Origin of the sequence: Streptomyces sp. ISL-98, assembly GCF_018614055.1 — a bacterium.
Taxonomy (GTDB): Bacteria; Actinomycetota; Actinomycetes; order Streptomycetales; family Streptomycetaceae; genus Streptomyces; species Streptomyces spiramyceticus.
The window spans coordinates 111594-166908 of sequence record NZ_JAGGPB010000014.1; the positions used below are offsets into that span (position 1 = coordinate 111594).

The window sequence follows — 55315 nt, forward strand, 5'->3', positions numbered from 1 at the left end:
TCTTCATGGTTTTCACAAGCTCGCGCAGCTGGTCCATCGCCCCTGGTGGCAGGTCCTGGGCGAGGCCGCCGGGGCGGATGAACGCGTGGTTCATGCGCAGGCCGGTGATCAGCTCGAAGGCATCGAGAATGAGTTCACGATCACGGAAGCCGTAAATCATGATCGTGGTGGCGCCGAGCTCCATGCCGCCGGTGGCGATGGCCACCAGGTGGGAAGCGAGCCGGTTGAGCTCCATCAGCATGACGCGGGTGGTCGTCGCCCGGTCCGGGATCTGCTCCTCGATGCCGAGCAGCTTCTCGACGCCCAGGCAGTACGCCGTCTCGTTGAAGAACGGCGTCAGGTAATCCATGCGCGTGACGAAGGTCGTGCCCTGCACCCAGTTCCGGTACTCGAGGTTCTTCTCGATGCCGGTGTGCAGGTAGCCGATGCCGCAGCGGGCCTCGGTGACCGTCTCGCCGTCGATTTCGAGGATGAGCCGGAGCACGCCGTGCGTGGACGGGTGCTGGGGACCCATGTTCACGACGATGCGCTCGTCGTCTGCCTTGGCCGCGGACTGGACGACCTCGTCCCAGTCGCCGCCGGTGACTGTATATACGGGACCTTCGGTGGTCTCGCGTGCAGATGCAGATGGGGTAGTCACGAGTACGACCTCCGCTGGTCCGGAGCCGGGATCCGGGCGCCCTTGTACTCGACGGGAATGCCGCCGAGGGGGTAGTCCTTGCGCTGCGGGAAGCCCTGCCAGTCGTCCGGCATCATGATCCGGGTAAGGGCGGGGTGCCCGTCGAAGATGAGGCCGAAGAAGTCGTACGTCTCGCGCTCGTGCCAGTCGTTGGTCGGGTAGACCGCGACCAGCGAGGGGACGTGCGGATCGCTGTCCGGGGCGCTCACTTCGAGGCGGATCAGCCGGTTGTGGGTGATCGAGCGCAGGTGGTAGACGGCGTGCAGCTCCCGGCCCTTGTCCTCCAGGTAGTGGACGCCGCTGACGCCCGTGCAGAGCTCGAAGCGCAGGGCCGGGTCGTCGCGCAGCGTCTTCGCCACCTGCACCAGGTGTTCGCGCGCGATGTGGAAGGTGAGCTCGCCGCGGTCGACGACGGTCTTCTCGACGGCGTTCGCCGGGAGGAGGTCCTGCTCTTCCAGGGCGCCTTCGAGCTCGTCGGCGACCTCGTCGAACCAGCCCCCGTACGGGCGCGGGGTGGCACCCGGCAGCGTCACGGTGCGTACGAGGCCGCCGTATCCGCTGGTGTCGCCGCCGTTGTTGGCGCCGAACATGCCCTTGCGTACGCCGATGACCTCGCCGGTCTCGTCGCGCGGGGCGGGGACGCCGTTGTTCTGCTCGCTCACCGCAGCAGCCCCTTCATCTCAATGGTGGGGAGCGCCTTGAGGGCCGCTTCCTCCGCCTCGCGGGCCGCTTCTTCCTGGTTCACCCCGAGCTTGGAGTTCTGGATCTTGTGATGGAGCTTGAGAATCGCGTCCATCAGCATCTCGGGGCGGGGTGGGCAACCAGGCAAATAGATGTCAACGGGAACAATGTGATCAACACCCTGCACAATTGCGTAATTGTTGAACATTCCGCCTGAAGAGGCGCAAACACCCATGGAGATAACCCACTTGGGGTTCGGCATCTGGTCGTAGACCTGCCGCAGCACCGGCGCCATCTTCTGGCTGACCCGGCCGGCCACGATCATCAGGTCGGCCTGGCGCGGTGAGCCGCGGAAGACCTCCATGCCGAACCGGGCCAGGTCGTAGCGGCCGGCCCCGGTCGTCATCATCTCGATGGCGCAGCAGGCGAGGCCGAAGGTCGCGGGGAAGACGGAGGACTTCCGCACCCAGCCCGCGGCCTGTTCGACGGTGGTCAGCAGAAAGCCGCTGGGCAGCTTCTCTTCGAGTCCCATTGGTGACCCCTCAGCCCCTCAGTCCCATTCCAGGCCGCCGCGCCGCCATACGTACGCGTAGGCAACGAAGACGGTGAGCACGAAGAGCAGCATCTCGACGAGCCCGAAAAGCCCCAGGGCGTCGAACGAGACGGCCCAGGGATAGAGGAAGACGATCTCGATGTCGAAGACGATGAAGAGCATCGCCGTCAGGTAGTACTTGATGGGGAAGCGGCCGCCTCCGGCGGGTGTGGGTGTCGGCTCGATGCCGCACTCGTACGCTTCAAGCTTTGCCCGGTTGTAGCGCTTTGGGCCGATAAGCGTGGCCATGACCACGGAAAAGATCGCAAACCCTGCCCCGAGGGCGCCGAGCACGAGGATGGGCGCGTAGGCATTCACGCTCCTCGCTCCTTCCAGTCGTCCTTGACCGTTGGACCACACCCCGGGCCTGCACCTCACTCCGCCTCCACGATCTTCGCCACGCGAAGATCATGTATATGTGAGGCAGTTCACAAGCCCGGCTGCCTCGCATCCTATGCCTGTCGGTCTGTGATCTGCGACACGGGGTACGACAACGCCTTTGTGATCTCCACCACCCGACGAACGATCATTAAGTCGGGTGAGCGGTGATCTTCATACGCGAAGTGCACGAGTGGCTACGAGACGTGACAAGCGAAGGTGTTACCGCTGGTCGCAGGGGGTGCCGCGCTATCAAGCCATGGCGCGTACAGGCAAATTGGCAATGGGCGGCCGTGAGGTGATAAAGGCACCCGCATTCACCTGCCCCTCACCTGCCCGAGGGAGCTCCGCGGACGAATGTGGACGCGTGCATGCCTTCACGAGTCCTCGTGATCGAGAAGGGTTGCCGATCTGTGACCTGCGCCACTCGATTCCGGCTCCGGTAAAAGCGGGCTTGGCCATCGGTGTGAACGGATGGTAGGCGTCGGGCAATTGGGGCGTATTGCGGAAAGCCCATGATCACAGGCTTGATCACCGATGCCCGTATTGCCCGTTACGGCGTCAATAAAGCCCGGCAGAAGCCCGATTCGGGCCGACGCGGCGCAACTGTGGCGCAGCACACCTTTCTTGAAGGGAACCGCAAACGCCTGATAGCGGTTAGTCCCATGTCCCTCACCGCTCACATACCCAGCCACCGGAAGCCCCGCCCTCGCAGCGCATCGAAGGTCGCGCTCCGAGCCGGAGTTGCCGGTGGCGTCCTCAGCACGATCGCGGTGGCCGGTGCTGCCGGGCCGGCGAATGCCGAGCCGGTGACCGCCACGATCGAAATGCCCACGCTCACCGCAGACCTGGCGAACACCGTCGCCGTCTCCGCCGAGGCCACCCAGCAGGTCGCGCACGAGTACGACCTCCAGGCCCAGCAGGACGAGGCCGCCGCCCAGGCCGCGAAGATCGCCAAGAAGGAAAAGGCGGAGGCCGAGCGCAAGGCCGAGGCCAAGAGGAAGGCCGAAGAGGCCGCCAAGAAGAGGGCCGCTGAAGAAGCGGCCGAGAAGGAGGAGCGCGCCTCGCGTGCCGCGGAGCGTACGACGCTCAGCGCCTCCTCCAACGACTCCGGCGCCTCCGTCGGCTCCTCGACGGGCACCGGCAGCGCCGCGACCGTCGTCGCCTTCCTCAAGGCGCAGCTCGGCGACGCGTACGTCATGGGCGCCTCCGGCCCCAACGCCTGGGACTGCTCCAGCCTCGTCCAGGCCGCGTACCGGACGGTCGGCGTCGACCTCCCGCGCGTCTCGCAGGACCAGTCGGTGGCCGGTACCCAGGTGGGTACGTCCAACCTCCAGGTCGGCGACATCCTCTACTGGGGCGGCGCCGGTTCCGCGTACCACGTCGGTGTCTACATCGGTGACGGCCAGTACCTCGATGCCGCCAACCCCAGCAAGGGCGTCGTCATCCAGGACCTGTCGGGCTACCCGGCGAGCGGCGCGGTCCGCGTGCTCTGAATCTGTCTCTTTGAAACTGACTGAGGGCCGTCCTTCCCGAATGCGGGAACGACGGCCCTTAGTCGTGCGTTGATCCGGTACGGCTCACGGGCGGGCAGGCGCAGTTCATCGACCAGCCCGTCCCCGACACGGACGACGACAACCTCGGCCCGGCGCTCCAGTGGGCCACGGCCCACCTCCACGAGCCGCTCACCGTCGACGACATGGCCCGCCGCGCCCGCCTGAGCCCGCGCACCTTCTACCGCCGCCTCCAGGAGTCCACCGGCACCACACCACTCCAGTGACTGCTCGGCCGCCGCCTGGCGCACGCGCAGTCACTCCTGGAATCGACCGACCTCCCGATCGACCGCGTCAGCGAGAAAAGCGGCCTCGGCACGGCAGCCAACCTGCGCCGCCACTTCACGCTCCAGGTCGGTGTCTCCCCCAGCGACTACCGGCGCAACTTCCAGGTAACGCGGGTACCGGTGCGCGAAGCCTGACATTTGTCATGTGTTCCCGTGCGGAAGATCGTTCCGCGGGTGGAGGAGGGCCCGCGGCGGCGCGCCGAGGATGGACGAATCGACCATGCGCCGTGCACGAGTGACCACACAGGAGTGACCATGCGACGCCTCGCCCATCCGGACCGCCGCCGCCCGGAGCATCGGAGAGTTCGTCTGGCGGCGGCCTCGGTCGCCGTTCTGTCGCTCGCGGCCGGTGTCGTGCCGGCGCAAGCGGCGGCACACGCACCGGCCGCCCCCGCCGCCGCGACCGCCGCGATCACCTCCGGGCTCGACCGGGAAGCTCTCCGCGACTCCCTCGCGGCGTTCCACAAGGCCGGTATGTACGGGGCCTATTCATCGGTTCGGGACGGCTCCGAGCAGTGGCGGGGAGCGGCCGGGCTCGCCGATATGGACACCAAGCGGCGGATGCGGCCCGACTTCGAGCACCGGATCGGCAGCATCACCAAGACCTTCACCTCCGTGGCCGTCCTTCAGCAGGTCCACAAGGGCCGCATAGAACTGGACGCACCGATCGGCCGGTATCTCCCCGAGCTGATACCGGGCGAGCGAGGCCGGAAGGTCACGGTGCGGATGCTGCTCAACCACACCAGCGGCATTCCCGATTACATACTTCCCGCTTTCCCCGGCCTGACCGAAGACCCCGGCAAGTCTCTTGAGGAGAACCGCTTCCGCCGGCTGGACCACAAGCAGCTCGTCCGCCTCGGTCTTGCGGCGCAGCCTGTCGCCGAGCGCGGAAAGCATGCGTATTCAAACACCAACTACATTATTGCCGGGCTGCTGTTGCAGAAGGTCACGGGCCAGAACCCGGAAACGTACATCACCCGCAATGTCATCCGTAAAGCCGGACTGCGGCACACCTATTTCCCACGCTCGCCCTACATATCCGGGCCGCACGCCAAGATGTACGAGTCGATGTACGGCTACATCGACCCGGCCCGCGACTTCAGTGTCTACGACATGTCCTGGGCAGGTACGGCCGGAGCGATGGTGTCGACCACGCGCGACCTCAACGACTTCTACCGCCAACTGCTCGGCGGCAAGCTGCTCGGTCCCGCCGAACTGCGCGCCATGAAGACCACCGTCCCGGCCTACGAGCCCGAGCCGGGCCAGGACGTGAAGATGCGGTACGGCCTGGGCCTCTACACCCTGCGCATGCCCAGCGGAGGCTGGTACTGGGGCCACGACGGCGGTGTCTTCGGGGCCGGGACCTGGGCGCTGTCCACCGAGAACGGCCGCCGGCAGGTCGCGATCGGCTACAACCTGATGAAGTACGAGCGGTTCGACGAACAGAACCGGCCGAAGCCGGACCCGATAGGGGCGGCACTGATGCAGTACGTCGACGGAGCCCTCAGCGGCTCGGGCAAGTCCTCGACGTCCCTCCGGCATTCACCGCCCAACTCCCTGCCCACGCTCCCGCCCTTGGTTACTCCGGAGCAACTGCGCAGGTAGTCAGAGCGCCGGGCGGAATTTGTAGGCACGGAGCGTGTCCCGCAGCCGCGCCGCCCTCCCCCGTACGACATCCGCCGGAAGGCCGTCAGCCGGTACGCACGGCTCGCCCCGGCAGATCCGGCACACACCGCCCGGCAGCGATTCCGGCGTACCGGGGGCGTGGCAATCGGTGCACTCCATGACGTACTGCCCCTGAACCGGGGTCGGCGGCTCCGGCGGCAGTCGCTTGAGCAGCCGGTTCTGTACGAACCCGAAGGGGTGCCGGACGGGGTCGGGAAGCATCGTGCCAACGGCGCGCACGAGCTGCGCCTCGGTGGCACCCCGCCGGAACCACTCCCCGGCGAGGTCGGCCAGCGCCTCGCACTCCACTGCGGACAGCGTGAGTTGCGGATGCCGGTGGACGAGCCGGGCGAGGGCGTCGTACCCGCGCGCTTCCGGCTCTTGTACGGGCGAGGGGTCGGCCATCCCGGACTGCGGGACGTCCCCGCACAGGAACGCGGCCCACCAGGCGTCGGGCCGGGCGGTGCGAGTGAAGTACGTCCGGTAAACCCACCGCGCGCCCTCGGCATCCTGCACGTCCCGGCGTACGCGCCGCAGGTGTCCGGCCTCGGAGAGCCTCCGCAGAACAGTGCCGATGGCGCACTGCCCGAAGTCGTCCAGTTCTCTGGCCAGGGCCTTGATGGAGATGTCGGCGCCATCGGGGAGCCGGTCGATGTAACCGGCGATGGCGGCTTCACGCTTGGGCAGATGTGCGAAGTCCCGACCACGACGGGGCTCTTGGTCGGGTGCGGAACGTTTTCCGAACCCGGGCTTGGCCATCGGGTGGGCGGGCGCGTGCGGGGCGCGACTAAGGTGCGGGGTAGCCATGGAGACCGTCCTTAGCGATCTTGATGGTCAGACCCCTGTGTGGTGCTGCTAACACCGCATGGGGGTCGTTTGTTGTGCCGCACGCTACACGGCAACAGCACTGCGTCGCGACCTGATCACGAAATGTCATCTCCGCTGGTACGTCGGCCAGTTCGCGCGCCACTGGGGAGGGTGGGTGGGAAGAATCCCCACCCACCATTCCTAGCAAAAGCCGCTCGAACCTCGCCCCCCGAAGCTCAAGCGCCGTCCCGGCACCGAGGACACCGGCACGGCGGGTAGGCCATCGACCCGGGCGGCAGCTCCGCCCCCTCCATCGGCTCACCCGTAGCGTCGAGTCTGAGGACGCCATCCGCTCCGTAGTCCTCCATCAACTCCGCGAGCTGCGCCCGTGCTTCGCTCCTGCGAGGTGCGTCCATCACTATCCCTTGCGCGTCGTTCAACATGTCGCTTTCCGTGTCCGATCGTTGCGCTGCGTGCATACGATGGACAGGGGGCAGCGGACAACAACGGCGTTGAAACGCATGGGAGTTCAGTGGTGAACAAGCCCACAAAGGTGTGAGCTTCTCGCAGGGCAAGGTCGGATGGCCGTTCTTCGGCTCCGAACTCAAGCGCCAGCGAGAGGCGGTACCGCTCACACAGCAGCAGCTCGGGGAACGGGTCTACGTCTCGGGGACGTACGTCGGCCAGATCGAGTCCGCGATCCGCAAGCCCCAGCTGGACCTCGCCCAGCGCTTCGACGCCGAGCTGGGGACGGACGGGCTCCTTACTCGCATGTGCAGGGAGTTGATCGACAGCAGTCCACACGCCCCATACTTCGCAGACGCAGCTGCACTTGAGGTGGAAGCCGCGACCATTAGCGAGTACGCCCCGACCCTGATTCCTGGCGTACTTCAGACCGAGGAATACGTACGCGCCCTGATGGCCCCGTCGGCAGCTCTCCTGCTGGACAGCGCCCTGGTGGAGACGCGAATCAGAGCGAGGACAGATCGTGCCGCGCTGCTCGACGATCCAACACGACCCGTGTTGTGGGCAGTGCTGCACGAGACTGTGCTCCAGGTGGCCGTGGGCGGACCGGCCCTCATGGGGCGCCAACTGAGTCACCTGGCCAGCCTTGTTCGTAGCGAGCGCATCCTGGTCCAAGTGCTCCCATTCAGCGCGAATGCACACGCCGCGAGCGGCAGCATGTTCGCCCTGATGACCTTCGAGGAGGCACCACCAGTTGCATACTCGGAAGGGCAATACTCAGGGCAGCTCTTGGACACTCCCGCGATGGTCGCCAAGTACCAGCTGTCCTACGACCTGATCCGGGCCGCCGCGCTGTCGCCGGAGGCGTCCCTGTCCCTAATCGAATCGGTGGCGGAGGACTACAAACAATGAGCAGTGCGCACAACCTGGGCGCCGCCGCATGGCGCAAGTCGTCCTACAGCAATTCGGACGGCGGTAGCTGCCTTGAGGTCGCCGACGGCCTACCCGGCGTCATGCCCGTCCGCGACAGCAAGGTTCCCCACGGCCCCGCCCTCGCATTCGACGCAACCGCCTGGTCGTCCTTCGTGACCGCCGTGAAGGACGACCGGCTGGTCCGTCGCGCCTGACCTCAGGAGTTCGGGGCGACCTTGGTTCCACCGAGGTAGAGGTGCTTCACGGGGCACCCCGCGCCAGGTCGAGCGGACCGGCGGCTACGCACACCACACCTCTCGCGAGATTTTTCCTACCGGCGGTGTTACGTTTTAGGCATGAGCAGCCACGCAGCCCACCAGGCCACCGAGCGGGCCGGCAAGAGATCCGTGTCGCTGGCGCAATCGTTGATCAAGGAAGTGGAGGAGCGCACCGGCAAGAACGGCTTCTCCTCCGTCGTGGCCGAAGCCCTGGAGGAGTGGCTCGCCGCGCAGAAGCTCCGCGAGGTCGTGGCCGCTGACCGCAAGGCATTCGGCCCCGTATCCGCCGAAGCGCGGCGGCAGGCGGAACAGGAGTGGTAAGCAAGCGCCTCAAGATCAAGGCCAAGAGTGAGGGCACGCTCGTCCTGGACGCCCAAGGGCTTTCGCTGCACGTCGACGGCGACGAGGGGATGCGGGCGCGCATCGAGGTCGCTCAGCAGAGCGGCAGACGAGTGGCGCTGTCCGCCCTGACGCCCTTGGAGGTGCGCCGAAGCGGGGATGCCGCCAAGCGGCTCCAGTTCCTGCTGTCCCGGTTCGACGTGAAGCCGGTCAGCGACGCGGTGATGGACGCCGCGGCAAAGCTGCTGGACGTCTCGGGCCTTGACGGACACGAATGCCTCGTGGACGCACTAGTGGTGGCCACGGCCGCGCTCTGCACACCCCCAGTACTGCTCGTTACATCCGACAAGTCGCACATCCCGGCGCTGTGCAAGGCTGCCGAGGGGCTTCCCGGCTCGCCGAGGGTGAAGATCGTCAACGTCTGAGAGCTCAGCAGTCGTACGCCGGGCCGCCGGCCGCCGCCGCCCGGCTCAGGAGTTCGGCGCGACCTTCGCCAAGCCGTTGATAATGCGGTCCATCGCGTCGCCGCCCGTCGGGTCCGTCAGGTTGGCCAGCATCTTCAGCGTGAACTTCATCAGCACCGGGTGCGTCAGGCCGCGCTGGGTGGCGATCTTCATGACCTTCGGGTTGCCGATGAGCTTCACGAAGGCGCGGCCCAGCGTGTAGTAGCCGCCGTACGTGTCCTTGAGGATCTTCGGGTAGTTGTGGAGGGCGAGTTCGCGCTGGGCGGGGGTGGCGCGGGCGTTTGCCTGGACGATGACGTCCGCCGCGATCTGGCCCGACTCCATCGCGTACGCGATGCCCTCGCCGTTGAACGGGTTCACCAGGCCGCCCGCGTCGCCCACCAGCAGCAGGCCCTTGGTGTAGTGCGGCTGGCGGTTGAAGGCCATCGGGAGCGCCGCGCCGCGGATCGGCATCGTCATGTTCTCCGGGGTGTAACCCCAGTCCTCCGGCATCGACGCGCACCACGCCTTGAGAACCTCGCGCCAGTCCAGCTCCCTGAACGCCTTGGAGGAGTTCAGGATGCCGAGGCCGACGTTGGACGTGCCGTCGCCCATGCCGAAGATCCAGCCGTAGCCCGGCAGGAGGCGGTCCTGCGGGCCCCGGCGGTCCCACAGCTCCAGCCACGACTCCAGGTAGTCGTCGTCGTGGCGGGGTGAGGTGAAGTACGTACGGACCGCGACGCCCATGGGGCGGTCCTCGCGGCGGTGCAGGCCCATCGCGAGGGAGAGGCGGGTCGAGTTGCCGTCGGCCGCGACGACCAGCGGGGCGTGGAAGGTGACCGGGGTCTTCTCCTCGCCCAGCTTGGCGTTGACGCCGGTGATCCGGCCCGTACGGGCGTCGATGATCGGCTCACCCACATTGCAGCGCTCGTGCAGGCGGGCGCCCGCCTTCTGCGCCTGGCGGGCGAGCTGCTCGTCGAAGTCGTCACGCTTGCGGACGAGTCCGTAGTCGGGGTACGAGGCCAAGTCCGGCCAGTCGAGCTGGAGACGGACGCCGCCGCCGATGATGCGCAGGCCCTTGTTGCGGAGCCAGCCCGCCTCTTCCGAGATGTCGATGCCCATGGACACCAGCTGCTTGGTGGCGCGCGGCGTCAGGCCGTCGCCGCAGACCTTCTCGCGCGGGAACGCGGTCTTTTCGAGGAGCAGGACGTCGAGTCCGGCCTTCGCCAGGTAATACGCGGTGGTGGAGCCGGCGGGTCCGGCCCCGACGACGATCACATCTGCGGTGTGCTCGGAGAGGGGCTCGGTCACGGCGGGATCTCCCGTAAGACTCGGCGTCGCGTGCCGTGGCGGCACAGGTCATGGGCAGTCTATGGGGACGTTTTGATCACCGGACCGAAGGGTGCGTGCGAGCGTGGGTGCGTGCGCGGCCGGTCAGTTCAGGGACCAGGTGGCCACGGCCGCGTCGAAGGTCTTCCGCGCGTACTGCCAGTCCCGGTCCCTTGCCTTGGTGTAGATCGAGTAGTCGGTGCCGTTCTCGGCGATGTAGCCCTGGTCGATCGCGTGGAGCGTCTCGCCGGTCTGCTTGTCCGTGTACGTGTACTCCCAGATCGCGCCGGCGCGGCCCTGGAAAGTGTTCCGCTCCAGGCGCAGGCGCTTGAAGTCCTTCTGGTTCGCCTTGGCGTTCTTCTCCAGAGCGAGGAAATTCTCGTACGAGGAGGCGTACGGAGGGTCCTGTACGACACCGATGAGCAGGTGCTCCATGCCGGTGGAACCGGCGTACGTGATCTGCCCGCCTTCGGCGGTCTGGCGCGACCAGAGCTCTGGGATGGCGAGGGAGAAACCGGCGCTGTCCGTCACTTGCCGGAAGCCCTTGGGAACACTCCCGGAGGAAGCGGAGGTCTCGGGCGCCGAAGGCGACTCGGAGGGCTCGGGCGCGGACTCGGACGGGGAGGCGGACGGGGTCGGGGACGGCGAACTACTGGACTGGCTCGCGCCGCCGGTAGGACGGTTGCTCTCGGCCACAGCGGGCTTGTCGTCCCGCGACGCCTGCCGCGACGTGTCCTCGCCGTCGCCCTGGAGCAGCAGGACACCGGCGGTGGCGCCGCCCCCGATGAGGAATGCGGCGCCAAGGGTCCCGACCCAGAGGAGCACGCGACTCTTGCGCTCGGGCGCGGGAGCGGGGACCGGGGCGGCGGCGGGGTTCGTCGTGTACGGCCCGGATGGGGCGGTAGCGGTCGCCATAGCCTCCAGCGGCACGGACGCGGGCCCGGGCCCGGGCTGCGCGTGCTGAGCGGGGAGCGGCGTCTGGCCGGGCAGCGTGCCATGGCCCGGCGCCGGAATTTGGTCCGGCAGCGGGGCGTAGCCGGCCAGGAGCACGTGGCCACGTTCTGCCGGGTGTCCCGGCACCCGTACCCACCTGCCCAGATACGGCGCCGCCAACACCGCGCCCGCCGTCCACAGCAGTCCGAACAGCAGCGCGTCCGGCACGCTGGGGGACACCTCTGCCGCGCCGCCCGCTCCGCCGAGGTCCGCCACCTCTCCCGAGACGTCGACGGACACCCCCGTGAAGCCGGTGAAGAGCAGGTACATGGCGAGGAAGAAGGCCGCCGTCAGCACCTGTTCGCGGCGGTCCGCCGAGCGTCGCGCCGTCCACAGGGCCAGCGTGAGTGCGCACACCACACCCAGCGCCACCGCGCCCGTCACCGCCCAGCCGCCCTGTACGTCGCCCAGCTCGGAGAGGCCGAAGTTGCCGTGCTGGATGCCGTCGCCGAAGTAACTGACCTGGCCCTGGACGTCGTACTCCACCGGTACGCCCCAGCTCAGCCCGAGCACCATCAGCCCGATGTTCGGCAGGATCGGGAGCGCGATCAGGAGCGCCTGGCCGTCTACGTCCTCGGCCGTCGCGTACGCGATGAAGCCGACCAGCGTGCACAGCGCGAGGACCGCGCCGAGCGCCCGTACCGCCGTGCCGAGCGCGCGTACGGCCGCACCCGCCGCCGGTCGCTGCGCGATCCACTGCGTGAGGTCGTCGCGCTGGAGAACGCCGGCGGTGACCGCGAGCGAGAGCACCAGCGCGCCGAGGGTGGCCAGGAGAGGCGAGGAGGAGACTTCTACTACGCCCGCGATCGATGGTTGGGCGAACAGGCCCAGGACCAGCACCCCGGCCGTGGCGAGCAAGGTGATACGTACGGCCGCTTCCAGCCCTGCGGTACGCCCCTGCTCCTGCGCCGTCAGCCGCGTGCGCAGCATCCGCGCGCCGATGAGGACCGCGCCGACCCACAGGACGGTGATGGTCAGCGGCACGAGGGAGAGCGTCGCCCCGCCCGCCGCCGCGATGTCGGAAGAAGAACCGGGGCCGAAGCCGTCGCTACCGCCGCCGTACTGCGACGACGCCGCCGCCCCCACCTCGAAGCCGCCGCCGAACGCCTGGAGCAGCAGCGCCAGCGCGATGCGCAGCCGGTCGCTCCAGCCGACGACCACTTCGCCGTCCTCCTGGCCGTACGACGGGACGGCCAGCGCCACCGCCATGACGAGCAGCATCCCGACGGGCCAGGCGGCGGCCCTGGCCGCGGACGCCCAGTCGCCCCGGAAAGCGCGCCCGAAGAACTGGCCGACGGGAGAAGGCCGCGCGGGCCCCGGAGCGTACACAGGCGGCGGGGGCGGAGGGGGCGGCAACGGCGCCCCGGCCTGCGGCCGTTCGTGCCCGCAACTCATGCAGAAGCGGGCCTCGTCAGGGGTCTGCGTCCCGCAGTTCGGGCAGTGCAACGGCATGGGGGCTCCAGAAGCGGGTGAGCGGGGAGGGGAAGGTCAGTGGGAAGAGCGGTTCCCTTGTGAACTGACTTATCTTCCCTGCCCGGCGGTTCCCGTCAACTCCCTTACCGCGCCCGGCAGCTAAAAGACCGACAGGCCCGTCAGCGTCGTGAACCGGTCCAGCGCCGCCACCCCTGCCACCGAGTTCCCGCGCCGGTCCAGGCCCGGGCTCCATACGCACAGCGTGCACCGGCCCGGCACGACCGCGACGATCCCGCCGCCCACTCCGCTCTTGCCCGGCAGCCCGACCCGGTGGGCGAACTCGCCGGCCGCGTCGTACGTACCGCAGGTCAGCATCACGGCATTGATCTGCTTGGCCTCGCTGCGGGTCAGCAGCCGGGAGCCGTCGGCGCGCAGTCCGTGGCGGGCCAGGAAGCGGGCCGCGAGTGCCAGGTCGGCGCAGCTCATCTCGATCGCGCACTGCCAGAAGTAGTGGTCGAGGAGCGTGGGGACAGGGTTGGTGATGTTGCCGTACGACGCCATGAAGTGCGCCAGGGCGGCATTACGGTCGCCGTGCGTGGACTCCGACTCGGCGACCTGCGGGTCGAAGGCCAGGTCCGGGTTGCCGCTCTCCTGCCGCAGGAAGTCCAGGAGTTCGCTGCTCGCGTCGCCGGTCAGGCTCTGGAGGCGGTCGGTGACGACGAGCGCGCCCGCGTTGATGAAGGGGTTGCGCGGGATGCCGTTCTCGTACTCCAGCTGGACGAGCGAGTTGAAGGGGTTGCCGGAGGGCTCACGGCCGACGTGCTTCCAGAGGCTGTCGCCGCCGGAGGCCAGGGCCAGCGCGAGGGCGAAGACCTTGGTGATCGACTGGGTGGAGAAGGGGCGCTGCCAGTCCCCCACTCCGTACACATTGCCGTCGATGTCCGCGACGGCCATGCCGAAGCGGCGCGGGTCGACCTTGGCGAGCGCCGGGATGTACTCGGCCGTCCTGCCGCTGCCGATCAGCTGCGAGACGTCCTGCGCGATCTGTTCCAGGAGCGCCTGGTAGTCCATGGCCATGAGGGCGGGTTACTGGGCCTTCGTGCCACGGTGCAGCGCCACCACGCCGCCCGTCAGGTTCCGCCACGCGACCTTCGACCAGCCCGCCCGCTGGAGGCGGGCCGCCAGGGCCGGCTGGTCGGGCCACTCGCGGATGGACTCGGCGAGGTAGACGTACGCGTCGGGGTTCGAGGAGACCGCTGTCGCGACCGGCGGCAGCGCCCGCATCAGGTACTCCATGTACACCGTCCGGAACGGCGCCCACGTCGGCTGCGAGAACTCGCAGATCACGACCCGCCCGCCCGGCTTCGTCACCCGGTACAGCTCGCGCAGCGCCGCATCCGTGTCCTGTACGTTCCGCAGCCCGAAGGAGATCGTCACGGCGTCGAAGGTGTCGTCGCGGAAGGGCAGCTTCGTCGCGTCGCCCGCCGTGAAGGGAAATTGCGGGTGGCGCTTCTTCCCCTCCTTCAGCATGCCGATGGAGAAGTCGCACGGCACGACGTACGCCCCGGTCGCCGCGAAAGGCAGCGACGACGTGGCCGTACCGGCGGCCAGGTCGAGCACCTTCTGGCCGGGGCGGGCATCCACGGCGGCGGCGACCGCCTTGCGCCACAGCCGGCTCTGACCGAGCGAGAGCACGTCGTTGGTGAGGTCGTAGTTCGCCGCGACGTCGTCGAACATCGACGCGACTTCGTGCGGCTGCTTGTCCAGGGATGCGCGGGTCATGCTCCGTATTCAAGCAGTACGTCCCGGAAGCGGTACGTCCCGCCTACGGGACGCACCACCTATGGGACGTCCCGCCTGCACGGCGTACCGCCCCTACGCCCGCCCCCGGTACACCAGCCGCCCGTCCAGCGCCGTGACCAGGCATCGGCCGTCGTCGGCGAAGACCGCGAAGTCGGCGACGCCGGAGGGCGTCAGCGCCCTGGGGCGCGGTGTGCGCGGGGCCGAGTCGTACCGGCGGATGCCGGAGCGCTCGACGGCCGTACGGACCTCGGGCCGGGTGAAGGGCCCGGCGAGCACCGTGGTCCCGCGGGCGAGGAGCCGCTGCACCCCGCGCCTGGCACTCGCGCCCCAGCGGGGGCCGGTCATACCGAGGGCGTCGAGCGCGGCGCCGGTCAGGGGATCGGTGCCGAGTTCGCCGGCCTCGCGCGGGTCGGGCCAGTACGCGGCTTCGAGCAGGGCGACGGCGTCCGGTTCGTACCGACCGGGGGTGAGCACGCCGTCCCACTCGCGGATGCGGGCGCGGTCGCCGTACGCGGCGTACAGCTCCTCGTACGGACCGATGGCCGCGAAGCGGCGCCCGTCGACGACGACCGCGTGCCCGGCGTCCGTCACGTCCTCGTCGGGGTGGTCCGCGAGGAGGCGGACCCCGCGCGCCGGCCGGTGAATGGTCAGCACAGGCGTGTCAGTTGGCGCTGAGGATCTTCAGCTCGGGGTGGGCCGTACCGCCCTCGATCGCCGTGGACGACAGGTGCGAGACGGCGTGGTCGTCGACCGGGTCGTTCGCCGGGTCGTCGTGCACGACGATGTGCTCGTACGTCGTGGTGCGCTGTGCGGGCACGCGCCCCGACTTCCGGATGAGGTCCATGATCTCCATCCGGTTGGAGCGGTGCTTGGCCCCGGCGGACGAGACGACGTTCTCCTCCAGCATGATCGACCCGAGGTCGTCCGCGCCGTAGTGCAGCGACAGCTGGCCGACCTCCTTGCCGACCGTCAGCCAGGAGCCCTGGATGTGGGCGATGTTGTCGAAGAAGAGCCGGGCGACGGCGAGCAGCCGCAGGTACTCGAAGAGCGTGGCCTGCGTGCGGCCCTTCAGCGCGTTGTTCTGCGGCTGGTAGGTGTACGGGATGAAGGCCCGGAAGCCACCCGTCCGGTCCTGTACGTCGCGGATCATCCGCAGGTGCTCGATGCGCTCGGCGTTGGTCTCGCCCGTACCCATGAGCATGGTCGACGTCGACTCGACACCGAGCCGGTGCGCCAGCTCCATGATCTCCAGCCACCGCTCGCCGGACTCCTTGAGCGGCGCGATGGCCTTGCGCGGCCGCTCGGGCAGCAGCTCGGCGCCCGCGCCGGCGAAGGAGTCGAGCCCGGCCGCGTGGATGCGGCGGATCGCTTCCTCCGCGCTCACGCCCGAGATCCGCGCCATGTGCTCGACCTCGGACGCGCCGAGCGAGTGGATCACCAGCTGCGGGAAGGCCTTCTTGATCGCGGCGAAGTGCTCTTCGTAGTACTCCACGCCGTAGTCCGGGTGGTGGCCGCCCTGGAACATGATCTGCGTGCCGCCCAGTTCGACGGTCTCGGCGCAGCGGCGCAGGATGTCGTCGAGGTCGCGGGTCCAGACCTTGTCGCTCTTGGGTGCGGCGTAGAAAGCGCAGAACTTGCATGCGGTGACGCACGAGTTCGTGTAGTTGATGTTGCGCTCGATGATGTACGTCGCGATGTGCTCCGTACCGGCGTACCGCCTGCGCCGCACGGCGTCGGCGGCCTGGCCGAGCGCGTGCAGGGGCGCGGACCGGTAGAGGTCGAGCGCTTCCTCGGGGGTGATCCGCCCACCCTCCGCGGCACGGTCGAGGACAGACATCAGGTCGGCGTTCTCGGTCACCGGGTTGTCCCTTTCGGCGGGGTTCTGGCGGACCGAGCCAGCCTACGCCAGGGCCCCGGGCGATCTGCGGCCGGGCAAAACGCACAACGCCCGCCCCGGTGCGTACCGGGGCGGGCGCCGACGTGCGGTGGAACGGATCACATGGTGTGGATCACATGTTGTTCTCGGCGTCGATGAGCTGCTGGATCCTGCGGTCGATCGCGTTCGCCTCGGCGCGGGCGCGGCTGGCCGCCGCGTACTCGCCGTCGTTCTCAAGGCGGTTGGCCTTGGCCTTCAGCTCGGCGGACTGCTGGCGCAGCTCGTCGATGTTGACGTGGATGCCACCGGCGCGAGCAGCCATGGTCTGCTGGCCGGTGGTCGTGGCGGCCTGCGCGGGCACGACCGCGAACAGGACGCCTCCGGCGATTGCTGCGGTCACAGCGAGCGCGGAAATACGTCGACGCATGATTTTCCCCCTGGTCAAGGTGTGGTTCAAGGTCAGTTACCAGCTGGTAGCCCAATACTAGATGATCTTGCGACGCGTTTCAGACCGCCGGAAGGGCGTAGAGCTCGTCCGCGTGGGCGACGAGCAGGCGGTTGCCGGCTTGGACAACCTGCCACTCTCCGTCGTTCTCGACACCGTCGTTGTAGTTCCAGCGGTACGAGCCGTCCTTGGCCGAGAGGGCGTAGATGCCGCCCTGTTCGAAGTACGAGGCGATGTAGAGGGAGTCGTCCGTACGGACCATCCATTCGCCGAACTGGCGGCTACCGAGGTCCTCGCTCATCCAGATCTTCTTGCCGTCCTTCGGCTGAAGCGCCCAGACGCCGCGGTCGTAGTCCATGACGTACAGCACGCCCCGCAGAACGCTGGGCTTGTGGAAGCCGCGCCGGCCGTTGGGCGAGTGCGTCCACTTGTCGCGGCCCGACTTCAGGTCGACGGCGCGCAGGAGATTGTCGCCGCCGACGAAGACCATGCCGCCGAAGATGGTGGGCTGGACCTCGTCGTCGGCGATCCTGCGGTTCCACCGCTGCTTGCCTGTGGCGGCGTCGCGGACAGTGAGGTTCTTCAGATCCTCGTCGATCGCGCCGTGGGTGTAGACGAGGTGGCCATCGCCGACCGTGAGCGCCACGTCGTCCTGCGTCCCCTCGTCCCGCTGCTCCTGCCAGACCACCTTCCGGCTGCGGATGTCGATCGCCGCGATGGCGTTGAGGTCCTTCGTGTAGTCCGCGTCCGAGACCTCGGCGATGACGTAGATCCGCTTGTCGTCGACAGCGGCGACCTGGACCCCCGCGTCCATCTTTCCGCCGAGCCGGGTACGCCAGTTCTCCTTGCCCGTGCGGATGTCGTAGCCGACGACCGTACCGTCGTAATCCGGCCCCGCCAGGAAGAGCGTGTTGCCGGAGACGGTCATCGTGGCATCGGGCGCCGCGATCTCCTTGCGGGCCCACTTCCGCTTGCCGGTCTTGAGGTCGTACGCAGCCGTGGTGTCACCCAGGACCAGGAAGAAGTCCCCGAACGCCTGCGGCGGCACGTCGTAACTGCGCGAAAGGCTCGCCGCCTTGGCGTGCCACAGCGGCTGCGGCGCGACGCCGTTCGGCGGGGTCTTGAAGACCTCCGGCTTCGCCTCTGCGGGCTTGCCGGGCTCGCCGTCCTTGCCGTCGGTCCCCGGCGTCTTCGCCCCGTCGCGTGTCAGCCACCAGGCGCCGCCCGCACCGGCCACTGCCACGCCCGCGACGCTGCCTGCCGCCAGGCCCAGGAATCGGCGGCGGGAGGGGGCCACTGGGGCAGGCGGGGCGTACGGGGTCGTTGGGTTCTGGTGCTGCGGCGCGTCCAGCATCGTCGGCGGTGGACCGTAGGCGGCCGGGGGGGCCTGCGCCGGGGTGCTGCCGTGGGCCGGGGTGTCCAGGTCCAGGATGCGGGAGGCGTGCGTCGCGATCGTCGAAGAGACCGCCGACGGGAGCCAGTCGGCGAAGACCTCGCCCGTACCGCCGGGCGCCAGGGTCCGGAGGATCTCCGCCGGGGCCGGTCTGGCCGCCGGGTCCTTCGCCAGGCAGGCGCGGATCAGGCCCGTCAGCATCGGCGGTACGCCGGCCAGGTCGGGCTCCGCGTGGACCACCTGGTAGAGCATCGCGGCAGGGGCCAGGTCACCGAAGGCACTGCGGCCGGTCGCCGCGAACGCCAGCACAGCGCCGAGCGAGAAGACGTCGCCCGCCGTGCCGACGTCCTTGCCCAGCGCCTGCTCGGGCGGCATGTAACCCGGCGAGCCGACCACAACTCCCGTCTGCGTCATGCGGCTTCCCTCGACCGCACGCGCGATGCCGAAGTCGATGACCCGGGGGCCGTCCGCCGCGAGCAGCACGTTCGAGGGCTTCAGGTCGCGGTGGATCAGGCCGGCCGCGTGGATCTCCTGGAGCGCCGCCGCGAGCCCGGCGCCGAGTGCGCGCACGGTCGGCTCCGGGAGTGCGCCGTGCGAGGCGACCACGTCGGTGAGGTCGGGGCCGAGGACGTACGCCGTCGCCAGCCACGGCAAGGGGGCGTCGGGGGCGGCGTCGACCACGGGCGCGGTGTAGCGGCCGGACACGGCCTTGGCTATGTCGACCTCGTGCCGGAAACGCTGCCGGAAGGCCTCGTCCGCCGCCAGGTCCTGCCGTACGACCTTCACCGCGACCGTACGACCGCCCGGCGACCTGGCCAGATACACCCGTCCCATGCCGCCGGCGCCGAGCCTGCTCAGCAGCCGGTAGGTGCCCAACTCCTGTGGATCGTCCGGCTGCAGTGGCTCCATGGTCGTCCTCACCCGTTCTGTTCTGTTTGAGTGCTGTCGGGCACTCGCGGCAGTCAACAGTAGGGGCGGGTGGGGACGGTGGGGGAACGAGCCCCCGCCTCGGCGGGCGCCGCAGACCGGGCCGAGCCGGGGTTCAGGCGAGCAGTTCGACCGTGACGTCCGCCGGATATCCCGTCGTGGGCCCGGTCCGCCGTGCGAACTCCCGCACGCCCGCGAGCTGGTCCGCCCCGAAGCGGAAGTCCAGCGTCGTGAAGTAGCGCTCCAGCAGCTCCGCGTCGAAGACCTCCCAGCGGGCGGCCTGCTTGGCGACCTTGGCGACCTCCACCAGGGACAGGTCGCGGGAGGCCAGAAACGCCTCGTGGACCTTCTGCACGACGACCGGCTCCCGCGCGAGGTAGTCCTTGCGCGCCGCCCACACCGCGAAGACGAACGGCAGCCCCGTCCAGTCCTTCCACATCTGCCCCAGATCATGGACCTGGAGTCCCAGCCGGGGCGCGTCGTGCAGCGCGGCCCGCAGCGCCGCGTCGCCGATGAGTACGGCCGCGTCCGCCTCCTGCATCATCACGCCGAGGTCCGGCGGACACGTGTAGTAGTCGGGCTGCACGCCGTACTGCTCGGCCAGCAGCAGTTGCGCCAGGCGCACCGACGTACGGGACGTCGAACCGAGCGCGACCCGGGCCTTGTCGAGCCGGTCCAGCGGCACCTGGGACACGATCACGCACGACATGACGGGGCCGTCGCAGCCGACCGCGAGGTCGGGGAAGGCGACGAGGTCGTCGGCATTGCGCAGGAACTCCACGAGGGTGACCGGCGCGATGTCGAGATCGCCGCGTACCAACTGCTCGCTGAGCCGCTCAGGGGTGTCCTTCGACAGCTCGAAATCGAGGAGAGCTCCGGTACGGGCCAGCCCCCAGTAGAGGGGCAGGCAGTTCAGGAACTGGATGTGGCCCACACGTGGCCGGCTGCGACGGTGGTCGGCAGCAGTTGAATTGTCCACATCGTGAGGCTAGACCTGTCGGCGCCGCCGCCCGACGCCGGGGCGCCGGGGCCCTTTTCCCGGGTCTCTCAGGAGACCTCCGGGAAGCCTCCCGGAAGACGCCCGGAAACATCACCGGGACGTGATCTTTCCCTCTACCGCTCGCCTGAGACTGCGTGCTACGCTCGCCGCAAGTTGCAGTTTGGTTTCCCTTGCAGTACAGAGCCTGCGGAGCATGTGACCCCGCAGGCTTTTGTAGTTTTCAGACTTCTTAGCAGGTTCTGGAGCAGGGCAACCCTTTGGCCCAAGGAGGGCTTATGGCTACCGGAACCGTCAAGTGGTTCAACGCTGAAAAGGGCTTCGGCTTCATCGCCCAGGACGGCGGCGGCCCGGATGTCTTCGTCCACTACTCCGCGATCAATGCGTCTGGTTTCCGCTCGCTTGAGGAGAACCAGGTCGTGACCTTCGACGTCACGCAGGGCCCGAAGGGCCCGCAGGCGGAGAACGTCGTCCCGTCCTAGTTGCCCGGGACGACCGATCGCGGTCGAAGTAGCAGTACCCAAGGAGCCCCGTTCCGCAAGGAACGGGGCTCCTGCCTTTCCGGCGTACGCCTTAGGGCATGTACAGCGCCTCGATCTCGGCGGCGTACCGCTCGACGACCGCCTTCCGGCGCACCTTGAGCGTCGGCGTCAGCACCCCGCTGTCCACGGTGAAGTCCTCGTCGAGCACCGCGAAGGCGCGTATCCGAGCGGGCCGCGACACCTGTGCGTTCGCCGCGTCGACCGCCTCCTGGACGAGGCCGCGCACCGCCTCGTGATCACCGGCGTCGTGGCCCTCGCGGGCCGCCCATCCCGCGACTTCCTCGGCGTCGACGGTGATCAGCGCGACGGGATACGGGCGGTGGTCACCCACCATCACCGCGTGCGAGACGAAGCGTGACTGCTGTATCGCCAGTTCCACCTGCGACGGCGTGAGGTTCTTGCCGGAGGACGTGATGATCAGGTCCTTCTTGCGGCCGGTGATCGTGAGGTAGCCGTCGTCGTCCAGCGCGCCGAGGTCCCCGGTGTGCAGCCAGCCGTCCGGATCGACCGTCTCGCGCGTCGCGGGCTCGTTCGCGTAATAGCCGGGGAAGACCATCGGGCCGCGCGCCAGCACCTCGCCGTCGTCCCCGATCCGCACCTCGCATCCCGCGACGGGGCGCCCGACCGTCCCGTACCGGACCGCGCCCGGGTGGTTGAGCGAGATGACGCCGCCGGACTCGGTCATTCCGTAGCCCTCGAAGACCTCGATGCCGCAGGCCCGCAGGAAGTCCATGGTCTGCGGGGCGATCGGGGCCGCGCCGGTGAGGGCCCAGCGCAGCTCGCCGCCGAAGGCCGCCCTGACCAGGCCGTACAACCGCTGGTCGACTTCCTCGTACGCGCCCCGCAACTCGTCCGGCAGCTCGCCGTCCGCCGCCAGGACCCCGATCCGTACCGCCTCCTCGAACCGCTCGCGGCCCCCCTCCTGCGACTCGGCGAGCGACAGCACCACGGAGTGGATCTTCTCGAACAGCCGGGGAACGGACGGCAGGTGCGTCGGCCGCACCTCGGCCAGCTCGCTCAGCACATCCTCGATGCGCCCGCCGAAATAGCAGAGCTCACCGCCGTACATCAGGGTCGTGAACTCGATCAGCTGGGCGAGGAGATGGGCGAGCGGAAGATAGAGATACGTGCGGCCCCCCGGCCCGCCCCGGATCAGACCTGCATTGACTTCGAGCACGGCCCCGAGGTTGCCGTGGGTGAGCCGGCAGCCCTTGGGCGGGCCCGTGGTCCCCGACGTGTAGACGATCGACGACAGGTCGCCGTCCGCGACGGCCGCGGCCCGCCGCAGGAACTCCTCCACCGGAGCGGCAGGCCCCGGCAGCGCCCGCAGTCCGTCCATCAGCAGCACGTGCCGCAGGGCCGGCAGCTTGCCGCGCACGCCCTCCACGCGCGCTGCCCGGTCGGCGTTCTCGCAGATGACGACCGTGGCGCCGGAGTCCCCGAGCATCCAGGCGAGCTCGTCGTCGCCCGCCGTCGGATAGACGGGCACGACGACGGCACCCACGGCGAGGATCGCGAAGTGCGCGTACGTCCACTCGATGCGGGTCTCGGACAGAACCGCCACGCGGTCCCCCGCCCGGACACCCGTACCGGCACCGATCAGCCCGCACCCGATCTCTCTGACCACGTCCCGCAATTGGGCGTAGGAAACGGCCGGCGCCCCCTTCGCGCGCAGTGCCGGATGGTCCCCGTACCGCTCCGCCGCCCACTCGGTGAACACCGCGAGCGTCTCTGGCCGTCGTCGAGTCATACGACCGACGGTAGGTACGACCGGGCTGCGCGCGGGATGACGGGAAACGTCACCACCGCTGACCTTGCCGCTCATCCCCGCTACCGTCGTTGACCATGGCGAAGCGGACGATCACCGTGCACCATGTGCGGGCCGTGCTGCGCGGCGCAGAGCGCCGTGGCATCGACACCGTGCCGCTGCTCCAGGCGGGCCACATCCCGCCGCTGCTGCTGGGCGACGACCGCGCACGCGTCACGGCCGCCCAGTTCGCGGGCCTTTTCCGGGCGCTGTACCGCGCCACGCAGGACGAGTTCCTGGGCCTGGGCTCGGCGCCGAGCAGGCCGGGCACCTTCGCGATGATGTGCTACGCCGCTCTGGGCTGCCGCGACCTGGGTGCGGCGATCGAACGCGGCACCACGTTCTACGGCCTGTTCCCCGGCGGCCCGGACCTGGCGCTGGAGCGCGAACCGGGCGGCGCGGAGGCGGTGTTCACCGTCCGCAACGACCTGGACCGCGACGAGGACCGTTTCCTGGCCGAGTGCCTGGTCATCATCTGGCACCGTCTGTGCAGCTGGCTGATCGGCCGCCGTATCCCCCTGCGGTGGGCCGACTTCGACTATCCGCCGCCCCCGCACAAGGACGAGTACAGCACCCTGTTCGGCTGCCCCGTCCGCTTCGGCACCGACCGTACGGGTGCGGGTTTCGACGCGCACTGGCTCACGGCCCCGCTGGTACGGGACGAGGCGGCGCTCGAAGCGATGCTGGGCGGCGCCCCCTTCGAGCTGCTGAGCCGCCGCGAGTACGGCACGACAGTCGCCGAACAGGTCCGCCACGCCCTGGCCCAGTCCCTGCGCAACTCCCCCCGCCTCCCCTCGCTGGGCGAAACCGCCGGCCGCCTGGCAGTCAGCCCGGCGACCCTGCGCCGCCGCCTTCAAGAGGAGGCCACGTCGTTCCAGCAGCTCAAGGACGCGGTCCGCCGGGACGCGGCGATAGCGGGCCTGGCGGAAGGCCGCGAACCGATCGCGGAGCTGGCGGCCAGGCTCGGCTTCTCGGAGGACACGTCCTTCCACCGCGCGTTCCGCCGCTGGACGGGGACGACCCCGGGGGCGTACCGGATCGGCGGGGTCGGTCCGCCTGCGGAGCCGTGACCGGCCACTGCGGGCTGTGCCCGCCCGCCCTGCGGGTGCAGTCTGCCCGCGTTACGCTCGCTAAGAGGCGCAGGCGGCGTGGGCCGCAGTCGTCGAGGAGGTGGGCGATGGTCGGCAACACCATCGACTTCACCGAAGAGCGGGCTCCGTGCGGCCGGATCGTAGACGGTCTGCGCTATCAGGAGGACGACACCGCGGGGCTCGTCATCGACGAGGTGACGTACGCGTGCGGGTGCCGTCGGGTCCGTCACGAATTCCATGACGGCAGCGTGCGCATCAGGACCGTCCGCCACGACGGCACGGTCGTGCACGACGAGCACAGCGGCGAGCACGAGGGCTGACCCCGGCACGCACGGCGTGCACATCAAGGGCGCGCACATCAAGGTGGTGACATGACCGCTTCCTATGACGTCCTGGTGGTCGGCGGCGGAGGCGCCGGGCTGCGCGCAGCCATCGCCGTCGCCGAAACCGATCCACGGCTCAGTGTGGCGGTCATTTCCAAGGTCTACCCGATGCGCAGCCACACGGTCTCCGCCGAAGGCGGGGCCGCCGCTGTCGCCGGTGCGGACGACACCCTCGACGAACACGCCCACGACACCGTGTCCGGCGGGGACTGGCTGTGCGATCAGGACGCCGTCGAGGCCTTCGTACGCGAGGCACCACTCGAACTGCGGCGGCTGGAGCACTGGGGCTGCCCGTGGAGCCGCCAGGTGGACGGGCACATCGCGGTACGGGCCTTCGGCGGCATGAAGAAGATGCGCACCTGGTTCGCCGCCGACAAGACCGGCTTCCACCTCCTGCACACCCTGTTCCAGACCGCGCTGTCGTACCGGGACATCGTGCGGTACGACGAGTGGTTCGTCAGCACCCTGCTCGTCGACGACGGCAAGGTGCGCGGCGTGGTGGCGACCGAGCTGGCCACCGGCAGGGTCGAGACCATCACCGCCAACGCCGTCATCATGTCCACCGGGGGATGCGGCCGGGTCTATCCGTTCACCACCAACGCCAACATCAAGACCGGCGACGGCATGGCGCTGGCCTACCGGGCCGGCGCACCGCTGAAAGACATGGAGTTCGTCCAGTACCACCCCACCGGTCTGCCCTTCACCGGAATCCTCATCACGGAGGCCGCGCGCGCCGAGGGCGGCAGGCTGCTCAACAAGGACGGCTACCGGTATCTGCAGGACTACGACCTGGGCAAACCGGAACCGGGGCCGGTGCTGCGCAGTATGGAACTGGGGCCGCGCGACCGGTTGTCGCAGGCGTTCGTGCACGAGCTCGACAAGGGGAGAACCACCCCCACGCCGCACGGGCCGATCGTCCACCTGGACCTGCGCCATCTCGGCGCGGAACTCATCGACACCAAGCTGCCCTTCGTACGGGAGCTGTGCCTGAAGTACCAGAACATCGACCCGGTCCGGGAGTTGATCCCGGTGCGGCCAGTGGTCCACTACATGATGGGTGGCATCCACACCGATATCGACGGCGCGGCCGGTCTCGACGGCCTGTACGCCGCCGGAGAGGTGGCCTGCGTCAGCATCAACGGCGCCAACCGGCTGGGCTCCAACTCGCTCCCGGAACTGCTGGTCTTCGGTGCCCGCGCCGGGCGGGCGGCCGCCGAGGACGCCGCCGCGTCGGCGGGTTCCGGCCCAAGCGCCGCGACCCTCGCACAGGCGCGCGACGAGCACCGCCGGCTGGAGCGCCTCGTCGCGCACCACGCCGAGGGCAAGGGCCGGGAGCGCGTCGCGGACATCCGTACCGCGATGCAGGACACGATGGAGCGCGGCGCCGGGATCTACCGGGACGCGGGCTCCCTGGCCACGGCGGCCGGGGCGCTGCTGGAACTGCGGGAGCGGTTCGGCGGGGCAGCCGTCGACGATCACAGCCGTACGTTCAACACCGACGTGATCGCCCTGCTGGAGCTGTCGTTCATGCTGGACGTGGCCGGGACCATCGTGCACAGCGCGATGCTGCGCGAGGAGTCGCGGGGCGCGCACCAGCGCACCGACTTCCCCGCGCGGGACGACCAGCGGTACCTGGCCCATTCGCTGGTCCACCGTGAACCCGACGGCACCGCACGGGTGGAGTACTGCCCGGTGACCATCGGCCGCTGGGCACCCGGGGAACGCGTGTACGGGAGGCAGGAGCCATGACGGACACTGACCGGACGGACCGGACCGACCGGATAACCCTGCAGGTCGCCCGCTACCGGCCGGAGCAGGAGAGCGAACCGACCTGGCAGTCCTACGAGGTCCCGCTGCGCAAGGAGTGGACGGTCCTCGACGGGCTCAATCACATCAAGGACCACCTGGACGGCACGCTCTCCTACCGCTGGTCCTGCCGCATGGGCATCTGCGGCAGCTGCGGCATGACCGTCAACGGCGAGCCCCAGCTGACCTGCTCGGCCTTCCTGACCGACTCCGCGCCCGGGCCGGTACGGGTCGAGCCACTCGCCAACTTCCCCGTCGTCCGCGATCTCGTCGTAGAGATCGGCGACTTCATGAACAAGCTGACCGAGGTCAAACCCTGGATCATCCGCGGCGAGCACGAGGAAAAGCCGCTCGACGAGGGCGAGTATCTGCAGACCCCGGACGAGATGGACGAGTACAAGCAGTACAGCATGTGCATCAACTGCATGCTCTGCTACGCGGCCTGCCCGGTGTACGCGCTCGACCCCGGCTTCGTGGGACCTGCGGCCATCGCTCTCGCCCAGCGCTACAACCTGGATTCGCGTGACGAGGGAGCCGCAGACCGGCGCGATGTGCTGAACTCCGCGGAGGGCGTCTGGTCCTGCACCCTGGTCGGCGAATGCACCACGGCCTGCCCCAAAGGCGTCGACCCGGCCGGCGCCATCCAGCGCTACAAGCTGACGGCGGCCACGCAGTCGCTCAAAGACCTTCTGTGGCCGAGGGGTGCGCGATGAACCGGCCCGCTCGGACCACTCTCTACCGCAAGCCGGTCCCCATCTTCTGGTGGCTCCACCGCCGCGCTTACCTCGTCTTTGTCCTGCGGGAGCTCAGCAGCGTCTTCATCGCCTGGTTCGTGGTGTTCCTGCTGCTCATGGCGAGCGCGGTCGCCGACGGCGGCGACGCGTACGAGCGCTTCCAGGACTGGAGCGCCAATGGGTGGGTGACCGCGCTGAACACGGTCGCCCTGCTCTTCGTCCTGCTGCACACCGTGACCTGGTTCGGCCTGGCGCCGCGGGCCATGGTCGTGCGGCTGCGCGGCCGACACGTCCGGCCGAGGACCATCGTGGGGCTGCACTACGTGCTGTGGGCGCTGCTGACGGCGGCCGTGACATGGCTGGTCCTGAGCGGGTGAGGAGGTAGCGCGATGGCCAGGAAATCACCGGAACCGCTGCTGTGGCTGCTGTTCAGCGCAGGCGGGATGGCTGCGGCGCTGCTGGTCCCCGTCCTGCTGTTCCTGTTCGGCATCGCCTTCCCGCTGGGCTGGATTCCGTTCCCCGACCATGCGCACCTCATGTCGGTGCTGCGGCACCCCGTCACCAAGATCGTGCTGTTCGGGCTGTGCGTGCTGTGTCTCTTCCACTGGGCTCACCGCTTCCGCTACACGCTGTACGACGGCCTGCAGCTCAAACGGCTGAGCAGGCTGATCAACGTGTTCTGCTACGGAGGCGCGGTACTGGGATCGGTCGCGGCGGGGTGGGTCCTGTTCGGCGTCTGACATCCCTCACCCCGTCCCGGGGCGTTGACCGCTGCGTTCCCTCTCCCGCGCCCGGCGTTGATACCCCGGGTCAGCAAAGCTGAGCTTCCCGGTCAGCCCCATACCTACCGGTCAGTCACTACGGTCTCGGCAACGACCCCAGCCCCCCATTGGCACGTTGGGAGAGCCGTATGAGCCGCATGCACCACCGACGGAACAGACTGACCGCCACCCTCACCGCCCTGGCCGCCCTCGCCTTCACCACAGCCGCCACCCCACCGGCGACCGCCACCACCACCAGCACCGCCACCACCCCAGGCGACATCGTCAGCTCCGCGCCCACCTCCTTCCACCCTCTCCCCGGCCAGCCCACCAACACCAAGTCCTGGCAGATCACTTACCGCTCCACCACCGCCAAGGGCGCCCCCAACGTCGTATCCGGCACCGTCATCGTGCCGAACGACGGCCGGACCGGGCCGCGTCCGCTCGTCACGTACGCCGTCGGGACCGTCGGGCTCGGGGACCAGTGCGCGCCGAGCGCCGGCTTCCCCAAGGGCACCACCATCGAGGCCAGCCTGATCAACCAGGCCGTACAGCGCGGCTGGGCCGTCGCCGTCACCGACTACGAGGGCCTCGGCACCCCCGGCGACCACACCTACACCGTCGGCCGCGCCGAGGGCCAGGCCGTCCTCGACGCGGCCCGCGCCGCGATCCGCCACCCGGAGGCCGGGCTCAGCAAGGATTCGCCGGTCGGCATCATGGGCTACTCGCAGGGCGGTCAGGCCTCCAGCTGGGCCGCCGAACTGCACGACTCGTACGCCCCCGACCTCAAGGTCAAGGGGACGGCGACCGGCGGCGTACCGGCCGACCTGATGAAGGTCGCGGACTTCAACGACGGCAACATCGGGGCCGGTCTGATCCTGATGGCGGCCACCGGTCAGGACGCGGCCTTCCCCGAGCTGGAGCTCGACACGTACCTCAATGACAAGGGGCGCGGTTACGTCGACTTCATGAAGAAGAACTGCGTCGCCATCGACACCGTCGCGGGCCTCTTCCAGCGCATCTCCGACGTCACCGTGAAGAACCCGCTCAACGAGCCCGACTGGCAGCAGCGCCTGGGCGAGTCGAAGCTCGGCACCCACACCCCTGACCACCCCGTGTACCTCTACCACGGCGGCATCGACGAGCTGATCCCGTACGCGGTCGGCAAGCAGCTGCGCGCGGACTGGTGCGACAGGGGCGCGAAGGTCCAGTGGCGCTCGCATCCGCTGCTCGGCCACATCGGGGGCGTAACGGTGGGCGCGTTCCCGGCAATGGACTGGCTGAACGACCGCTTCGCCGGAAAACCTACCCAGGGCAACTGCTGACCCGTCACCAGCGACAGGAGCGAGGGGCCCCGCATCACGGGCGTCCTTCGCTCCTGAAGCAGTCAGGGACGGGGAATGTGCAGCGGTACGCCGCGAGACGGCGCCCAGCGCTGCCCCCGCATGAGGTTCTCAAGGCCCGCCCAGGCGAAGTTCATCAGCGTCGCGGCCGTCTCCTTCGCGGAGACGCCCGGCGTAGCGTTCCCCCACCCTGCCAGCGACTCCGCGGCGCCCACCAACGCGTGGGCGAGCCCGGCCACTTCCCGGTCGGCGAGGTCGGGGTCGCAGGACACCTCGCGGGCCGCGGAGCCGATCAGGTACGTCACGAAGGTGACGATCTCATCGCGCATCGCCGAGACCTCGGCGGCGAACGGCTCTCCGTGCGTACGTGCCTGGTTGTGCAGCACCGACCAGGCGTCCGGGTTCTCGGCAGCATGCGTGAAGAACGCCCGTAGCCCGTCCCACAGTTGGCGGTCGGCGGGCAGCCCCGGCTCGACACCGGCCCGTACCGCCTCGACGAGCGCGCGCGCCTCGCGCCGGATGCAGGCCGTGAACAGCTCTTCCTTGGAGTTCAGGTAGAGGTAGACGAGCGGCTTCGACACCCCGGCCAGCTCGGCTATCTCGTCCATCGACGCGGCCCGGTAACCCCGTTGCCCGAAGGTCTGCACGGCAGCGTCCATCATCTGCTGCTCGCGCACGGCACGCGGCATCCGCTTGCCCTTCACAGCACCCACGTCCCCGGTCCTTCCGCCCCGCCGCGCGGCATACGCGGCTTACTCCCCGCTCAAGCCTACGTGCGCGCACCGCGGGAAAGCCGAAGTGCCCCCGGACGCAAGGCGTCCGGGGGCACTCGGTGGGGCACTTCGGTAGGGCACTCGGTCGTGCGAGGCAGTTACGCCGCGACCGGCACGGAGGCCGTCTTCTCGTCCACCGGGGAAGCCGACGCCGAGTTGTACGCGTCGTGGTCGAGGATCTTCTCGCGGGCCGCGACGATGACGGGGACCAGCGCCTGTCCCGCGACGTTCGTGGCTGTACGCATCATGTCCAGGATCGGGTCGATCGCCATCAGCAGACCCACGCCCTCCAGCGGGAGGCCGAGCGTCGACAGGGTGAGGGTCAGCATGACCGTCGCGCCCGTCAGACCGGCGGTCGCCGCCGAGCCGATGACCGATACGAAGGCGATCAGCAGGTAGTCCTGGATGCCGAGCTGTACGTCGAAGATCTGCGCGATGAAGATCGCGGCGAGCGCCGGGTATATCGCGGCGCAGCCGTCCATCTTGGTCGTCGCACCGAACGGCACGGCGAAGGACGCGTACTCCTTCGGCACACCGAGGCGCTCGGTGACCCGCTGGGTGACCGGCATGGTGCCGACCGAGGAGCGGGAGACGAAGGCCAGCTGGATGGCGGGCCAGGCGCCCTTGAAGAACTGGACGGGGTTGACCTTGGCGACGGTCGCGAGCAGCAGCGGGTAGACGCCGAACATCACCAGGGCGCAGCCGATGTAGACGTCGGCGGTGAACGTCGCGTACTTGCTGATCAGGTTCCAGCCGTAGTCGGCGATGGCGAAGCCGATGAGGCCGACCGTGCCGATGGGCGCGAGGCGGATGACCCACCACAGGGCCTTCTGGAGCAGCTCCAGGACGGAGTTGCTGAGCTTGAGGATCGGCTCGGCCTTCTCGCCGAGCTGGAGCGCGGCGATACCGGCGACGGCGGCCATGAAGACGATCTGCAGCACGTTCAGTTCGGTGAACGGCGTGATGACGTCGGTCGGCACGATGCCGGTCAGGAAGTCGATCCAGGAGCCGGAGCCCTCGGGCTTCTCGCCGTCCTTCGGCGTCAGGCCCGTACCGGCACCCGGGTTGGTGAGCAGGCCGATCGCGATGCCGATGGCGACCGCGACCAGCGACGTGATCATGAACCAGAGGAGCGTCCGGGAGGCCAGCCGGGCGGCGTTGTTGACCTTGCGCAGGTTGGTGATCGACACCAGGATCGCGAAGAAGACGAGCGGCGCGACGGCCAGCTTCAGCAGCTGGACGAAGATGCCGCCGACCTGCTCCAGCGTCGTCTTGAGCCAGCTGATGTCCTGGCTGCGGGCGAGCCAGCCGAGCAGGACACCCAGCACCAGACCGGTGATGATCTGGGCCCAGAAGGGGAACTTCTCAGATATCCGGAAGCGAGTGTTCTGCTTCGCGGGCGTGGTCGCGGAGTTCGCGGACACGGACACACTCCGTTGATGACGTACGCGGGCGTACGAGGGCGTACGGGGATTCGGGACGGGGGTGCGGCGGCCGTGAGCTGCACGTCGAGCTGTGGCCTCGCCGCTGCGTGATGTCGCTTCTGAATGTCAGATGTGGCGGCGACAGGCCGCGGACATGCAGCGGCAGAGATCGACATGCAGGCGCGCCACGAGCGGAACGCTCATGGGTTTGCGGTGCGCGGCTGCTGTCTTCATGCCGAGCACGTTAACACTTGAACTTTGAGAACATCAAAGCTTTCCTTGGGTACGAAACACCCCGGAAACGCCAACACCCCAGCCACGGACGGGTGTCCGGAACCGGGGTGCCGCTGAGTGTGCGTGAGTGTGTGACGTACCTTACGGAGCCCTACTGCGTAAGGCCGTCCTCCTGCTTGCGGTTCGATTCGAACCGGGCCTTCGCGTGGTCCACGCGCTCGACGATCCGCTCGGACATCGCGTCACGCTGCTTGCGCAGCAGCACGAAACTCAGCGGCGCGGAGACGACGATGGCGAGCATCAGGACCCACAGCAGGTTGGAGTTGCCGAGGCCGGCGGGCAGGATCCCGAAGCGGACCAGGCCCCAGATGACGAAGAAGCAGCCGACGAAGACGGCCAGGCGCATCGCGGTGTAGCGAATCGTTGCGTGCTTGCTGCTCACGGGGCTCTCGGGGCTCACAGGGGGGACCTTCTTCTCAACGGCAACCGAAAGGGTCACCACCAGTCAAGCACAGGGCTCTCGGCCCAGGGGAATCAGCCCAGCGGAAGCAGCATCACTATGTCGTCGCGGTCGTCGCCGGGCCCGACACGGATCGCACCGGGCACACGGCCGACCTCCTTGTAGCCGCAGGAGGCGTAGAAACGGTCGGCTCCGGTGCCGCCGCGGCAGGTCAGCCGGACCGCCTCGATGCCCTCGAAGCCGCGTACGGCCGCCTCCGTCGCGGCCATCAGGTCCTGGCCGTATCCCTTGCCCTGGTGCCGGGGGTGGACCATCACCGTGTAGAGCCACACCCAGTGCTTCATCAGCCGGTGCGTGTTGTGGGCGATGAAGGTCGTCGCGGCGACGGCGCCCTCCTCGTCGTACCCGACGAGCAGCCGCGTACGGCCCTCGCTGATGGCGGCGAGGTGGCCGACCCACTCGGGCCGGATGTCGTCGATGGTCACGGGCGGTACGAATCCGACGGCGCCGCCCGCGTTGGACACGTCCGTCCACAGGGTGAGGACGCCGTCGCGCAGGGCCGGGTCGATCCGGGGATCGAGTTCGAAGGTCAGCGGCATGCGTTCGACGATAAACGGCTCAGCTCAGCGCCTGCGCGACTATCCGCAGGTCGGACACCAGGCCCTCGTAGACCGCGTCGCGGTCGTCGGCGCGCAGCACCGCGGAGGGGTGGATGGTGGCGACCAGGCTCTCGCCGCCCCTCGAAGGGGAGCAGCATCCCGCGCTGCTTGGTGACCCGGAACGAGGGGCCGAGCAGCGCCTTCCCGGCGGTCGCGCCCAGCGCGACGACGACCTCGGGGTCGACCGTCCGCAGTTCGGCGGCGAGCCACGGTTTACAGGCCGTCAGCTCGCGCAGGTTGGGCGCCTTGTGGATGCGGCGCTTGCCGCGTTCGGGGACGATCTCGAACTTGAAGTGCTTGACGGCGTTCGTGATGTACGTCTCGTCCGGGTCGATCCCGGCCTCGTCCAGCGCTCTGGCCAGTACCTTTCCGGCCGGGCCGACCAACGGCTCCCCCTGCCGGTCCTCCTGGTCGCCCGGCTGCTCGCCGACGAGCAGGACCCGGGCGTGGTCGTTTCCGGCGCCGAAGACGGTCTGGGTGGCATCGCGGTGCAGCGGGCACCCGCGGCAGCCGGCGGCCGCCTTGCGCAGTGCGGGGAGACCGCCGCGGCCGGGAAGGAAGGGCTCTGCGGTGTACGCGGCCTCGGGTGCGGCACCCGGGGCGACGGACTCGGCGCGGTCTCCGGCACGGCCGGCATCTCCGGTACGGCGGACCATGCGGCCCGGGTACCCCCGGGGCCGCACGGCAAACGCGTACGCGTCACAGCCCTGCAGCGACAGACGCGAAGGGCGTCAGAGCCTCATCGCCTGCGGCGACTCGCGGCGGTCCGCGTCCGGACCCGGGTACTCGCGGATGATCTCGTACCGGGTGTTCCGCTCGACCGGGCGGAAGCCCGCGTCCCGGATCAGCTCCAGCAGATCGTCACGGCCGAGCTTGTTCGGCGTGCCGTAGTTGTCCGCATCGTGCGTGATCTTGTACTCGACGACCGAGCCGTCCATGTCGTCGGCGCCGTGCTGCAGCGCGAGCTGCGACGTCTGTACGCCGTGCATCACCCAGAAGACCTTCACGTGCGGGACGTTGTCGAAGAGCAGCCGCGAGACCGCGAAGGTCTTGAGGACGTCCACGCCGCTCGCCATCGTCGTCCGCGCCTGGAGGCGGTTGCGGACCTTGCCGTCCTTCATGTCCTCGAAGTCGTGCTGGTAGCGCAGCGGGATGAAAACCTGGAATCCGCCGGTCTCGTCCTGGAGTTCACGCAGCCGGAGCACGTGGTCCACGCGGTGGCGCGGCTCCTCGATGTGTCCGTACAGCATCGTGCACGGGGTCTTCAGACCCTTCTCGTGCGCGAGGCGGTGGATGCGCGACCAGTCCTCCCAGTGGGTGCGGTGATCGACGATGTGCTGGCGGACCTCCCAGTCGAAGATCTCCGCGCCGCCACCGGTCAGCGACTCCAGACCGGCCTCGATCAGCTCGTCGAGGATCTCGGAGGCGGACAGCCCCGAGATGGTCTCGAAGTGGTGGATCTCGGTGGCGGTGAATGCCTTGAGGGAGACGTTCGGCAGGGCCTTCTTGAGCTCGCTCAGGGAGCGCGGGTAGTAGCGCCAGGGCAGGTTGGGGTGCAGGCCGTTGACGATGTGCAGCTCGGTGAGGTTCTCGCCCTCCATCGTCTTGGCCAGCCGGACGGCCTCCTCGATGCGCATCGTGTACGCGTCCTTCTCGCCCGGCTTGCGCTGGAACGAGCAGTACGCGCACGACGCGGTGCACACGTTCGTCATGTTGAGGTGCCGGTTGACGTTGAAGTGGACGACGTCACCGTTCTTGCGCGTGCGCACCTCGTGGGCGAGGCCGCCCAGCCAGGCGAGGTCGTCGGACTCGTAGAGGGCGATGCCGTCCTCGCGGGTCAGCCGCTCCCCGCCCCGGACCTTCTGCTCCAGCTCGCGCTTCAGCCCCGCGTCCATGTACGGCCGCCTCCCATATGTCTACGTAAAACAGGCTCCGCCCACGGTACGCCTAGGCTTCCTCGGGCAATTCTCCGACCCGGTTCTCCCACTTCGTGGAGAGCACGATCGTCGTACGGGTGCGCGACACACCCCGCGTTCCCGACAGCCGGCGGATCGTCCTCTCCAGGCCGTCCACGTCGCCCGCCCTGACCTTGAGCATGTACGAGTCGTCACCCGCGATGAACCAGCAGTCCTCGATCTCCGCGAGGTCGCGCAGCCTGCGTGCCACGTCCTCGTGGTCGGCCGCGTCCGAGAGCGAGATGCCGATCAGTGCGGTGACGCCGAGGCCGAGCGACTTGGCGTCGACCGTCGCGCGGTAACCGGTGATGACTCCGGCCGCCTCCAGACGGTTGATGCGGTCGGTGACGCTGGGCCCCGAGAGCCCGACGAGCCGGCCGAGCTCGGCGTAGGAGGCCCTGCCGTTCTCCCTGAGGGCCTGGATGAGCTGCCTGTCCACGGCGTCCATATGCCTGAAGCCTTCCATTGTTCAGCAGTAGCGCAAGTCTATATACAGAATCTAAGGTACGGAGGGCCTTACGCCCAGCAAAACGAAGAATTAGTCCTTCCGGGAGCCACCGAGCTCCCCCTTCCAGCGGCGGTACAGACCGTGCTCCACCCCCGCCGCGTCCAGCACCCGCCCGGCAACGAAGTCCACCAGATCCTGGATGTGCGTCGCGCCCGCGTAGAACGCCGGTGAGGCGGGAAGCACCACCGCGCCCGCCTCGTCCAGCGCCACCATGTGCTTGAGGGTCTGGCCGCTCAGCGGTGTCTCCCGCACCGCGACCACGAGCCTGCGCCGCTCCTTGAGCGTCACGCTCGCCACCCGTTGCAGCAGGTCCTTCGACAGCCCCAGCGCCACCCCGGCCACGCTCGCCGTCGACGCCGGAACGATCAGCATGCCCTTGGCCGGGTACGAGCCCGACGAAGGACCGGCGGCGAGATCCCCGGCCGCCCAGTACCGCACGTCGCTCACATACGCCGCATCGACGTCGAACGAGTCCGGCTTGCCGTCCGCGCCCCGCGCCAGCCAGTTCCGCAGATCTTCCTGCCAGTGCGCGTCCCGGAACGCGATGCCCGTCTCGTCGAGCAGCGTCAGCCGCGAGGCCCGGCTGACCACCAGATCGACGCTTTCCCCCGCATCGAGCAGCCCGCGCAGCACGGCGGCGGCATACGGCGTACCCGACGCGCCGGAAACACCGACGATCCAGGGCCGGCGCGGCGTCTCCTGCCGCTTCTCCTGGTGCTGCTGCCCGCTTACATGTCCTGACTCCACGTGCCCGACCTTATCCGGGCGCCGCAGGAGCGGCTGCGTCACCTAGACGGTCAGCCCGCGAACCAGGAGATCCAGCAGAGCGCACACGAACAGGGCAATGCCGATGAAGCCGTTGACCGAGAAGAACGCCCGGTTGAGGCGGGACAGGTCGTGCGGCGTCACGATCGTGTGCTCGTAGAGGAAGGCGCCGATGACGACCACCAGGCCGACCCAGAAGAAGATCCCCGCGCCCGTCGCCAGCGCGTACCAGACGAGCAGCACCGTCGTCACCGCGTGACACGCCCGCGCGCCGTACAGCGCGGCAGGGACTCCGAAGCGGGCCGGGACCGACTTCACGCCCTCGGCGCGGTCAGCCTGGACGTCCTGGCTGCCGAAGATCAGGTCGAAGCCGCCGATCCAGATGCCGACCGCGAGGCCGAGGATCACCGCGTCCCACGACCACGCCCCGGTGATCGCCAGCCAGGCGCCGACCGGGCCCATGGCCTGGGCGAAGCCGAGGATCGCGTGCGGGAAGTTCGTGAAGCGCTTCCCGTACGGATAGACCACCATCGGGATCACGGCGATCGGCGCCAGCGCCAGGCACAGCGGGTTCAGCGCCGCTGCGGCGCCGAGGAAGATCACGACGGCGATCAGCGCACCGGTCCACGCGGACCTCACCGAGACGGCGCCGGTCACCAGCTCGCGGCCGGCGGTGCGCGGGTTACGGGCGTCCAGTTCGCGGTCGATGATCCGGTTGCACGCCATCGCGAACGTACGCAGGCCGACCATGGCGATCGTGACCAGCAGCAGCCTGCCCCAGTGGATGTTCCTGTCCATCTGGAACATCGCGGTGAGCGCGGCGATGTACGCGAAGGGCAGCGCGAAGACCGAGTGCTCGATCATGACGAGGCGCAGGAACGCCTTGGTCCTGCCGGGCTGCGGGACTGCGGCGGCGGCGCTGGTCACAGGCCGTACTCCTTCCAGCGCCTGGTCACCCGTTCGGAGGTCTCCGGGTCGGACTCGACCATGTTCGGCCAGCCCCCGTCCCGGGTGTAGCCCTCCTCGGGCAGCTTCTTCGTCGCGTCGATGCCCGCCTTGCCGCCCCAGAACTGCTGGTAGGAGGCGTGGTCGAGGTGGTCCACCGGGCCCTCGACGACGGTCAGGTCGCGGGCGTAGTCGACGTTCCCGAGGGCCCGCCACGCCACCTCGTGGTAGTTGTGCACGTCGCAGTCGGCGTCGACCACGATGATCAGCTTCTCCAGCGAGAGCATGTGTGCGCCCCAGATGGCGTGCATGACCTTCTGGGCGTGCTTCGGGTACTTCTTGTCGATCGCCACGATGATGCAGTTGTGGAAGCCGCCCGCCTCGGGCAGGTGGTAGTCCACGATGTCCGGGACGATGATCTTGAGCAGGGGCAGGAAGAAGCTCTCCGTAGCCCGGCCCAGCGGGCCGTCCTCCGTCGGCGGCCGGCCGACCACGATCGACTGGAGCAGCGGACGCCGCCGCATCGTGACCGTGTCGATCGTCAGCGCGGGGAAGTCCTCCTGCGGCGTGTAGAAACCGGTGTGGTCGCCGAAGGGGCCCTCCGGGAGCATCTTCCCGGGCTCCAGCCACCCCTCCAGTACGACCTCGGCGTGCGCCGGGACCTGGAGCGGCACCGTCTTGCAGTCGACCATCTCGATGCGCTTGCCCTGGAGGAAGCCCGCGAAGAGGTACTCGTCGATGTCACCGGGCAGCGGCGCCGTCGACGCGTACGTCACAGCCGGCGGGGCACCGAAGGCGATCGCGACCGGCAGCTTCTCGCCCCGGCGGGCGGCCACCTGGTAGTGGTTGCGGCTGTCCTTGTGGATCTGCCAGTGCATGCCGATCGTGCGCCTGTCGTGGCGCTGGAGCCGGTAGAGACCCAGGTTCCTGATGCCGGTCTCCGGGTCCTTCGTGTGCGTCAGACCCAGGTTGAAGAAGGAACCGCCGTCCTCCGGCCAGGTGAAGAGCGCGGGGAGCTTGTCGAGGTCCACGTCGTCGCCGGTGAGGACGACCTCCTGGACGGGCGCGGCGTCGGACTTGACCTTCTTCGGCGGCACGTGCGCCATCGAGCCGAGCTTGCCGAACGCTTCCCGTACGCCCGTGAAGCCGTGCGGCAGTTCCGGCTTCAGCAGGCCGCCGATCTTGTCCCTGATGTCGTCGTACGACTTCAGCCCCAGCGCCTTGAGGAGGCGGCGGTCGGTCCCGAAGACATTCATCGCCAGGGGCATCGAAGACCCCTTGACGTTCTCGAAGAGAAGCGCCGGGCCGCCCGCCTTGTTCACGCGGTCGACGATCTCCCCGACCTCCAAGTACGGGTCGACTTCGGCCTTGATGCGCTTGAGGTCGCCCTCGCGCTCCAGCGCCCGGAGCAGCGAGCGAAGATCGTCGTAAGCCATGCGGTCCAGTATCCGGTACGCACTACGCTTGGCCCGTCACCGGGGCCGCGTACGGCCCCCCGCTGTACGCGTTCTGGGGGCTCGTCTCATGCTCAGGTATCTGCCCTTCCTGCTCGTTCTGGCGTTGTGGATCTATGCCTTCATCGACTGCCTGAACACCCCCGAGGAAGAGGTACGTCACCTTCCCAAGGTGGTCTGGGTGATCATCGTGCTGCTCTTCGGCGAGGTGCTGATCGGTCCGGTCGCGTGGCTCGCGGTCGGCAAGGTCCGCAAGGGGGCGCGCGGCGGCGGTACGCCGTCCGAATGGCACCGCAACCACAAGCAGGAGTGGGTCGCGCCCGACGACAACCCCGACTTCCTCAAGTCCCTCAAGGACGAGAACGAAAAAGACGAGTCGATGATGAAGGACTGGGAGGCCGATCTGCGGCGCCGCGAGGAGGAGCTCAAGCGGCGCGAGGACGGCACCGGCGGTCCCGGGGACTCGACGCCTCCGAAGCCCTGACGTGCGGGCGTGGCCGTACCGGGCGATCTCGTAGCAGGTGCGGTCGGGCGGGCGGCGCGAGACGCTGGATGGTATGGACGACCGGATCGCTCACGGCACCAGCCTGACCCACGGCGAGACGCACGTATTGCGCTTCGTGCTTGAGCTGCCGTATCCCGTCACCGAGGTCTGGCCCCGAGTCGCCACCCCCGCCGGCCTGCAGGAATGGCTCTGCGCCGCTGATGTTTTCGAACCGCACATCGGCGGCCAGGTCCGGTTGCGGTGGCTGAACACCGACGAAGAAGGCAACGCCACAGTCGCCGCAGGTGAGGTCACCGCCTGGGACGTGGAGCGGGTCGCCGAGTACGAGGTGATCCTGCACGGGCGGATCCGTTTCCACCTGGAGGCGCCGTCGCCCGACGCGACCATCCTCCGGTTCACCAACGAGATCGTGGGGACGGCCGCCCGGCGGCTGGACTCGCTCGCCGGGTGGCACAACCACTTCGAGTTCCTGGCGGACGCGCTCGACGGGCGGCCCAAGAACTGGTCGACGTGGACCCTGGACCGCTGGCTGGAACTGCGCGCCGACTACGAGCGCCGGGGCGGCAGGCAGGTCTGAGTCGGCGGTTTGCCCTCCGGCCAGGCGACTTCCACGAAGCGCTGGCTGCCGTCGCGCGCGAGTTCCACGATCGGGACCGCCTTGTTGTACGGGTTCCCGTGGTTGTCCAGGCAGATCCAGCCGCTCGCGCCGGGCACCTTCAGCTTGCCCTTGACCTGCGGCCACTGGGTGACGACGTCGGTGATCGCCGGCAGCTTCGCGCCCTTCACCGTGGCCTGCCGGATTCCGTGCACGGCCGTCGCCATCGCGTCGTACGCGATGATCGCCTGCCCGTCGGTCAGCGAGGTCGGGCCGATGGGGCCGACGGCAGGGTCTGCTGCCAGGTCGGCTGCCAGGTCGAGCAGGTCGGTGAAGGTCCTGTAGTCCGCTGCGGAGCCGCCCGTCGTGGGGGCGCCGGGCCGGCGCCAGGTGTCGGGGTGGGCGAGTGAGGCATAGCGGACGGTGACCTTGCGGGCCAGGGCCTTCTTGTCGAGCTTGTCGTCGCCGCCGAGGTAGGAACCCTCGTCGCCGGTGAGGACGGTGAACTTCCGGTGCTGACATCCGCGTTGCCCCAGGGCGTTCACGAACTGGCGGAGCTGGGTGTGGCGTCCGGCGAAGAAGACGGTCTCGGCGCGGGTGTCGCAGAGCAGCAGGGCGATCTGCCGGAAGGTGTTGGCGGTGGTGCCTTCCTCGGTGGGGTCGGGCGGCGAGGTGAAGAGCTGGGGCTCGTACGGCGCGTCCTTGAGGAGGTCCGCGAAGGCGCGCTTGAGGGTGGCGGTGTAGTGGTCGCCGGGGCGGGTGTCCTGGACCAGCACCGCCTTGTCGGCTTCGACCTTGCCGAACTGGGCGATGGCGCGCGCCTCGTCGCTGTTGGTCGGGGAGACGCGGGCCAGGCCGGGGTAGGGGTCGCTGTCGGGCCCGTTGGCTATGTCGTCGGCGGTGATGGTCGTACCGATGACGGGGATCTTGGCGCCGGTCAGCTCTTTGACCGCGGATTTGGTCTCGGAGCTGCTGGTGGCCACGCCGGTGACGGCGCGCAGGTTGTCGGGGGCGCCGGTCATCGTCTTCAGCCGCCCGACCGTTGTGCGCCAGTGGGCGTTGCCCTTGCCTGTGTTGGCGAGGACGAGCCGGATCTTGGGGACCTGGTCGTTCGAGTCGTGATTGGCGCGGTACTGCTCCAGGAAGGCGCCCTGCACCTCGTGCACGATCTTGGTGCGCATCCCGTCGTCGGTGGAGGTGAGCGGCAGCAGCACCGCCACGGTCGCGTACTCGCCCGCCTTCAGCGTCCTGTTCTCGCGGTCGATGGCGTCGGCGACCTTCGTCAGCGCCGGAACGCCGAAGTCGTACCCGTCACCCGACACACCCACGCACTCTGCGCCCTCGGAGTCGTCGGGGCGCTCGACGCCCTTGGCGCAGGTCAGGTCGGGGTTGGCGACGCGGTAGCCGCCGTACGCCGCAACGGCCGCCAGCGCGAGCACCAGCAGCACCGTGAGCCCCTTGCGCAGGGGTGTGAACCAGAAGACTCTGCGCAGCCAGTCCTTCATGACCCGCCTCCCGGGCTCGTCGTCAGGGGACGCCACTCGCGCACGGCCTGCGGCCACGAGCGGGAGGCCTGCCAGAGGACTTCGTTGCCCGAGCTGTGCAGCTCCGACAGGAGGCCCAGCTCGTACCCCATCTTTTCGGTCACCTCGTCGTCCGGGAGGGCCAGTGGATCCGTCAGCTGCCAGACGGCGTACAGCAGTCGGCGGATACGGAGATGGAGAGCGGCGTCCGCGCCGGGCGGCGGCGGGGCCGATGTCTCGCTGCGGCCGAGGGCCATGGGGCGGCGTACGTCCGGGGCGTCGAAATGCGGCGCGGAGGCGATGAAGCGAAGCTCGTCCAGCCAGTCGCGGGCGTCGGAGCCCGGGAAGGTCTCGCGCAGATACGTCACCGCGTTCTCGGTGATCCCGAGGGCCAGTTCGTGGTGGAGGCGGCGCGGGGCCTCGTCGCGATAGTGGCGGCGCAGCGTCTCGTGGACGGCCCGCCAGCGGGCGAAGTCGGGGTCGCCGTATCTGAGCCGGTGCAGCAGCAGGGTGCGCAGGAAGGGGTCGCCTATGAAGCGGCCGGGGGCGGCGGACCAGTGCTCGTCGGCGAGGAGGGTGCGGATGTCGCGTACGGCGGCCAGTCCCGTACGTCCCTCGTCGCCCGGCAGCCGTGACTCGGCCAGGGCCTCCGCCGACGGGACGTCGTGGGCGGGGGCGAGCACGGTGAGCCAGTCCAGGCGGGAGGCGGGCACGAGCCGCCCGAGGAGCTCACCGGCCACTTCGCACCCCTCCTGGTCCTCGCGGAGGGTCACGGGCGCGGTGAGCAGGGACGCCGGGGTGAACCGCTCCGGATGGGGGTCCTGCCCGGCCGCGCGCCCCAGCAGATCGACGCCGACGGGCCGTCCGCCCGTCAACCGGTGTACTGCGCGGGCGAGTTGGGGCGGGGTGAGCTGGCGGGGGTCGGTGCGGTCGAAGAACTGCCGTACGTGCTCGGGTTCGAGCGGGGTCAGCTCGACGGCGAGGGCGCCCGACGCGACCTCCTGGCCGCGCTGCCACCCCGACTCGTGCCGGACCTCGGGGAGGGAGCGGCGTACGGCATGGCGCAGGGCGGGGTGGTCGTGCCCGCGCAGTGCGGCGACGAAGACGACGTGGTCGCGCTTGCCGTCGGCGCGGTCGCGCAGCACGGGCTCGACGAGGCGGCGGCCCAGCGGAGCCTGTGCGTTGTCCAGCAGCACGAGCGGCCGGCCGACCCGGCGCAGCCGTCCCATACCGTGATACGCGGCGTCCAGATCGGCGCGCAGCGCGCCCAGGAGATGGCGTTCGGCGCGGATGCGGTGCTCGCTGCCGCGCCGGAAGTGCAGGGCGAGCAGGGTGAGGCCGCGCTTGGCCTTGCCGCCGGCGCCGGGGTAGTTGCTGTACCAGTCGGCGGAGGCGCGCTGCCCCCGGTTGAACAGGTCGTCCAGGAGCGACTCGACGGTGGTCTCCACGACCACGTCGAGCCCGGGCCCCACCCCGGAGGCCATCGCGGCGAACTTCGACACGACCTTCGTCAGCCAGCTGCGGGTCTGGTTGCGCCAGCGCGAGCCCGGCTCGACGAGCAGGCCGAGGCGCAGGCCCTCGGCGAGAATGTTCTCGTCGTCGTGCGGCCGCCATCCGAGGCTGGCCACCGAGAGCAGTCCGGCCGCGAGCCGGGGGAACTCGACGGCTCCCGCACCGTGCACGGCGGGCGCGAGCTGCTCGCCCAGCTCGGCCAGGGCCTCGGTCACCGGCGACCAGGAGGGCGAGTGCTCGGGCGGCCGCTCGATGAACTCGGCTCTTTCGCAGTCGATGAGAGCGACGGGCGTACGTTGCCGGTACCCAGTGTGCAGCCGTTTCAGGACGGCGGTCTTGCCCATGCCGCGGCCGCCGGTGAGGACGACGGCCGGGAGGTCGTCGCGATGCTCGAAGGGGATCTTCTGGAAGCCGCGGGGCGGCAGACCGATGAGCCGTGGCGCGAGACCGTCGAGTACTGCCTCGCGGCCGAACAGCTCTCTGTCCACAGCACCTCCCGTGCCACGAATCAACAGCTGTCGCTGCGTCAACACCACTTTACTAACAGTGAGTTGAAGTGTGCACGGGCTTTCGAATGTTCTTCGGCGAAGACGAAATTCGGCAACGCCGGGCTCAGTCGCCGATGTCCTCGCTCCACAGGTCGGGCCGCTCCGCGATGAAGTCACGCATCAGGCCGGTGCACTCCGGATCGTCGAGCACCACGACCTCCACCCCGTGCTCAGCGAGCCAGTCCTGCCCGCCCCGGAAGGTCGTCGCCTCGCCGATCACGACCCGCGAGATCCCGAACTGCCGCACCAGGCCGCTGCAGTACCAGCAGGGAGACAGCGTCGTCACCATCGTCGTACCCCGGTACGAGCGCTGCCGCCCGGCATCACGGAACGCCGCGGTCTCCGCGTGCATGGAGGGGTCCCCGTCCTGCACCCGCCGGTTGTGCCCACGGCCCAGAAGCGCGCCGTCGGCCCCGTACAGAGCGGCTCCGATCGGGATACCGCCTTCCGCCAGTCCCGCGCGCGCCTCTGCGACAGCCGTCTCCAGCCACTGCTTCTGATCCATGCGTCTCACCCTGCCAGGGAGCTCCGCGATCGTCCGGGGTAGTGCGTCAGACGCCCGCGTACGAGTGCTTGCCGTTCAGGAAGATGTTCACGCCGTAGAAGTTCCACAGCCAGCAGCCGAACGCGAACAGAGCCAGGTAGGCCGCCTTGCGGCCCTTCCACCCGGCCGTCGCGCGCGCGTGCAGGTAGCAGGCGTACGCGACCCACGTGATGAAGGACCAGACCTCCTTGGGGTCCCAGCCCCAGTAGCGGCCCCACGCGTCGCCGGCCCAGATCGCGCCCGCGATGATCGTGAACGTCCACAGCGGGAAGACGGCGGCGTTCACGCGGTACGAGAACTTGTCGAGCGTGGCGGCGGCCGGAAGGCGCTCCAGCACGGACGTCGCGAAGCTGCCGGGCTCACGGCCCTCCGCGAGCTTCGCCTCGTACGCGTCGCGGAAGAGGTAGAGCAGCGTGCCGACAGCGCCGAGGTAGAAGACCGCGCCGCAGAAGATCGCGGTGGAGACGTGGATCCACAGCCAGTACGAGTCGAGCGCCGGGACCAGCTGGTCGCTCTCGGTGTAGAGCCACTTGGTGGCGATACCGAGGTTGAGGAGGACCGTGGTGACCAGCGGCAGGCCCGCCCAGCGGACGTTCTTCTTGGCCGCCAGGATCGCCAGGTACACGCCGACGACCACCGTGGAGAAGGTGATCGAGAACTCGTACATGTTGCCCCACGGCGCGCGCTGCACCGACAGGGCGCGGGCGACCACACCGCCCGCCTCGACGAGGAAGGCGAGGACGGTCAGCGAGACGGCGACGCGACCGTACAGGTCGCCCTTCTCCGTGCCGCCCGCAGCGCCGGGGCCGTCGGGCACATCGCGCGTGCCCGCCGCCGAGCGGGTGACGATCTTCGGCTTGTCGAGGACCGTCGTGGAACCGCCGGAGCGCACCGTCACCGCGGGGGCGGCCTTCGTCGTCGCACCGTCGGCGGTCAGCGCGGCGGCCGTACGGCCGACCTTGCTGCGGCTGCCGAGGACCCATTCGGCGATGTGGGCGAGGAAGGCCAGCGTGTAGACGGCCATCGACGAATAGATCAGCACATTGCTGATGTGGGCGAGGTTCTCGTTGGTTGCGGCCGCGAGATTCACGCGCGGACTCCTTCGACAGGTTCAGCGGGATCAGGTGCCGTCGGCGCCTGTGAATTGAGCGTTGCGGCCAGGTCCGCCAGTTCCTCGGGGAGCTTGGAGGATTCGCTGCGGCCGAGTCCGGCCATTTCGACGACGGTGACGCCGTCCTTGCCCCGTACGGCCCGGACCCAGATCCGGCGGCGCTGGATGAACAGCGATGCGGCCAGGCCCACGATCGCGGCGACGGCCCCCAGGAGTGCGGGTACGTTGCCGGGCTGCTGCGAGATCTGGAAGGTCGCCCACTCCTTCACGTCCTTCTCGAACGTGATGGAGCCCGCGCCGTCCGGCAGCTTCATGGTCTCGCCGGGCAGCAGCCGCTGCTTGAGGTCGACGCCCTGGTCGTCCTTGAACGCCTTCATCTTGCGCTTGTCGAGCTGGTAGACGTTCTGCGGCAGGCCCGCGTTCACGCCGAGGCTGCCGTGGTACGCGTTGAGCGCGAGGACGGGGAAGTCGAGACCCGGGTACTGGGAGAGCATCGTGCCCTTGCCCGCACCCGCGAACGTCGGCACGAAGAAGGCCTGGAAGCCCAGCTGGTCCTTCTTGCCGTCCTTGTCGCGGTAGCCGTCCATGACCTTGACGGCGCCGGACGAGGTGATGTTGGAATCCATGGGCAGCAGCGGCACCGCGCCGGAGAAGACCGTTTTGCCCCTGCCGTCCTTGACGGTGACGACCGGCGCGTATCCGTGCCCAATGAGATAGACCTTCGAGCCGCCGACCTCCAGCGGCCGGTTCACCTCGATCGTGGTCTTCTTCTCCTGGCCGTCCGCGCCCTCGGCGTACGTCACCCGGGCCTCGAAGGTACGGGGCGTGCCCCGCTGGGGGCCGGTGCGCTCGTACGTCCCGACGAACGTGTCGAGCTTGAAGCTGAACGGCTCCAGGTCGAGGTCCCTGTCGAACAGCGACCCGGACTTGAAGTCGTCGTACTGCGTGAGGGTGTTCGCGAAACCGCTGCCCTGGACGATCAGCTTGCCGCCCTCGGACTTGAAGAGCTGCCCGGTGGCGAAGGACACGAGCATCACGATGAGCGCGATGTGGAACATCAGGTTCCCGGCCTCGCGCAGATAGCCCTTCTCGGCGGCGACCGCGTCACCGACCGGATGGGACCGGAAGCGGCGCTTCTTCAGCATGGCCAGCGCGACCTCGCGGACCTGCTCGGGCTCGGCCTCCGTACGCCAGGTCGTGTACGCCGGAAGTCGCGTCAGGCGGCCCGGGGCGCCCGGCGGGCGGCCGCGGAGCTGGCCGACGAACTGCCAGGTGCGGGGCACGATGCAGCCGATGAGCGAGACGAACAGCAGGATGTAGATCGCGGAGAACCACACCGAGCTGTAGACGTCGAAGAGCCCGAGGTCTTCGTAGACCGGCGCCAGGGTCTCGTGGGCCGCCTTGAACTCCTCGACCTTCGTCTCGTCGACGCCGGTCTGCGGGATCAGGGAGCCGGGGATCGCGCCCAGCGACAGCAGGAAGAGCAGGATCAGCGCGACCCGCATCGAGGTCAGCTGCCGCCAGAACCAGCGCACCCAGCCCGTCGTCTCGCGCCAGGCCCAGGCGATGCGGCCGGCCGCGCCGGGCTGCATCACGCCGCCGAAGGAGCCGGGGACCGCCCGCTCCTCGGGGGCGGTGGAAAGCTGGGCACCGGCCTCGCCGAGCTCACGCTCGTCGTTCTCGGCGGCCGCGTGGTCCGTCTCGGTCTTGCTCATGGAACTCAGATCCCCACCGTGAAGCCTTGGGCCCAGCCCTGCATGTCCTGGACGAGACCGTTCCAGACCCCTGTGACGAGCAGCAGGCCGGTCGCGATCATCATCAGTCCGCCGATGCGCATCACCCAGACGTAGTGCTTCTTGACCCAGGCGAACGCACCGAGCGCCCGCCGGAACGCCACCGCGGCGACCACGAAGGGCACGCCGAGGCCGAGGCAGTACGCGACGGTCAGTATGGCCCCGCGCCCCGCGCCCCCCTCGGTAAGGGCGAGCGCCTGGACGGCGCCGAGCGTCGGGCCGGTGCACGGCGCCCAGCCGATGCCGAAGAGAGCGCCCAGTACGGGCGCTCCCGCGAGGCCGGCCGCCGGCCGCTTGTGGAAGCGGAACTCGCGCTGGGTGATCCAGGGCAGCAGTCCCATGAAGAAGGCGCCCATCAGGATCATCAGCCCGCCGAGCACCATGGAGAGCGTCTCCTGGTGCTCCTGGAGCGTCGAGCCGAAGTAGCCGAAGAGCGCGCCGGTCGAGACGAAGACGGCGGTGAAGCCGAGCACGAAGAGCGAGGCGCCCGCGACCATACGGCCGCGCTTGGCCTCCGCCAGGTCGGTGCCGCTGATTCCGGTGACGTACGACAGGTAGCCGGGCACGAGCGGCAGCACGCACGGCGAGAAGAACGAGACGAGGCCGGCGGCGACGGCGATCGGCAGGGCGAGTATCAGGGCACCGCTCAGAACCGTCGGGTTCGGGTCGGTGATCGCGGCGGCGAGAACGCTCACTTGGTCACTTCTCCGCGATCAGCGGGTCGATCATCTGGTGCAGCCTCTTCGCGTTGACGGCGCCCACGTAGCGCGCCGCGAGCTTGCCTTCGCGGTCGATCACAATCGTCGACGGAACGAGCTGCGGATTCAGACTGCCCTTGGGAAAGCGGAGAAGCAGCTTGCCGATCGGGTCGTGGAGGCTGGGATAGCCGACACCCCACTCCTCTTCGAACTTGATCGCGGGGCCGGTGGAGTCGTCGCGGGTGTTGATCCCGACGAACTCGACTCCCTTGTCCTTGGTCTCCTTTGCGACCTTCGCGAAATGCGGCGCCTCGGCCCGGCAGGGCGTGCACCACGAACCCCAGACGTTCATGACGACGACCTTGCCCTTGAAGTCGTCGATGTCGAGCTTCTTGCCCTGGAGGGTCTTCCCGTCGAGCTTCGGGGCGTCCTGCCGGTCGCCCTTCGCGACAGTGGAGATGCCGCCGCTGCCGGTCACGAACTTGGCGCCGCCCGAGCCCGACGACGTACTGCCGTCGCCTCCGCACGCCGAAAGCGTGAGTGCGCCGACGACCGCGACGGCGGCTGCCGATGCGGCGTGACGGGTGCGGTTCGAGCGGCGGCGGGGGGCGCGGCTAAGGCTCATGTGAAAAGTTTCGCATGAGCGTTCCAGGGATCTTCCGCACCCCCCTTGGTGCCCGTAAAGCCCCTTGTCAAGAGCTCTTAAGGAACGTCTTCCAGCCGCCGCCCGGAGACTGCCCGACTTCCAGCGAACGGAGCTTGTCGAGCACCTTCGGGTCCTGCACGTCGAGCCAGTCGCAGAACTGCCGGAAGGAGACCAGGCGTACGTCCTTCTTGCCCGCCATGCCCTTGAGCGCGTCCTCGACGGCGTCCATGTAGATGCCGCCGTTCCACTGCTCGAAGTGATTGCCTATGTAGAAGGGCGCGCGATTGCTTTCGTACGCCCGCTTGAAACCGGAGAGATAGGCATCGGTGGCCTGCTTCTTCCAGCCCGGGTAACGCGACGGCATGCCGTTGGTCGAATTCTTCGACTGGTTGGCAAGGATGTTGTAGTCCATGGAGAGCACTTCGAAGGAATGCCCCGGGAACGGCACCGCCTGAAGTGGCAGATCCCACAGCCCATTGCGCTTCACCGGCCACATCTGACGGCCGCCGGGCGAGCTCGCGTCGTAGCGCCAGCCGAGCTTCTTGGCCGTCGGGAGCAGCTTGTCCTGGCCGAGGAGGCAGGGCGTACGGCCGCCCACGAGTTCCTTCTCGTAGTCGAAGGGCAGCGGGTCGAGGTCGGTCCAGCCGCTGTTCGTCTTCCACTCGGTGACGAAGGACTTGGCCTGGGCGACTTCGCTCTCCCACTGGGCGGGCGTCCAGTTGCCGACGGTGCCGGAACCGGCACAGAAGTGCCCGTTGAAGTGGGTGCCTATCTCGTGGCCTTCGAGCCACGCCTGGCGGACGTACTTGAGCGTGTCCTTGATGTGGCCGTCGGTGAGATAGCCGATGTCGGAGGCGCCGACCTGGTTGTTCGGCGGCTTGTAGAGCTTCTTCTTCGACTCGGGGAGCAGATATATCCCGGAGAGGAAGAAGGTCATCGCCGCGTCGTGGTCCTTCGCGAGCTTGAGGAAGCGCGGGAAGAGCCCGTTGCCGACCTCGCCCGCCCCGTCCCAGGAGAAGATCACGAACTGCGGCGGGGTCTCACCGGGCTCCAGCGGTACGGGCTTGTCCGGCTGGTTCGGCTGCTTGCCGGTGTCGGCCGTGGAGCCGTCGCCTATGAGTCGTATGTCGTCACCGGTCTTGCTGGGGCGCGGGGTGCCGTTGTCGTCACCGCCGCCCTTGCCGGAACCCGGACGCCCGGGGTCCGACGCCCCCGGCGAGCCGCAGCCCGCAATTCCGACGGCGGCAGCCGCTCCAAGTCCCAGTCCCAGCAGGCCCCTTCGGCCGATGTCGCGCATACCGTCCCCATCCGCATTTCGTCACACCCCGTTGCCCACATCGAATGGACAACGGGTTAGATGGCGTGACGAAGACGCAGGTTCCGGTGAGCCGGCATATTTTCCCGGAGTGCGCCGAAAATTACGCGCCGAATGCCTTGGCTTTACCCTTCACGGGCTTCGCACCGGCGAGCAAATGTGCAGGGACAAGATCACGAGCGGGCTCCGAATAGCCGACCGACACGATCTTGTCGCCCTTGAAGGTGAAGCTGGTGAGCGAGGCGAGCGTGCACTGCCGCTTGCGCGGGTCGTGCCACAGCCGACGGCGCTCCGCGAAGCTCCGTACGATCCAGATCGGCAGCTGATGGCTGACGGCCACGGCCTCGTGCCCGCGCGCCGCGTCGCGCGCCGCGGTGAGGGCGCCCATCATCCGTACGACCTGCTCGATGTACGGCTCGCCCCACGACGGCTGGAACGGGTTCACCAGGTGCTTCCAGTTGGCGGGCCGGCGCAGCGCGCCGTCGCCGACCCCGAAGGTCTTCCCCTCGAAGACATTGGCCGCCTCGATGAGCCGGTCGTCGGTGACGATGTCGAGCCCGTGCACCTTGGCGATCGGCGCCGCGGTCTCCTGGGCGCGCTCCAGCGGGGACGAGACGACATGCGTGATGTCGCGCCCTTCGAGGTGCGCGGCGACCCTGTCGGCCATCTGCCGGCCGAGCTCGGAGAGGTGATACCCGGCCCTGCGCCCGTACAGAACGCCGTCCGGATTCTCCACCTCGCCGTGGCGCATGAGGTGGACGACGGTCATCTCGCTCATGCGGTGGCCTCCGCTGCGGCACGGGCGGCGGCGGGCAGCGCGTCGGCGATGCGCGCGAGTGCCTGCTCGTCGTGGGCGGTCGAGACGAACCATGACTCGAAGGCGGAGGGCGGCAGGTAGACACCGCTCGCCAGCATCGAGTGGAAGAAGGCGGTGAAGCGGAAAGCTTCCTGCTTCCTGGCGTCGTCGTAGTTCCGCACGGCGTCGTCCGTGAAGAAGACGGAGAACATGTTGCTTGCCGTCTGGAGCCGGTGCGCGACGCCTTCCTTGGTGAGCGCCCCGGTGACGAGCCCCTGGATCTCCGCCGAGACGGCATCGACCTTCGCGTACGCCGCCTCGTCGAGGAGACGCAGCTGCGCGAGACCGGCGGCCGTGGCGACGGGGTTACCGGAGAGCGTGCCGGCCTGGTAGACGGGGCCCACGGGCGCGAGGTGCGCCATGACGTCGGCCCGCCCGCCGAACGCGGCGGCCGGGAATCCGCCGCCCATGACCTTGCCGAAGGTCATCAGGTCGGGCGCGACGCCGTCGATGCCGTACCAGCCGGCCCTGCTGGTACGGAAGCCGGTCATGACCTCGTCGGAGATGTACAGCGCGCCATTGGCCGCGCACACCTCCTTGAGCCCGGCGTTGAAACCGTCCGCCGGCGGGACGACGCCCATGTTGCCGGGCGACGCCTCGGTGATGACGCAGGCGATCTCGCCGGGGTGCGCGGCGAAGGCGGCGCGTACGGCTTCGATGTCGTTGTACGGCAGCACGATCGTGTCGCCGGCCTGCGCACCGGTCACGCCGGGCGTGTCGGGCAGCGCGAAGGTCGCGAGTCCGGAGCCGGCGGCGGCGAGCAGCGCGTCCACGTGCCCGTGGTAGCAGCCGGCGAACTTCACGATCTTCGCCCGGCCGGTGAAGCCGCGGGCGAGCCGGATGGCCGACATCGTCGCTTCGGTACCGCTCGACACGAGCCGCACCTGCTCGACGGGCTCGATCCTGGCGACGATCTCCTCGGCGAGCGCGACCTCGCCCTCGCCGGGCGTACCGAAGGACGTGCCGCGCGCGACGGCCTCCTGGACGGCGGCGATGACCTCAGGGTGGGAATGGCCGAGAATCATCGGCCCCCAGGAACACACGAGGTCGACGTACTCACGGCCGTCGGCATCGGTGAGGTACGGACCGGCACCGGACACCATGAACCGGGGCGTACCGCCCACGGCTCGGAAGGCGCGTACTGGAGAGTTCACACCCCCAGGGGTCACGAGGGACGCGCGGTCGAAAAGCGTCTGCGAAACTGGGGCGTCGTATTCGTACGGATAGCTCACACAAGCCATGGTGTCAGAGCCTCGGGCGGTCTTGCGGACTGGTGTTTCACCGCGCCGACGTGGGGGAGGTCACTGACACGATGATCGGGTTGCGCGGCCAGTGCCGCGAGTGGTCGGGTGGGGATATGCATCGCGGTGGCGGACTGGGCGAGGGGACCGACGACCTGGGTCCCGAGCGGGCCCAGCACGACCTGGGTTCCGAGCGGACTCAGCGCGACCTGGGTCCCGAGCGGGCCCAGCGCGGCCGGCACCGGCGTGAGCGGGAACGCGAAAGCGAGCGCGAGCGCGAGAGTGAACGCGTGGCGAACGTGGCGAAATCGGACACGGGAAACAGGAGTGGCCGAGTGGGGGTGACCTACAAATACTTCGGCGCCCCGAACGGAGCCACCGCTGCCCAGGTGCCCATCTCGATGCGTCCGGAGGAGCTGGGCGGTGACGAGCTCGGCATGGGCGGCATGTTCACCAAGATCAAGCCGGAGACGGTGGCGGCGATGGTCCTCACCGGCATCGAAGGCATACCTCTTCACAAGGTCCCGCCGCTGGAGCTGGTCGTACTCCACCCCGACTACGCCGTTGTGAAACTCCCCATGACGGTCGTCGATCCGCTGCGCGGCATCGGCGAGGAGTCGGTGGGCGCCGCGGCCTTCATCTGGTCGACGGTCCCGGACCGCGGAGGGCCGCGGGACGCGTACAACGTCTACCAGCTGCTCCACGAGTGGCAGGACTTCAGCCACCGGCTGCACGAGGCGGGGCATCAGCCGTACTGCCTGGTGTGGCCCTGAGCAGCAGCGACCTGAGCAGCGCCTCGTCCTGCGACGACAGCGCCGACACGAAGCTGGACAGCACCGCGTCGCGGTCGTCCCGCTGGTCCAGGAGCCGTCGCATCCGCAGCGCGGTGAGCCCGGCGCTGTCCGCCACCGGCTGCCACAGGATGGGGCGCCCGGCGCTGCTGCGGGTGACGGCGCCTTTCTCGTAGAGGCGGGTCAGGATCGTGATGACCGTCGTGTATGCGAGGTCCCCGTCGAGGCGTGCCTGCACCCAGGCGGCAGTGGCCGGTTCTCGCGCCGTGCCCAGGACCGACAGCACCTGCGCCTCCAGCTCACCCTGAGCCCGGCGGCGCGCGCGGGGCTCCCTGGGCTCACAGGGCTCACGGCCCGGGGTGTCCTTGTCCGCGCTCATCCGCCGGCCCCTTCCCGTACTGCCCGTACTGCCGCCCATGTCCCTCAGGCGACGGGGCATCGTACCGGCGGCCGGGCCCGGGGCCTACATTGCGCCCATGAACCCGAACGTACGCATCGAGCCCTGGTCGGACGGCGATCTCGAACTGCTCCGGCGGGCCAACGCGCCGGAGATGATGGAGCACATCGGCGGTTCCGAGACGGAAGAGCAAGTCCTCGCGCGGCACAGGCGATACGTCAACCGCGACGGCACGCAGAACGGCCGGATGTTCCGCATCGTGCTGCTGCCCGGCGGCGAGTCGGCGGGAACGATCGGCTTCTGGGACCAGACCTGGAACGGCGAGACGGTGTACGAGACCGGCTGGAGCGTGCTGCCCGAGTTCCAGGGCCGGGGCATCGCCGCGGCCGCGACCGCCGCGGCGATCGAGCTGGCGAGGGCGGAGGGCAGGCACCGGTTCCTGCACGCGTTCCCGTCGGTCGGCAATCCCGCGTCGAACGCGCTGTGCAGGAAGGCGGGCTTCGAACTGGCCGGACCCTGCGACTTCGAGTTCCCGCCGGGCAACATCATGCGGTGCAACGACTGGCGACTCGACCTGACCGCGTAACGCGTAGCCGCGCAACTCCGGGCGGCCGGTCAGCCAGTCAGCAGGTCAGCCGGTCAGCGGGCCCCGAGCCTGCGCACCCGCGTGGCGACGTAGCGGAAGCTGTCCTGCTCCGCCTCCTCGTAGTCGAATTCGACCCGGTCGCCCTCGCTCAGCTCCCGGAAGCCGTCGGCCTCTATCGCGCTGAAGTGGACCCAGGCGTCGAGGCCGTCGGGAAGGGACGGGGAGGAGATCGCTCCCCAGCCCTTCTCCTCCTTGTAGAACTTCACGATTCCAGTAGCCATGGCGCCATCAGAGCGGAGATCCACTCGTCGGCACAAGCGCCTTTCCGGACCGGCGGCACGCAACCGCCTTTGTCCGCCGCTCCGCCGGAAAGCCCTGGCTGGGGCACCTGCCGCAGTGGCATGCTGGCGGCGTGAACGGACCGGAGATCCACCTCAGCATCGCCCCCGAACTGCACCTCTTCGTCGCAGCGGAGCGGCGCGGCGGGCGTACGCCGCTGACCACCGACGGGGCCTCGACGCTCGGCCACGCCGTCGAGTCCCTCGGCATCCCGCTCACCGAGGTGGGGCAGCTGGTGGTCGACGGGCGCGAGGTCCCGTTCTCGCACATCCCGGCGGCCGGCGAGAGCGTGGACGTACGCCCGAAGGAGCGACCGCAGAAGGTGCCGGGCGCCCCGCTGCGCTTCCTCCTCGACGTACACCTCGGCACGCTCGCCCGGCGGTTGCGGCTGCTGGGCGTCGACGCGGCGTACTTCAGCGAGGACGTCGGCGACGCCGCCCTGGCCGCTTACTCCGCACGCGACCGGCGCGTACTCCTGTCACGGGACCGGGGGCTGCTGCGGCGCCGCGAGCTCTGGGCCGGCGCGTACATCTACAGCGACCGGCCCGACGACCAACTCGCCGACGTACTGGGCCGGTTCACACCCCCACTGGCCCCCTGGACCCGCTGCACCGCCTGCAACGGCGACCTCAAGGACGCCACCAAGGAAGCCGTCAGCGCCTTCCTCGAAGGCGGCACCCAGCGCTCGTACGACGTCTTCGCCCAGTGCACGGCCTGCGACCGGGTGTACTGGCGGGGCGCACATCACGCACACCTGGAGAAGATCGTCGAAGACGCGGTGAGCGCCTTCGGCAACGCGACCTCACAGGCACGCTGAGTCCCGCGGCCCAGGCATGATCCGCCGGACGTGCCCTATGGCCGCTCCGCCGTCAGATAGCGCTGCACCGTCGGCGCCAGCCAGGCGATCACCTCTTCCCGCGACATCTCCACGGCGGGCGGCAGCCGCAGCACATACCGCGCCATCGCCATGCCCAGAATCTGCGAGGCGACCAGGGCGGCGCGCGTCGGTGCCTCGGCGGGATCGGGACACACACCGGCCGCGACGGGCCCGATCTGCTCGCGGAATATCGCCTGCATGCGCTCGGCCCCCGCGGCATTGGTGACCCCGACACGCAGCAGTGCGGTCAGCACCTCGTCCGCTTCCCAGCGGTCGAGGAAGTGGCTGACAAGAGCGGCACCGATGTGCTTGCCCGGCAGCGCGCCCAGCTCCGCCAAGTCCGGCATCCGCAGGTCGAATTCGGACGCCGCGGCGAACAGCCCCTCCTTGTTGCCGTAGTAACGCATCACCATCGAAGGGTCGATCTCCGCGTCGCGCGCGATGGCGCGGATGGTGGCGCGCTCGTACCCGTCGGCGGCGAACCGCTCTCGGGCGGCGTCGAGGATCGCCGCCTTGGTGGCGTCGGAGCGGCGGGGCGGGCTCGGAGCATCGGTCATGCCAACAAATGTAGGCCAACGACCGTTGACGCGCCACCCCCCGAAAGAAGTAAACGCCGGAAGAAACGCTCAGAAGTCGCCCCACCACCCCATGACACGCTGAACGCATGCCCATCGCACGCTCTGCCGCCCTCTTCCTCCTCGCCGCCCTCCTGGAAATCGGCGGCGCCTGGCTCGTCTGGCAAGGCGTACGCGGCGGTGACGCACGAAACGACGGCCGCGGCTGGATCTGGATCGGCGCCGGAGTCGCCGCCCTCGGCGCGTACGGATTCGTGGCCACGCTCCAGCCCGAGGGCGAATTCGGCCGCATCCTCGCCGCGTACGGCGGAGTCTTCGTGGCGGGCTCCATCGCCTGGGGCATGGTCGCCGACGGGTACCGCCCCGACCGCTGGGACGTCGCCGGAGCCCTGGTCTGCCTGGCCGGGATGGCACTGATCATGTACGCACCACGCGCCCGCTGAGCCAGCTAGCCTGGCCCCATGTCTACGCCTATCGCCGTCATCACCGGAGCGAGCAGCGGCATCGGCGCGGCCACGGCCCGCCAACTGGCCGCCGCCGGCTACCGCGTCGTCCTCACCGCCCGCCGCAAGGACCGTATCGAGGCTCTGGAGGCGGAGCTCACCGCGGCCGGCCATCAGGCGACGGCGTACGCCCTGGACGTCACCGACCGCGCGGCGGTCGACGAATTCGCCACCGCGTTCCGCACCCTCGCGGTCCTGGTCAACAACGCGGGCGGCGCACTCGGCGCGGACCCCGTGGCCACCAGCGACCCCGCCGACTGGCGCCAGATGTACGAGACGAACGTCATCGGCACTCTCAACCTCACCCAGGCCCTGCTCCCCGCCCTCACCGCGAGCGGCGACGGCACGGTCGTCGTCCTCTCCTCCACGGCGGGCCTCTCCACGTACGAGAACGGCGGCGGCTACGTGGCCGCCAAGCACGGCGCCCACGTCCTCGCCGAGACCCTCCGCCTGGAGATCGT

Annotated in this window: 58 protein-coding genes and 2 pseudogenes (2 of these 60 only partly in view); 22 read left to right on the forward strand and 38 right to left on the reverse strand. The window is 69.1% G+C overall.

The window, feature by feature from the left end; genetic code table 11:
• The 4 genes in view from J7I98_RS11145 to J7I98_RS11160 are tightly spaced (at most 18 nt apart) and all read right to left on the reverse strand, a layout consistent with a single transcriptional unit that may run on beyond the window.
• Positions 1 to 640, reverse strand: partial view of an NADH-quinone oxidoreductase subunit D gene (locus J7I98_RS11145; RefSeq protein WP_214920475.1) — the start only. 686 nt of this gene lie to the left of the window's left edge; the window shows 640 of its 1326 coding nt (coding positions 1–640); the start codon lies at positions 638 to 640; its stop codon lies beyond the left edge, outside the window.
• A complete protein-coding gene (locus J7I98_RS11150) occupies positions 637 to 1341 on the reverse strand; it encodes an NADH-quinone oxidoreductase subunit C (protein ID WP_214920476.1) in 705 nt (234 codons plus the stop codon). Before J7I98_RS11150 ends, J7I98_RS11145 begins: the two co-directional genes overlap by 4 nt.
• The gene (locus J7I98_RS11155) at positions 1338 to 1892 is read right to left on the reverse strand and encodes an NADH-quinone oxidoreductase subunit B family protein (protein WP_214920477.1); all 555 of its coding nucleotides are present in this window, start codon (positions 1890 to 1892) and stop codon (positions 1338 to 1340) included. Before J7I98_RS11155 ends, J7I98_RS11150 begins: the two co-directional genes overlap by 4 nt.
• 18 nt (positions 1893 to 1910) lie before the next feature.
• Positions 1911 to 2270 (reverse strand): NADH-quinone oxidoreductase subunit A, encoded by a 360-nt coding sequence (locus J7I98_RS11160; protein ID WP_003956195.1) that lies wholly within the window; start codon positions 2268 to 2270, stop codon positions 1911 to 1913.
• A gap of 725 nt (positions 2271 to 2995) precedes the next feature.
• Here J7I98_RS11160 and J7I98_RS11165 point away from each other — a divergent pair.
• The 3 genes and pseudogenes from J7I98_RS11165 (at position 2996) to J7I98_RS11175 (ending at position 5775) form a co-directional block, all read left to right on the forward strand.
• Positions 2996 to 3826 carry a C40 family peptidase gene (locus J7I98_RS11165; protein WP_214920478.1) on the forward strand — a complete coding sequence of 277 codons (831 nt, stop codon included), beginning with the start codon at positions 2996 to 2998 and terminating at the stop codon, positions 3824 to 3826.
• A gap of 83 nt (positions 3827 to 3909) precedes the next feature.
• A pseudogene (locus J7I98_RS11170) lies at positions 3910 to 4305 on the forward strand (helix-turn-helix domain-containing protein); the annotation flags it as partial.
• 120 nt (positions 4306 to 4425) lie between these two features.
• Positions 4426 to 5775, forward strand: a complete 1350-nt coding sequence (locus J7I98_RS11175) for a serine hydrolase (RefSeq protein WP_214920479.1) — start codon at positions 4426 to 4428, stop codon at positions 5773 to 5775.
• On the opposite strand, the gene J7I98_RS11180 is transcribed toward J7I98_RS11175, so the two are convergent.
• Positions 5776 to 6642 (reverse strand): hypothetical protein, encoded by an 867-nt coding sequence (locus J7I98_RS11180; RefSeq protein WP_214920480.1) that lies wholly within the window; start codon positions 6640 to 6642, stop codon positions 5776 to 5778.
• A 555-nt stretch (positions 6643 to 7197) separates the two neighbouring features.
• Here J7I98_RS11180 and J7I98_RS11185 point away from each other — a divergent pair.
• The 4 genes from J7I98_RS11185 to J7I98_RS11200 all read left to right on the forward strand — a co-directional run bounded on the left by J7I98_RS11185 (position 7198) and on the right by J7I98_RS11200 (position 9061).
• Positions 7198 to 8019 carry a helix-turn-helix transcriptional regulator gene (locus J7I98_RS11185; RefSeq protein ID WP_214920481.1) on the forward strand — a complete coding sequence of 274 codons (822 nt, stop codon included), beginning with the start codon at positions 7198 to 7200 and terminating at the stop codon, positions 8017 to 8019.
• Positions 8016 to 8234 (forward strand): DUF397 domain-containing protein, encoded by a 219-nt coding sequence (locus J7I98_RS11190; RefSeq protein WP_214920482.1) that lies wholly within the window; start codon positions 8016 to 8018, stop codon positions 8232 to 8234. The genes J7I98_RS11185 and J7I98_RS11190 overlap by 4 nt, the downstream gene beginning before the upstream one ends.
• A 141-nt stretch (positions 8235 to 8375) precedes the next feature.
• Complete coding sequence (locus tag J7I98_RS11195; RefSeq protein WP_185299167.1) at positions 8376 to 8618, forward strand: hypothetical protein; 243 nt, start codon at positions 8376 to 8378, stop codon at positions 8616 to 8618.
• Entirely contained in the window at positions 8612 to 9061 is a 450-nt protein-coding gene (locus tag J7I98_RS11200; RefSeq protein WP_214920483.1) for a DNA-binding protein, read from the forward strand. The genes J7I98_RS11195 and J7I98_RS11200 overlap by 7 nt, the downstream gene beginning before the upstream one ends.
• A gap of 45 nt (positions 9062 to 9106) precedes the next feature.
• On the opposite strand, the gene J7I98_RS11205 is transcribed toward J7I98_RS11200, so the two are convergent.
• The 9 genes from J7I98_RS11205 to J7I98_RS11245 form a co-directional block, all read right to left on the reverse strand.
• The gene (locus tag J7I98_RS11205) at positions 9107 to 10390 is read right to left on the reverse strand and encodes a geranylgeranyl reductase family protein (protein ID WP_214920484.1); all 1284 of its coding nucleotides are present in this window, start codon (positions 10388 to 10390) and stop codon (positions 9107 to 9109) included.
• A gap of 123 nt (positions 10391 to 10513) precedes the next feature.
• Positions 10514 to 12853, reverse strand: coding sequence for a zinc-ribbon domain-containing protein (locus tag J7I98_RS11210; RefSeq protein WP_214920485.1), 2340 nt, complete (start codon positions 12851 to 12853; stop codon positions 10514 to 10516).
• Positions 12854 to 12973: 120 nt separating this feature from the next.
• Positions 12974 to 13885, reverse strand: a complete 912-nt coding sequence (locus J7I98_RS11215) for a glutaminase (protein WP_214920558.1) — start codon at positions 13883 to 13885, stop codon at positions 12974 to 12976.
• Positions 13886 to 13900: 15 nt separating this feature from the next.
• Positions 13901 to 14596, reverse strand: a complete 696-nt coding sequence (locus tag J7I98_RS11220; RefSeq protein ID WP_214920486.1) for a demethylmenaquinone methyltransferase — start codon at positions 14594 to 14596, stop codon at positions 13901 to 13903.
• Between the two features lie 93 nt (positions 14597 to 14689).
• On the reverse strand, positions 14690 to 15271 hold the full coding sequence (locus J7I98_RS11225) for a hypothetical protein (protein ID WP_308377724.1): 582 nt from the start codon (positions 15269 to 15271) through the stop codon (positions 14690 to 14692).
• 7 nt (positions 15272 to 15278) lie between these two features.
• The gene (mqnC, locus tag J7I98_RS11230) at positions 15279 to 16475 is read right to left on the reverse strand and encodes a cyclic dehypoxanthinyl futalosine synthase (protein WP_214920487.1); all 1197 of its coding nucleotides are present in this window, start codon (positions 16473 to 16475) and stop codon (positions 15279 to 15281) included.
• A 151-nt stretch (positions 16476 to 16626) separates the two neighbouring features.
• A complete protein-coding gene (locus tag J7I98_RS11235; protein ID WP_214920488.1) occupies positions 16627 to 16920 on the reverse strand; it encodes a hypothetical protein in 294 nt (97 codons plus the stop codon).
• A 79-nt stretch (positions 16921 to 16999) separates the two neighbouring features.
• Positions 17000 to 19240, reverse strand: coding sequence for a PQQ-binding-like beta-propeller repeat protein (locus J7I98_RS11240; protein WP_214920489.1), 2241 nt, complete (start codon positions 19238 to 19240; stop codon positions 17000 to 17002).
• Positions 19241 to 19373: 133 nt separating this feature from the next.
• The gene (locus J7I98_RS11245) at positions 19374 to 20237 is read right to left on the reverse strand and encodes a menaquinone biosynthetic enzyme MqnA/MqnD family protein (protein WP_214920490.1); all 864 of its coding nucleotides are present in this window, start codon (positions 20235 to 20237) and stop codon (positions 19374 to 19376) included.
• A 296-nt stretch (positions 20238 to 20533) separates the two neighbouring features.
• On the opposite strand from J7I98_RS11245, the gene J7I98_RS11250 reads away from it, so the two are divergent.
• Positions 20534 to 20737 (forward strand): cold-shock protein, encoded by a 204-nt coding sequence (locus J7I98_RS11250; protein ID WP_214920491.1) that lies wholly within the window; start codon positions 20534 to 20536, stop codon positions 20735 to 20737.
• A 91-nt stretch (positions 20738 to 20828) separates the two neighbouring features.
• On the opposite strand, the gene J7I98_RS11255 is transcribed toward J7I98_RS11250, so the two are convergent.
• Entirely contained in the window at positions 20829 to 22547 is a 1719-nt protein-coding gene (locus J7I98_RS11255) for a long-chain fatty acid--CoA ligase (RefSeq protein ID WP_214920492.1), read from the reverse strand.
• A gap of 95 nt (positions 22548 to 22642) precedes the next feature.
• Here J7I98_RS11255 and J7I98_RS11260 point away from each other — a divergent pair, with 95 nt between their 5' ends.
• From J7I98_RS11260 to J7I98_RS11290, 7 genes are all read left to right on the forward strand, one after another.
• The gene (locus J7I98_RS11260) at positions 22643 to 23674 is read left to right on the forward strand and encodes an AraC family transcriptional regulator (RefSeq protein WP_214920493.1); all 1032 of its coding nucleotides are present in this window, start codon (positions 22643 to 22645) and stop codon (positions 23672 to 23674) included.
• 107 nt (positions 23675 to 23781) lie between these two features.
• A complete protein-coding gene (locus J7I98_RS11265; protein WP_214920494.1) occupies positions 23782 to 24015 on the forward strand; it encodes a hypothetical protein in 234 nt (77 codons plus the stop codon).
• Between the two features lie 51 nt (positions 24016 to 24066).
• A complete protein-coding gene (gene frdA, locus J7I98_RS11270) occupies positions 24067 to 25827 on the forward strand; it encodes a fumarate reductase (quinol) flavoprotein subunit (RefSeq protein WP_214920495.1) in 1761 nt (586 codons plus the stop codon).
• Positions 25824 to 26597, forward strand: a complete 774-nt coding sequence (locus J7I98_RS11275; RefSeq protein WP_214920496.1) for a succinate dehydrogenase/fumarate reductase iron-sulfur subunit — start codon at positions 25824 to 25826, stop codon at positions 26595 to 26597. Before frdA ends, J7I98_RS11275 begins: the two co-directional genes overlap by 4 nt.
• The gene (locus J7I98_RS11280) at positions 26594 to 26995 is read left to right on the forward strand and encodes a hypothetical protein (RefSeq protein WP_214920497.1); all 402 of its coding nucleotides are present in this window, start codon (positions 26594 to 26596) and stop codon (positions 26993 to 26995) included. Before J7I98_RS11275 ends, J7I98_RS11280 begins: the two co-directional genes overlap by 4 nt.
• Positions 26996 to 27007: 12 nt before the next feature.
• Positions 27008 to 27358 carry a fumarate reductase subunit FrdD gene (gene frdD / locus J7I98_RS11285; protein WP_214920498.1) on the forward strand — a complete coding sequence of 117 codons (351 nt, stop codon included), beginning with the start codon at positions 27008 to 27010 and terminating at the stop codon, positions 27356 to 27358.
• A gap of 179 nt (positions 27359 to 27537) precedes the next feature.
• Positions 27538 to 28704, forward strand: a complete 1167-nt coding sequence (locus tag J7I98_RS11290) for a lipase family protein (RefSeq protein ID WP_214920560.1) — start codon at positions 27538 to 27540, stop codon at positions 28702 to 28704.
• Positions 28705 to 28766: 62 nt separating this feature from the next.
• Here J7I98_RS11290 and J7I98_RS11295 read toward each other — a convergent pair whose 3' ends face one another.
• The 10 genes and pseudogenes from J7I98_RS11295 to J7I98_RS11340 form a co-directional block, all read right to left on the reverse strand.
• Positions 28767 to 29435, reverse strand: a complete 669-nt coding sequence (locus J7I98_RS11295; protein ID WP_214920499.1) for a TetR/AcrR family transcriptional regulator — start codon at positions 29433 to 29435, stop codon at positions 28767 to 28769.
• Between the two features lie 158 nt (positions 29436 to 29593).
• Positions 29594 to 30919: a dicarboxylate/amino acid:cation symporter gene (locus tag J7I98_RS11300; RefSeq protein ID WP_214920500.1), complete on the reverse strand. Its 1326-nt coding sequence runs from the start codon at positions 30917 to 30919 to the stop codon at positions 29594 to 29596.
• A gap of 385 nt (positions 30920 to 31304) precedes the next feature.
• Positions 31305 to 31559: a DUF4229 domain-containing protein gene (locus tag J7I98_RS11305; RefSeq protein WP_214920561.1), complete on the reverse strand. Its 255-nt coding sequence runs from the start codon at positions 31557 to 31559 to the stop codon at positions 31305 to 31307.
• A gap of 128 nt (positions 31560 to 31687) precedes the next feature.
• Entirely contained in the window at positions 31688 to 32212 is a 525-nt protein-coding gene (locus tag J7I98_RS11310; RefSeq protein ID WP_214920501.1) for a GNAT family N-acetyltransferase, read from the reverse strand.
• A gap of 19 nt (positions 32213 to 32231) precedes the next feature.
• A pseudogene (locus tag J7I98_RS11315) lies at positions 32232 to 32928 on the reverse strand (UdgX family uracil-DNA binding protein).
• Positions 32929 to 33003: 75 nt separating this feature from the next.
• Positions 33004 to 34167: an aminofutalosine synthase MqnE gene (mqnE, locus tag J7I98_RS11320; RefSeq protein ID WP_214920502.1), complete on the reverse strand. Its 1164-nt coding sequence runs from the start codon at positions 34165 to 34167 to the stop codon at positions 33004 to 33006.
• Between the two features lie 52 nt (positions 34168 to 34219).
• Positions 34220 to 34675: an Lrp/AsnC family transcriptional regulator gene (locus tag J7I98_RS11325; RefSeq protein ID WP_214920503.1), complete on the reverse strand. Its 456-nt coding sequence runs from the start codon at positions 34673 to 34675 to the stop codon at positions 34220 to 34222.
• 90 nt (positions 34676 to 34765) lie between these two features.
• Positions 34766 to 35482: a UbiX family flavin prenyltransferase gene (locus J7I98_RS11330; RefSeq protein WP_374225107.1), complete on the reverse strand. Its 717-nt coding sequence runs from the start codon at positions 35480 to 35482 to the stop codon at positions 34766 to 34768.
• A 42-nt stretch (positions 35483 to 35524) separates the two neighbouring features.
• Positions 35525 to 36427: a menaquinone biosynthesis prenyltransferase MqnP gene (gene mqnP / locus J7I98_RS11335; protein WP_214920504.1), complete on the reverse strand. Its 903-nt coding sequence runs from the start codon at positions 36425 to 36427 to the stop codon at positions 35525 to 35527.
• Positions 36424 to 37881, reverse strand: a complete 1458-nt coding sequence (locus J7I98_RS11340) for a menaquinone biosynthesis decarboxylase (protein ID WP_214920505.1) — start codon at positions 37879 to 37881, stop codon at positions 36424 to 36426. The genes mqnP and J7I98_RS11340 overlap by 4 nt, the downstream gene beginning before the upstream one ends.
• Positions 37882 to 37969: 88 nt before the next feature.
• Between J7I98_RS11340 and J7I98_RS11345 the strand changes: the two genes are divergently transcribed.
• Both J7I98_RS11345 and J7I98_RS11350 read left to right on the forward strand, forming a co-directional pair.
• Entirely contained in the window at positions 37970 to 38383 is a 414-nt protein-coding gene (locus J7I98_RS11345) for a PLD nuclease N-terminal domain-containing protein (protein ID WP_214920506.1), read from the forward strand.
• Positions 38384 to 38456: 73 nt separating this feature from the next.
• The gene (locus J7I98_RS11350; RefSeq protein WP_214920507.1) at positions 38457 to 38981 is read left to right on the forward strand and encodes a hypothetical protein; all 525 of its coding nucleotides are present in this window, start codon (positions 38457 to 38459) and stop codon (positions 38979 to 38981) included.
• On the opposite strand, the gene J7I98_RS11355 is transcribed toward J7I98_RS11350, so the two are convergent.
• From J7I98_RS11355 to hemL, 10 genes are all read right to left on the reverse strand, one after another.
• Complete coding sequence (locus J7I98_RS11355) at positions 38951 to 40504, reverse strand: hypothetical protein (protein WP_214920508.1); 1554 nt, start codon at positions 40502 to 40504, stop codon at positions 38951 to 38953. The two genes, J7I98_RS11350 and J7I98_RS11355, sit on opposite strands and share 31 nt — an antisense overlap.
• Positions 40501 to 42522, reverse strand: a complete 2022-nt coding sequence (locus J7I98_RS11360) for a hypothetical protein (RefSeq protein WP_214920509.1) — start codon at positions 42520 to 42522, stop codon at positions 40501 to 40503. Before J7I98_RS11360 ends, J7I98_RS11355 begins: the two co-directional genes overlap by 4 nt.
• Positions 42523 to 42646: 124 nt before the next feature.
• Positions 42647 to 43087, reverse strand: a complete 441-nt coding sequence (locus J7I98_RS11365; protein WP_214920510.1) for a nucleoside deaminase — start codon at positions 43085 to 43087, stop codon at positions 42647 to 42649.
• A gap of 46 nt (positions 43088 to 43133) precedes the next feature.
• Positions 43134 to 44216: a c-type cytochrome biogenesis protein CcsB gene (gene ccsB / locus J7I98_RS11370; protein WP_214920511.1), complete on the reverse strand. Its 1083-nt coding sequence runs from the start codon at positions 44214 to 44216 to the stop codon at positions 43134 to 43136.
• Entirely contained in the window at positions 44213 to 45952 is a 1740-nt protein-coding gene (locus J7I98_RS11375; RefSeq protein ID WP_214920512.1) for a cytochrome c biogenesis protein ResB, read from the reverse strand. Before J7I98_RS11375 ends, ccsB begins: the two co-directional genes overlap by 4 nt.
• A gap of 5 nt (positions 45953 to 45957) precedes the next feature.
• On the reverse strand, positions 45958 to 46725 hold the full coding sequence (locus tag J7I98_RS11380; protein WP_214920513.1) for a cytochrome c biogenesis CcdA family protein: 768 nt from the start codon (positions 46723 to 46725) through the stop codon (positions 45958 to 45960).
• Between the two features lie 4 nt (positions 46726 to 46729).
• A complete protein-coding gene (locus J7I98_RS11385) occupies positions 46730 to 47353 on the reverse strand; it encodes a TlpA disulfide reductase family protein (protein ID WP_214920514.1) in 624 nt (207 codons plus the stop codon).
• A 67-nt stretch (positions 47354 to 47420) separates the two neighbouring features.
• On the reverse strand, positions 47421 to 48671 hold the full coding sequence (locus J7I98_RS11390; RefSeq protein ID WP_214920515.1) for a hypothetical protein: 1251 nt from the start codon (positions 48669 to 48671) through the stop codon (positions 47421 to 47423).
• A gap of 121 nt (positions 48672 to 48792) precedes the next feature.
• Positions 48793 to 49467: a histidine phosphatase family protein gene (locus J7I98_RS11395; protein WP_214920516.1), complete on the reverse strand. Its 675-nt coding sequence runs from the start codon at positions 49465 to 49467 to the stop codon at positions 48793 to 48795.
• Positions 49464 to 50786 (reverse strand): glutamate-1-semialdehyde 2,1-aminomutase, encoded by a 1323-nt coding sequence (gene hemL, locus J7I98_RS11400; protein ID WP_214920517.1) that lies wholly within the window; start codon positions 50784 to 50786, stop codon positions 49464 to 49466. Before hemL ends, J7I98_RS11395 begins: the two co-directional genes overlap by 4 nt.
• 116 nt (positions 50787 to 50902) lie before the next feature.
• Here hemL and J7I98_RS11405 point away from each other — a divergent pair, with 116 nt between their 5' ends.
• Positions 50903 to 51559, forward strand: a complete 657-nt coding sequence (locus J7I98_RS11405; RefSeq protein WP_214920518.1) for a hypothetical protein — start codon at positions 50903 to 50905, stop codon at positions 51557 to 51559.
• Here the strand turns inward: J7I98_RS11405 and J7I98_RS11410 are convergent.
• Complete coding sequence (locus tag J7I98_RS11410) at positions 51504 to 51956, reverse strand: BlaI/MecI/CopY family transcriptional regulator (protein WP_214920519.1); 453 nt, start codon at positions 51954 to 51956, stop codon at positions 51504 to 51506. The genes J7I98_RS11405 and J7I98_RS11410 overlap by 56 nt on opposite strands.
• A 97-nt stretch (positions 51957 to 52053) precedes the next feature.
• Between J7I98_RS11410 and J7I98_RS11415 the strand changes: the two genes are divergently transcribed.
• Entirely contained in the window at positions 52054 to 52560 is a 507-nt protein-coding gene (locus tag J7I98_RS11415) for a GNAT family N-acetyltransferase (protein ID WP_214920520.1), read from the forward strand.
• A 53-nt stretch (positions 52561 to 52613) separates the two neighbouring features.
• Here J7I98_RS11415 and J7I98_RS11420 read toward each other — a convergent pair whose 3' ends face one another.
• Entirely contained in the window at positions 52614 to 52841 is a 228-nt protein-coding gene (locus tag J7I98_RS11420; protein WP_214920521.1) for a cold-shock protein, read from the reverse strand.
• A gap of 131 nt (positions 52842 to 52972) precedes the next feature.
• On the opposite strand from J7I98_RS11420, the gene J7I98_RS11425 reads away from it, so the two are divergent.
• Positions 52973 to 53716, forward strand: coding sequence for a Mut7-C ubiquitin/RNAse domain-containing protein (locus J7I98_RS11425; protein ID WP_214920522.1), 744 nt, complete (start codon positions 52973 to 52975; stop codon positions 53714 to 53716).
• Between the two features lie 35 nt (positions 53717 to 53751).
• Here J7I98_RS11425 and J7I98_RS11430 read toward each other — a convergent pair whose 3' ends face one another.
• Positions 53752 to 54333 carry a TetR/AcrR family transcriptional regulator gene (locus tag J7I98_RS11430; protein WP_214920523.1) on the reverse strand — a complete coding sequence of 194 codons (582 nt, stop codon included), beginning with the start codon at positions 54331 to 54333 and terminating at the stop codon, positions 53752 to 53754.
• 107 nt (positions 54334 to 54440) lie between these two features.
• Here J7I98_RS11430 and J7I98_RS11435 point away from each other — a divergent pair, with 107 nt between their 5' ends.
• Entirely contained in the window at positions 54441 to 54794 is a 354-nt protein-coding gene (locus J7I98_RS11435) for a YnfA family protein (RefSeq protein WP_214920524.1), read from the forward strand.
• 18 nt (positions 54795 to 54812) lie between these two features.
• Positions 54813 to 55315, forward strand: partial view of an SDR family NAD(P)-dependent oxidoreductase gene (locus J7I98_RS11440; RefSeq protein WP_214920525.1) — the 5' portion only. It continues 256 nt past the right edge of the window; only the first 503 of its 759 coding nucleotides appear in the window; it begins with the start codon at positions 54813 to 54815; its stop codon lies beyond the right edge, outside the window.

Bases quoted from the DNA above. Each gene is read 5' to 3' on its own strand.
- J7I98_RS11165 (WP_214920478.1), top strand. From the start codon at position 2,996: ATGTCCCTCACCGCTCACATACCCAGCCACCGGAAGCCCCGCCCTCGC.
- J7I98_RS11350 (WP_214920507.1), top strand. From the start codon at position 38,457: ATGGACGACCGGATCGCTCACGGCACCAGCCTGACCCACGGCGAGACG.
- J7I98_RS11435 (WP_214920524.1), top strand. From the start codon at position 54,441: ATGCCCATCGCACGCTCTGCCGCCCTCTTCCTCCTCGCCGCCCTCCTG.
- J7I98_RS11345 (WP_214920506.1), top strand. From the start codon at position 37,970: ATGCTCAGGTATCTGCCCTTCCTGCTCGTTCTGGCGTTGTGGATCTAT.
- frdD (WP_214920498.1), top strand. From the start codon at position 27,008: ATGGCCAGGAAATCACCGGAACCGCTGCTGTGGCTGCTGTTCAGCGCA.
- J7I98_RS11390 (WP_214920515.1), bottom strand. From the start codon at position 48,671: ATGCGCGACATCGGCCGAAGGGGCCTGCTGGGACTGGGACTTGGAGCG.
- J7I98_RS11275 (WP_214920496.1), top strand. From the start codon at position 25,824: ATGACGGACACTGACCGGACGGACCGGACCGACCGGATAACCCTGCAG.
- J7I98_RS11340 (WP_214920505.1), bottom strand. From the start codon at position 37,881: ATGGCTTACGACGATCTTCGCTCGCTGCTCCGGGCGCTGGAGCGCGAG.
- J7I98_RS11280 (WP_214920497.1), top strand. From the start codon at position 26,594: ATGAACCGGCCCGCTCGGACCACTCTCTACCGCAAGCCGGTCCCCATC.
- J7I98_RS11375 (WP_214920512.1), bottom strand. From the start codon at position 45,952: ATGAGCAAGACCGAGACGGACCACGCGGCCGCCGAGAACGACGAGCGT.
- J7I98_RS11240 (WP_214920489.1), bottom strand. From the start codon at position 19,240: ATGGAGCCACTGCAGCCGGACGATCCACAGGAGTTGGGCACCTACCGG.
- J7I98_RS11305 (WP_214920561.1), bottom strand. From the start codon at position 31,559: ATGCGCCTGGCCGTCTTCGTCGGCTGCTTCTTCGTCATCTGGGGCCTG.
- J7I98_RS11420 (WP_214920521.1), bottom strand. From the start codon at position 52,841: ATGGCTACTGGAATCGTGAAGTTCTACAAGGAGGAGAAGGGCTGGGGA.
- J7I98_RS11395 (WP_214920516.1), bottom strand. From the start codon at position 49,467: ATGAGCGAGATGACCGTCGTCCACCTCATGCGCCACGGCGAGGTGGAG.
- J7I98_RS11155 (WP_214920477.1), bottom strand. From the start codon at position 1,892: ATGGGACTCGAAGAGAAGCTGCCCAGCGGCTTTCTGCTGACCACCGTC.
- J7I98_RS11220 (WP_214920486.1), bottom strand. From the start codon at position 14,596: ATGACCCGCGCATCCCTGGACAAGCAGCCGCACGAAGTCGCGTCGATG.
- J7I98_RS11265 (WP_214920494.1), top strand. From the start codon at position 23,782: ATGGTCGGCAACACCATCGACTTCACCGAAGAGCGGGCTCCGTGCGGC.
- J7I98_RS11355 (WP_214920508.1), bottom strand. From the start codon at position 40,504: ATGAAGGACTGGCTGCGCAGAGTCTTCTGGTTCACACCCCTGCGCAAG.
- J7I98_RS11430 (WP_214920523.1), bottom strand. From the start codon at position 54,333: ATGACCGATGCTCCGAGCCCGCCCCGCCGCTCCGACGCCACCAAGGCG.
- frdA (WP_214920495.1), top strand. From the start codon at position 24,067: ATGACCGCTTCCTATGACGTCCTGGTGGTCGGCGGCGGAGGCGCCGGG.
- J7I98_RS11190 (WP_214920482.1), top strand. From the start codon at position 8,016: ATGAGCAGTGCGCACAACCTGGGCGCCGCCGCATGGCGCAAGTCGTCC.
- J7I98_RS11210 (WP_214920485.1), bottom strand. From the start codon at position 12,853: ATGCCGTTGCACTGCCCGAACTGCGGGACGCAGACCCCTGACGAGGCC.
- J7I98_RS11195 (WP_185299167.1), top strand. From the start codon at position 8,376: ATGAGCAGCCACGCAGCCCACCAGGCCACCGAGCGGGCCGGCAAGAGA.
- J7I98_RS11410 (WP_214920519.1), bottom strand. From the start codon at position 51,956: ATGAGCGCGGACAAGGACACCCCGGGCCGTGAGCCCTGTGAGCCCAGG.
- J7I98_RS11255 (WP_214920492.1), bottom strand. From the start codon at position 22,547: ATGACTCGACGACGGCCAGAGACGCTCGCGGTGTTCACCGAGTGGGCG.
- J7I98_RS11235 (WP_214920488.1), bottom strand. From the start codon at position 16,920: ATGCGTCGACGTATTTCCGCGCTCGCTGTGACCGCAGCAATCGCCGGA.
- J7I98_RS11385 (WP_214920514.1), bottom strand. From the start codon at position 47,353: ATGAGCCTTAGCCGCGCCCCCCGCCGCCGCTCGAACCGCACCCGTCAC.
- J7I98_RS11365 (WP_214920510.1), bottom strand. From the start codon at position 43,087: ATGGATCAGAAGCAGTGGCTGGAGACGGCTGTCGCAGAGGCGCGCGCG.
- J7I98_RS11260 (WP_214920493.1), top strand. From the start codon at position 22,643: ATGGCGAAGCGGACGATCACCGTGCACCATGTGCGGGCCGTGCTGCGC.
- J7I98_RS11180 (WP_214920480.1), bottom strand. From the start codon at position 6,642: ATGGCTACCCCGCACCTTAGTCGCGCCCCGCACGCGCCCGCCCACCCG.
- mqnE (WP_214920502.1), bottom strand. From the start codon at position 34,167: ATGGACGCGGGGCTGAAGCGCGAGCTGGAGCAGAAGGTCCGGGGCGGG.
- J7I98_RS11405 (WP_214920518.1), top strand. From the start codon at position 50,903: ATGCATCGCGGTGGCGGACTGGGCGAGGGGACCGACGACCTGGGTCCC.
- J7I98_RS11250 (WP_214920491.1), top strand. From the start codon at position 20,534: ATGGCTACCGGAACCGTCAAGTGGTTCAACGCTGAAAAGGGCTTCGGC.
- J7I98_RS11175 (WP_214920479.1), top strand. From the start codon at position 4,426: ATGCGACGCCTCGCCCATCCGGACCGCCGCCGCCCGGAGCATCGGAGA.
- J7I98_RS11290 (WP_214920560.1), top strand. From the start codon at position 27,538: ATGCACCACCGACGGAACAGACTGACCGCCACCCTCACCGCCCTGGCC.
- hemL (WP_214920517.1), bottom strand. From the start codon at position 50,786: ATGGCTTGTGTGAGCTATCCGTACGAATACGACGCCCCAGTTTCGCAG.
- J7I98_RS11215 (WP_214920558.1), bottom strand. From the start codon at position 13,885: ATGGACTACCAGGCGCTCCTGGAACAGATCGCGCAGGACGTCTCGCAG.
- J7I98_RS11415 (WP_214920520.1), top strand. From the start codon at position 52,054: ATGAACCCGAACGTACGCATCGAGCCCTGGTCGGACGGCGATCTCGAA.
- J7I98_RS11325 (WP_214920503.1), bottom strand. From the start codon at position 34,675: ATGGACGCCGTGGACAGGCAGCTCATCCAGGCCCTCAGGGAGAACGGC.
- J7I98_RS11310 (WP_214920501.1), bottom strand. From the start codon at position 32,212: ATGCCGCTGACCTTCGAACTCGATCCCCGGATCGACCCGGCCCTGCGC.